This is a genomic window from Brevibacillus sp. HB1.3, from assembly GCF_013186635.1.
Taxonomy (GTDB): Bacteria; Bacillota; Bacilli; order Brevibacillales; family Brevibacillaceae; genus Brevibacillus; species Brevibacillus brevis_D.
The window spans coordinates 1-56,408 of the sequence record NZ_JABMIT010000013.1 but is presented as its reverse complement, the minus strand read 5'-3'; the positions used below and the strand labels follow the sequence as shown (position 1 = coordinate 56,408).

The 56,408-nt window shown below is 47.7% G+C and carries 61 protein-coding genes (1 of these 61 running past the window's edge); 51 read left to right on the top strand and 10 right to left on the bottom strand.

The genetic code is table 11. From position 1 onward, the window contains the following. Positions 1-289, bottom strand: the 5' portion of a protein-coding gene (locus HPY31_RS24245) for an SRPBCC family protein (protein ID WP_172142774.1). The gene continues 161 nt to the left of window position 1, outside the view; the window shows 289 of its 450 coding nt (coding positions 1-289); its start codon is at positions 287-289; its stop codon lies beyond the left edge, outside the window. Positions 290-404: 115 nt separating this feature from the next. On the opposite strand from HPY31_RS24245, the gene HPY31_RS24240 reads away from it, so the two are divergent. From HPY31_RS24240 to HPY31_RS24205, 8 genes are all read left to right on the top strand, one after another. Further along, positions 405-1,208, top strand: a complete 804-nt coding sequence (locus tag HPY31_RS24240; protein WP_172142773.1) for an AraC family transcriptional regulator — start codon at positions 405-407, stop codon at positions 1,206-1,208. A 241-nt stretch (positions 1,209-1,449) separates the two neighbouring features. Further along, positions 1,450-3,075, top strand: a complete 1,626-nt coding sequence (locus HPY31_RS24235) for a peptide ABC transporter substrate-binding protein (RefSeq protein WP_172142772.1) — start codon at positions 1,450-1,452, stop codon at positions 3,073-3,075. A gap of 423 nt (positions 3,076-3,498) precedes the next feature. Beyond that, positions 3,499-5,148, top strand: coding sequence for a peptide ABC transporter substrate-binding protein (locus tag HPY31_RS24230; protein WP_172142771.1), 1,650 nt, complete (start codon positions 3,499-3,501; stop codon positions 5,146-5,148). 134 nt (positions 5,149-5,282) lie between these two features. Continuing rightward, a complete protein-coding gene (locus HPY31_RS24225) occupies positions 5,283-6,878 on the top strand; it encodes a peptide ABC transporter substrate-binding protein (protein WP_172142864.1) in 1,596 nt (531 codons plus the stop codon). 128 nt (positions 6,879-7,006) lie between these two features. Continuing rightward, positions 7,007-7,264, top strand: coding sequence for a hypothetical protein (locus HPY31_RS24220; protein WP_007721136.1), 258 nt, complete (start codon positions 7,007-7,009; stop codon positions 7,262-7,264). Between the two features lie 40 nt (positions 7,265-7,304). Continuing rightward, positions 7,305-7,781 carry a hypothetical protein gene (locus HPY31_RS24215; protein WP_050763813.1) on the top strand — a complete coding sequence of 159 codons (477 nt, stop codon included), beginning with the start codon at positions 7,305-7,307 and terminating at the stop codon, positions 7,779-7,781. A gap of 172 nt (positions 7,782-7,953) precedes the next feature. Further along, entirely contained in the window at positions 7,954-9,609 is a 1,656-nt protein-coding gene (locus HPY31_RS24210) for an N-acetylmuramoyl-L-alanine amidase family protein (protein WP_172142770.1), read from the top strand. A gap of 14 nt (positions 9,610-9,623) precedes the next feature. Next, on the top strand, positions 9,624-10,172 hold the full coding sequence (locus tag HPY31_RS24205; protein ID WP_012684219.1) for a GerMN domain-containing protein: 549 nt from the start codon (positions 9,624-9,626) through the stop codon (positions 10,170-10,172). A gap of 570 nt (positions 10,173-10,742) precedes the next feature. Here the strand turns inward: HPY31_RS24205 and HPY31_RS24200 are convergent. Beyond that, positions 10,743-10,946, bottom strand: a complete 204-nt coding sequence (locus HPY31_RS24200; protein ID WP_172142769.1) for a DUF378 domain-containing protein — start codon at positions 10,944-10,946, stop codon at positions 10,743-10,745. Positions 10,947-11,131: 185 nt separating this feature from the next. Here HPY31_RS24200 and HPY31_RS24195 point away from each other — a divergent pair, with 185 nt between their 5' ends. The 4 genes from HPY31_RS24195 (at position 11,132) to pstB (HPY31_RS24180) (ending at position 14,788) form a co-directional block, all read left to right on the top strand. Then, positions 11,132-12,067, top strand: a complete 936-nt coding sequence (locus HPY31_RS24195) for a phosphate ABC transporter substrate-binding protein (protein WP_172142768.1) — start codon at positions 11,132-11,134, stop codon at positions 12,065-12,067. 89 nt (positions 12,068-12,156) lie between these two features. Continuing rightward, entirely contained in the window at positions 12,157-13,104 is a 948-nt protein-coding gene (gene pstC / locus HPY31_RS24190; RefSeq protein ID WP_016740802.1) for a phosphate ABC transporter permease subunit PstC, read from the top strand. Then, the gene (gene pstA, locus HPY31_RS24185; protein ID WP_012684223.1) at positions 13,105-13,995 is read left to right on the top strand and encodes a phosphate ABC transporter permease PstA; all 891 of its coding nucleotides are present in this window, start codon (positions 13,105-13,107) and stop codon (positions 13,993-13,995) included. Between the two features lie 19 nt (positions 13,996-14,014). Continuing rightward, positions 14,015-14,788, top strand: coding sequence for a phosphate ABC transporter ATP-binding protein PstB (pstB, locus tag HPY31_RS24180; RefSeq protein WP_016740801.1), 774 nt, complete (start codon positions 14,015-14,017; stop codon positions 14,786-14,788). 330 nt (positions 14,789-15,118) lie between these two features. Here the strand turns inward: pstB (HPY31_RS24180) and HPY31_RS24175 are convergent, their stop codons facing one another. Further along, the gene (locus tag HPY31_RS24175) at positions 15,119-17,164 is read right to left on the bottom strand and encodes a methyl-accepting chemotaxis protein (RefSeq protein ID WP_172142767.1); all 2,046 of its coding nucleotides are present in this window, start codon (positions 17,162-17,164) and stop codon (positions 15,119-15,121) included. Between the two features lie 230 nt (positions 17,165-17,394). On the opposite strand from HPY31_RS24175, the gene pstB (HPY31_RS24170) reads away from it, so the two are divergent. Further along, positions 17,395-18,147, top strand: coding sequence for a phosphate ABC transporter ATP-binding protein PstB (gene pstB, locus HPY31_RS24170; RefSeq protein ID WP_012684227.1), 753 nt, complete (start codon positions 17,395-17,397; stop codon positions 18,145-18,147). A 65-nt stretch (positions 18,148-18,212) separates the two neighbouring features. On the opposite strand, the gene HPY31_RS24165 is transcribed toward pstB (HPY31_RS24170), so the two are convergent. Continuing rightward, a complete protein-coding gene (locus HPY31_RS24165; RefSeq protein ID WP_007721121.1) occupies positions 18,213-18,551 on the bottom strand; it encodes a winged helix-turn-helix transcriptional regulator in 339 nt (112 codons plus the stop codon). A gap of 170 nt (positions 18,552-18,721) precedes the next feature. On the opposite strand from HPY31_RS24165, the gene HPY31_RS24160 reads away from it, so the two are divergent. The 8 genes from HPY31_RS24160 to HPY31_RS24125 all read left to right on the top strand — a co-directional run bounded on the left by HPY31_RS24160 (position 18,722) and on the right by HPY31_RS24125 (position 25,267). Beyond that, the gene (locus HPY31_RS24160; protein WP_172142766.1) at positions 18,722-19,345 is read left to right on the top strand and encodes an ester cyclase; all 624 of its coding nucleotides are present in this window, start codon (positions 18,722-18,724) and stop codon (positions 19,343-19,345) included. 28 nt (positions 19,346-19,373) lie between these two features. After that, positions 19,374-19,925 (top strand): NAD(P)H-dependent oxidoreductase, encoded by a 552-nt coding sequence (locus HPY31_RS24155; RefSeq protein ID WP_172142765.1) that lies wholly within the window; start codon positions 19,374-19,376, stop codon positions 19,923-19,925. Positions 19,926-19,960: 35 nt separating this feature from the next. Beyond that, a complete protein-coding gene (locus tag HPY31_RS24150) occupies positions 19,961-20,674 on the top strand; it encodes an SDR family oxidoreductase (RefSeq protein ID WP_172142764.1) in 714 nt (237 codons plus the stop codon). Positions 20,675-20,780: 106 nt separating this feature from the next. Next, a complete protein-coding gene (locus tag HPY31_RS24145) occupies positions 20,781-22,073 on the top strand; it encodes an arsenic transporter (protein ID WP_172142763.1) in 1,293 nt (430 codons plus the stop codon). A 136-nt stretch (positions 22,074-22,209) separates the two neighbouring features. After that, the gene (locus tag HPY31_RS24140) at positions 22,210-22,599 is read left to right on the top strand and encodes a hypothetical protein (RefSeq protein ID WP_012684232.1); all 390 of its coding nucleotides are present in this window, start codon (positions 22,210-22,212) and stop codon (positions 22,597-22,599) included. 27 nt (positions 22,600-22,626) lie between these two features. Continuing rightward, positions 22,627-23,229: a gluconate 2-dehydrogenase subunit 3 family protein gene (locus tag HPY31_RS24135; protein ID WP_172142762.1), complete on the top strand. Its 603-nt coding sequence runs from the start codon at positions 22,627-22,629 to the stop codon at positions 23,227-23,229. Then, on the top strand, positions 23,216-24,835 hold the full coding sequence (locus HPY31_RS24130) for a GMC family oxidoreductase (RefSeq protein ID WP_172142761.1): 1,620 nt from the start codon (positions 23,216-23,218) through the stop codon (positions 24,833-24,835). The genes HPY31_RS24135 and HPY31_RS24130 overlap by 14 nt, the downstream gene beginning before the upstream one ends. Before the next feature lie 96 nt (positions 24,836-24,931). Next, complete coding sequence (locus HPY31_RS24125) at positions 24,932-25,267, top strand: ArsR/SmtB family transcription factor (RefSeq protein ID WP_012684235.1); 336 nt, start codon at positions 24,932-24,934, stop codon at positions 25,265-25,267. Positions 25,268-25,288: 21 nt separating this feature from the next. On the opposite strand, the gene HPY31_RS24120 is transcribed toward HPY31_RS24125, so the two are convergent. Beyond that, the gene (locus tag HPY31_RS24120) at positions 25,289-25,540 is read right to left on the bottom strand and encodes a glutaredoxin family protein (protein WP_172142760.1); all 252 of its coding nucleotides are present in this window, start codon (positions 25,538-25,540) and stop codon (positions 25,289-25,291) included. Between the two features lie 171 nt (positions 25,541-25,711). On the opposite strand from HPY31_RS24120, the gene HPY31_RS24115 reads away from it, so the two are divergent. From HPY31_RS24115 to HPY31_RS24050, 14 genes are all read left to right on the top strand, one after another. Continuing rightward, the gene (locus tag HPY31_RS24115) at positions 25,712-25,954 is read left to right on the top strand and encodes a gamma-type small acid-soluble spore protein (RefSeq protein ID WP_016740792.1); all 243 of its coding nucleotides are present in this window, start codon (positions 25,712-25,714) and stop codon (positions 25,952-25,954) included. 153 nt (positions 25,955-26,107) lie between these two features. Beyond that, positions 26,108-26,494 (top strand): holo-ACP synthase, encoded by a 387-nt coding sequence (gene acpS, locus HPY31_RS24110; RefSeq protein WP_172142759.1) that lies wholly within the window; start codon positions 26,108-26,110, stop codon positions 26,492-26,494. A 265-nt stretch (positions 26,495-26,759) separates the two neighbouring features. Next, positions 26,760-27,797 carry an outer membrane lipoprotein-sorting protein gene (locus tag HPY31_RS24105; protein ID WP_012684239.1) on the top strand — a complete coding sequence of 346 codons (1,038 nt, stop codon included), beginning with the start codon at positions 26,760-26,762 and terminating at the stop codon, positions 27,795-27,797. A 729-nt stretch (positions 27,798-28,526) separates the two neighbouring features. Next, complete coding sequence (locus tag HPY31_RS24100) at positions 28,527-29,609, top strand: hypothetical protein (RefSeq protein ID WP_172142758.1); 1,083 nt, start codon at positions 28,527-28,529, stop codon at positions 29,607-29,609. 185 nt (positions 29,610-29,794) lie between these two features. Beyond that, positions 29,795-30,235 carry a hypothetical protein gene (locus HPY31_RS24095; protein ID WP_012684242.1) on the top strand — a complete coding sequence of 147 codons (441 nt, stop codon included), beginning with the start codon at positions 29,795-29,797 and terminating at the stop codon, positions 30,233-30,235. Between the two features lie 2 nt (positions 30,236-30,237). Further along, positions 30,238-31,440 carry an alanine racemase gene (gene alr, locus HPY31_RS24090; RefSeq protein WP_172142757.1) on the top strand — a complete coding sequence of 401 codons (1,203 nt, stop codon included), beginning with the start codon at positions 30,238-30,240 and terminating at the stop codon, positions 31,438-31,440. Between the two features lie 230 nt (positions 31,441-31,670). Next, positions 31,671-31,970, top strand: coding sequence for a CopG family ribbon-helix-helix protein (locus tag HPY31_RS24085; RefSeq protein WP_016740787.1), 300 nt, complete (start codon positions 31,671-31,673; stop codon positions 31,968-31,970). 3 nt (positions 31,971-31,973) lie between these two features. Further along, entirely contained in the window at positions 31,974-32,324 is a 351-nt protein-coding gene (locus HPY31_RS24080) for a type II toxin-antitoxin system PemK/MazF family toxin (RefSeq protein WP_005830205.1), read from the top strand. Positions 32,325-32,532: 208 nt separating this feature from the next. Further along, entirely contained in the window at positions 32,533-32,961 is a 429-nt protein-coding gene (locus HPY31_RS24075; protein WP_016740786.1) for an anti-sigma regulatory factor, read from the top strand. Between the two features lie 5 nt (positions 32,962-32,966). Then, positions 32,967-33,968, top strand: a complete 1,002-nt coding sequence (locus HPY31_RS24070) for a PP2C family protein-serine/threonine phosphatase (RefSeq protein ID WP_172142756.1) — start codon at positions 32,967-32,969, stop codon at positions 33,966-33,968. A gap of 23 nt (positions 33,969-33,991) precedes the next feature. Then, a complete protein-coding gene (locus HPY31_RS24065) occupies positions 33,992-34,318 on the top strand; it encodes an anti-sigma factor antagonist (protein WP_172142755.1) in 327 nt (108 codons plus the stop codon). Continuing rightward, on the top strand, positions 34,318-34,812 hold the full coding sequence (gene rsbW / locus HPY31_RS24060) for an anti-sigma B factor RsbW (protein WP_012684247.1): 495 nt from the start codon (positions 34,318-34,320) through the stop codon (positions 34,810-34,812). The genes HPY31_RS24065 and rsbW overlap by 1 nt, the downstream gene beginning before the upstream one ends. Further along, on the top strand, positions 34,781-35,569 hold the full coding sequence (gene sigB, locus HPY31_RS24055; RefSeq protein WP_172142754.1) for an RNA polymerase sigma factor SigB: 789 nt from the start codon (positions 34,781-34,783) through the stop codon (positions 35,567-35,569). The genes rsbW and sigB overlap by 32 nt, the downstream gene beginning before the upstream one ends. Positions 35,570-35,666: 97 nt before the next feature. Further along, a complete protein-coding gene (locus tag HPY31_RS24050) occupies positions 35,667-37,829 on the top strand; it encodes a Tex family protein (protein WP_172142753.1) in 2,163 nt (720 codons plus the stop codon). A gap of 25 nt (positions 37,830-37,854) precedes the next feature. On the opposite strand, the gene cmpA is transcribed toward HPY31_RS24050, so the two are convergent. Next, positions 37,855-37,977, bottom strand: a complete 123-nt coding sequence (cmpA, locus tag HPY31_RS24045) for a cortex morphogenetic protein CmpA (protein WP_012684250.1) — start codon at positions 37,975-37,977, stop codon at positions 37,855-37,857. 76 nt (positions 37,978-38,053) lie between these two features. Beyond that, positions 38,054-38,392, bottom strand: a complete 339-nt coding sequence (locus HPY31_RS24040; protein WP_087345512.1) for a hydrolase/acyltransferase — start codon at positions 38,390-38,392, stop codon at positions 38,054-38,056. 192 nt (positions 38,393-38,584) lie between these two features. Between HPY31_RS24040 and HPY31_RS24035 the strand changes: the two genes are divergently transcribed. The 7 genes from HPY31_RS24035 (at position 38,585) to HPY31_RS24005 (ending at position 45,420) form a co-directional block, all read left to right on the top strand. Continuing rightward, the gene (locus HPY31_RS24035; protein WP_012684253.1) at positions 38,585-39,046 is read left to right on the top strand and encodes a SprT family protein; all 462 of its coding nucleotides are present in this window, start codon (positions 38,585-38,587) and stop codon (positions 39,044-39,046) included. A gap of 96 nt (positions 39,047-39,142) precedes the next feature. After that, positions 39,143-40,159 carry a thiamine-phosphate kinase gene (thiL, locus tag HPY31_RS24030; RefSeq protein ID WP_172142752.1) on the top strand — a complete coding sequence of 339 codons (1,017 nt, stop codon included), beginning with the start codon at positions 39,143-39,145 and terminating at the stop codon, positions 40,157-40,159. A gap of 5 nt (positions 40,160-40,164) precedes the next feature. Continuing rightward, positions 40,165-40,635, top strand: a complete 471-nt coding sequence (gene tsaE / locus HPY31_RS24025) for a tRNA (adenosine(37)-N6)-threonylcarbamoyltransferase complex ATPase subunit type 1 TsaE (protein WP_172142751.1) — start codon at positions 40,165-40,167, stop codon at positions 40,633-40,635. Beyond that, complete coding sequence (tsaB, locus tag HPY31_RS24020; protein WP_172142863.1) at positions 40,616-41,338, top strand: tRNA (adenosine(37)-N6)-threonylcarbamoyltransferase complex dimerization subunit type 1 TsaB; 723 nt, start codon at positions 40,616-40,618, stop codon at positions 41,336-41,338. Before tsaE ends, tsaB begins: the two co-directional genes overlap by 20 nt. Positions 41,339-41,342: 4 nt before the next feature. Next, on the top strand, positions 41,343-41,798 hold the full coding sequence (rimI, locus tag HPY31_RS24015) for a ribosomal protein S18-alanine N-acetyltransferase (protein ID WP_012684257.1): 456 nt from the start codon (positions 41,343-41,345) through the stop codon (positions 41,796-41,798). Next, positions 41,798-42,880: a tRNA (adenosine(37)-N6)-threonylcarbamoyltransferase complex transferase subunit TsaD gene (tsaD, locus tag HPY31_RS24010; protein ID WP_172142750.1), complete on the top strand. Its 1,083-nt coding sequence runs from the start codon at positions 41,798-41,800 to the stop codon at positions 42,878-42,880. Before rimI ends, tsaD begins: the two co-directional genes overlap by 1 nt. A 302-nt stretch (positions 42,881-43,182) precedes the next feature. Continuing rightward, the gene (locus HPY31_RS24005) at positions 43,183-45,420 is read left to right on the top strand and encodes a hypothetical protein (RefSeq protein ID WP_172142749.1); all 2,238 of its coding nucleotides are present in this window, start codon (positions 43,183-43,185) and stop codon (positions 45,418-45,420) included. Positions 45,421-45,428: 8 nt separating this feature from the next. On the opposite strand, the gene HPY31_RS24000 is transcribed toward HPY31_RS24005, so the two are convergent. Continuing rightward, a complete protein-coding gene (locus tag HPY31_RS24000) occupies positions 45,429-47,363 on the bottom strand; it encodes an ABC-F family ATP-binding cassette domain-containing protein (protein WP_172142748.1) in 1,935 nt (644 codons plus the stop codon). 107 nt (positions 47,364-47,470) lie between these two features. On the opposite strand from HPY31_RS24000, the gene HPY31_RS23995 reads away from it, so the two are divergent. The 6 genes from HPY31_RS23995 to HPY31_RS23970 all read left to right on the top strand — a co-directional run bounded on the left by HPY31_RS23995 (position 47,471) and on the right by HPY31_RS23970 (position 51,467). Then, entirely contained in the window at positions 47,471-48,049 is a 579-nt protein-coding gene (locus tag HPY31_RS23995; RefSeq protein WP_172142747.1) for a 5-formyltetrahydrofolate cyclo-ligase, read from the top strand. 131 nt (positions 48,050-48,180) lie between these two features. Next, positions 48,181-48,696, top strand: coding sequence for a MogA/MoaB family molybdenum cofactor biosynthesis protein (locus HPY31_RS23990; RefSeq protein ID WP_012684262.1), 516 nt, complete (start codon positions 48,181-48,183; stop codon positions 48,694-48,696). Continuing rightward, positions 48,690-49,691, top strand: a complete 1,002-nt coding sequence (locus tag HPY31_RS23985) for a molybdopterin-binding protein (protein ID WP_172142746.1) — start codon at positions 48,690-48,692, stop codon at positions 49,689-49,691. Before HPY31_RS23990 ends, HPY31_RS23985 begins: the two co-directional genes overlap by 7 nt. Positions 49,692-49,752: 61 nt before the next feature. Then, complete coding sequence (gene tatA, locus HPY31_RS23980) at positions 49,753-50,145, top strand: twin-arginine translocase TatA/TatE family subunit (protein WP_016740770.1); 393 nt, start codon at positions 49,753-49,755, stop codon at positions 50,143-50,145. A 21-nt stretch (positions 50,146-50,166) separates the two neighbouring features. Further along, positions 50,167-50,943 carry a twin-arginine translocase subunit TatC gene (tatC, locus tag HPY31_RS23975; protein ID WP_172142862.1) on the top strand — a complete coding sequence of 259 codons (777 nt, stop codon included), beginning with the start codon at positions 50,167-50,169 and terminating at the stop codon, positions 50,941-50,943. A 104-nt stretch (positions 50,944-51,047) separates the two neighbouring features. Beyond that, positions 51,048-51,467 carry a hypothetical protein gene (locus HPY31_RS23970; protein ID WP_172142745.1) on the top strand — a complete coding sequence of 140 codons (420 nt, stop codon included), beginning with the start codon at positions 51,048-51,050 and terminating at the stop codon, positions 51,465-51,467. Between the two features lie 68 nt (positions 51,468-51,535). Here HPY31_RS23970 and HPY31_RS23965 read toward each other — a convergent pair whose 3' ends face one another. Then, complete coding sequence (locus HPY31_RS23965; RefSeq protein ID WP_172142744.1) at positions 51,536-52,855, bottom strand: CAP-associated domain-containing protein; 1,320 nt, start codon at positions 52,853-52,855, stop codon at positions 51,536-51,538. Between the two features lie 265 nt (positions 52,856-53,120). Between HPY31_RS23965 and groES the strand changes: the two genes are divergently transcribed. The 3 genes from groES to HPY31_RS23950 all read left to right on the top strand — a co-directional run bounded on the left by groES (position 53,121) and on the right by HPY31_RS23950 (position 56,079). Next, the gene (groES, locus tag HPY31_RS23960) at positions 53,121-53,405 is read left to right on the top strand and encodes a co-chaperone GroES (protein ID WP_012684268.1); all 285 of its coding nucleotides are present in this window, start codon (positions 53,121-53,123) and stop codon (positions 53,403-53,405) included. A gap of 55 nt (positions 53,406-53,460) precedes the next feature. After that, on the top strand, positions 53,461-55,092 hold the full coding sequence (gene groL / locus HPY31_RS23955) for a chaperonin GroEL (protein WP_012684269.1): 1,632 nt from the start codon (positions 53,461-53,463) through the stop codon (positions 55,090-55,092). A gap of 204 nt (positions 55,093-55,296) precedes the next feature. After that, positions 55,297-56,079 carry an HAD family hydrolase gene (locus HPY31_RS23950; RefSeq protein WP_172142743.1) on the top strand — a complete coding sequence of 261 codons (783 nt, stop codon included), beginning with the start codon at positions 55,297-55,299 and terminating at the stop codon, positions 56,077-56,079. A gap of 73 nt (positions 56,080-56,152) precedes the next feature. On the opposite strand, the gene HPY31_RS28655 is transcribed toward HPY31_RS23950, so the two are convergent. Then, positions 56,153-56,408: hypothetical protein (locus HPY31_RS28655; protein WP_216675792.1), on the bottom strand; the 256-nt coding region annotated here is incomplete at its 5' end.

Genomic DNA, 56,408 nt, shown 5'->3' with positions numbered 1-56,408 from the left:
TAATGGTGACGCGAGTCTGCAATTCCGCATGATTCTCGTAATAGGCAGGACCAGGATGTTCAGTGTAACTGAAAATGTGATGAGGTTCGAACTGCAAAATTTCCCCGTAAACATGCACCGTGTCGTCACCAGCTTTTCCCGGACCAACGTAAGCCATCTCATCGCCTACTTGAAAAGTTGAGCGAATCGTACAGCCAAAGAAAGTACTCTTTACGCCTTCATCGGAAGTAAGGGCATGCCAGACCTGCTCTGGCGTAGCACCAATGTAGAAATCGAAGCGAAGATCCATCGTTTTACCCCCTCATTTTATCATTTGGGAATTGTAATCAAGTCTCCCAACTACTACTCTTACTATAAGAAGAAATAGGTAGCGTGTATTGTAAAAACACGACAGGAGGCGCATCTTGGAAAATCAGACTGCTAAGCTCCCAAAGGGTGTACTGCATGCCATGATTGGACAGAAGAAATTTTCACTAGCCAGATACGAGCCAGCAGCTGAAATCAGCTACTTCGTGCAGCATTACTGGGTCGTCCGCTGGGATTTGCGTACGGAACCACCTTACTTGCAAACTGTACTGGCTCATCCCAATGTGAATTTGGTGTTTGAAAAAGGAGCAACTGGTATTTTTGGTGTAGCCCGCACGACTTCCTCGCATCTTTTAAAGGGACAAGGTCAGGTGTTCGGAGTAAAATTCAGGCCCGGAGGTTTTTATCCGTTTCTGAATGCCCCGATATCAAAGCTGAGCGGCACTTCTACCAGTCTGGAAGCCGTGTTTGGGGTTGCTACTGACCAGCTTGAGAAAGAAGTGCTAGGCCTGCCAGATGATGAGCAAATGATGAAAAGGGTGGAAGCATTTCTATTCGAACATTTGCCGAAGCCTGACCCGAATGTTGCACGTATCAGTGAAATCGTCGGAATGATCCAGGCAGATCGATCCGTACTCAGGGTAGAGGATGCCGTACAGTTGACCGGTATGAGCATGAGGACCATGCAGCGCTTGTTTGACCGCTATGTAGGGGTTAGCCCGAAGTCGGTCATCCAACGATACAGATTGCATGAAGCAGCGGAGCAGATTGACCAAGGAACGGTCCAAGATTGGCTGGATCTGTCTACCTCTCTAGGCTACTACGATCACTCTCACTTCATTCGAGATTTTCGAGCAATTGTCGGTGTAGCGCCGAACGAGTATCGACGAGCCCAAATTTAATCATAGTGAACCCCTTCGCCTTCTGGCTGGAGGGGTTGTTTCTTGCTGTATAAATTTTTATGTACGAGGCATACTTCATCATGATGAAACTACCAATTTTATTTCCTTTAATAGAATTTGATGTTTGAATAAAACATAATTAATTTTACTTAAAATGTCTTCAATATTACTAAAAATGCAGTATATTTGTGGAGTAGCTTTCAAGGAATCTTTACCGATAGAAAAAGAGGGGGTCAACACCATGAAAAAAAGCGTTTTTGCAGCAATGAGTTCTATCCTGGTTCTTAGTGCGGCGCTGGCTGGTTGTGGCGGCGGTGGTGAGAAAGCAGGCGAGCAAGGCAGTGCTTCTAAGGAGCAAACAAGCGGTCCTAAAGAATTGAGAATGAACATGATGTCCGAGCCACCAACTGCTGACCCTGCATTGGCTGAGGATTCTACTTCCAGTGCGGTTCTGCGTGCAACATTTGATGGTCTCACTCGTATTGGCGAAGATGGCAAACCACATCCATCTGTAGCAGAAAAAATTGACGTATCCGAAGATGGCCTTACTTATACATTCACCCTGCGTGACAGCAAATGGAGCAATGGTGAGCCAGTTACTGCAAAGGATTTTGAATACGCTTGGAAGCGAGCGCTCAATCCGAAGACAGCAGCTAACTACTCCTACCAATTGTATTACCTGAAAAATGCAGAAGAATACAACAAGGGTAAAGCAAAAGCTGATGATGTTGGCGTAAAAGCAAAAGACGATAAAACACTCGTCGTGACTTTGAAGAACCCAACACCATTCTTCTTGGAGCTGACTGCGTTCTATACGTACTACCCAGTTAACCAAAAAGTAGTAGAAGGCAGCGATAAATGGGCAGGCGAAGCAAAAACTCACGTGGGTAACGGTCCATTCAAAATGGAAACATGGGAACATAAGAGCAAATTGGTTCTCGTGAAGAGCGATACCTACTGGGATAAAGACGCTGTAAAACTCGACAAGCTCAACTTCTCCATGGTTGAAGATGCAAATACAGAGCTGTCCATGTTCGACAATGACGATTTGGATTGGTCCGGAGCGCCTCTGAGCTCACTTCCTACCGATGCGATTCCTGCATTGAAAGAATCCGGTCAAATGCAAACACGCCCGATCGCGGGTACGTACTTGTACAAATTCAATACGGAAGTTCCGCCGTTCAACAACGCGAAAATCCGTAAGGCGTTTGCTTATGCTATCGATCGTAAATCGATCATCGACAACATCACGCAAGCAAACCAAGAGCCAGCTATGGGTCTGATCCCGCCAACAATGGCAGTGGCAACAAGCCCTTACTTCAAAGACGGCGATGTAGAAGCAGCGAAAAAGATGCTGGAAGAAGGTATGAAAGAAGAAGGCATTACCAAAATGCCTACGCTGACTCTTTCCTTCAACACGTCTGAAGGTCACAAGAAAATTGCTGAAGCTATCCAAGACCAATGGAAAAAAGCTCTCGGCGTAGACATTAAGCTGGAGAACAAGGAATGGAAAGTATTCTTGGAAGATGTGAACCAAGGTAAATTCCAAATCGCACGTTCCAGCTGGACTGGTGACTACAACGATCCATACACGTTCTTGGACCTGTTCAAGGACAAAGATGGTGGCAACAACGACACGAAATGGGAAAATCCGAAGTACAAAGAGCTGCTGAACCAATCTGCTCTGGAAAAGGACCCAGAAAAACGCAAACAAATCCTGGCACAAGCAGAAGCTATTTTCATGGACGAAATGCCAGCAGCTCCAATCTACTACTACACACATTCTTATGTGAAAAAAGACAAAGTAAAAGGTGTAGTACTCGACGGTCTCGGTTTCGCAGACTGGAAATGGGCAGACATTCAATAAGAAAAAGCGCATAGCTTGTTGTAATAAAAGAAGGGTGCTACGGCACTCTTCTTTTTTTTGTAAACCATTTTAAGAGAGAACAATGGAGCAGAGGATGAAAGGTGAGATTAGAAATTATAAAATTATAAATTGAATTACTATTGTCATTTTACTGATAGTGGATAAAATTGGGTGAACAGAAAAATATATAAATAAATGAGCGGTGAATCTTCAACTCTGAAAAAGCTTGATTTTATGCGGTTTTTCTTAGAAATATCGAAAGAGGGATGTTCTGGAAATTTTATTTACCGATCAATATGTTTTATAATTCATTAATTCTCTTTATAAATAAATAAAAATTTATTAAATCATTCTAAAACATATTTAAAAAATATATAAAACCATGTATATTGATAAAAGATTTAGAAAAGGGGGATTACTTGTATGAAAAAGAATGTTTTCGTGGCAATGAGTTCTATCCTCGTTCTTGGCGCGGCACTCGCAGGATGCGGTGGCGGAAACCAGGCGGCACCGGCAGATAGCAACGCTTCCGGAGCAAAGACAGAAAATTCTGCACCAGCTGGCTCTAAAGTACTGAAACTGAACCTGCACTCCGAGCCACCAACAGCTGACCCAGGTATCGCGGAAGATACAACTTCCAGCACCATCATCACCGCTACCTTCGAAGGTCTGACTCGCGTTGGTAAAGACGGTAAATACAATCCGGCAGCAGCAGAGAGCTACACTGTTTCTGAAGACGGTAAAAAATATACATTCAAAATTCGTGATAACAAATGGAGCAATGGCGATCCAGTATCCGCAAAAGATTTCGAATATGCTTGGAAACGCGCTCTTAATCCAAAAACAGCTTCCAACTATGCATACCAACTGTACTATGTGAAGGGCGCAGAAGCCTACAACAAGGGCAAAGGTAAAGTAGAAGACGTTGGCGTAAAAGCAATTGACGATAAAACACTCGAAGTAGAATTGGCGAACCCAACTCCATTCTTCCTGGAGCTGGTTGCATTCAAAACATACTTCCCAGTTAATCCAAAAGTAGTGGATAGCAACGAGAAATGGGCTACCGATGCGAAAACAGTTGTTGGTAACGGTCCATTCAAAATGGATTCTTGGGAGCACAAGAGCAAGCTCGTCGTTTCCAAAAACGATAACTATTGGGATAAAGACAACGTAAAATTGGACAAAATCGAATTCTCCATGGTAGAAGATGAGAATACAGAGCTGTCCATGTTTGAAAACGGTGAACTGCACTGGGCGGGATCTCCAACCTCTGCACTACCAACTGACGCGATTCCGGCTTTGAAAGATTCCGGCAAAATGACAACACAGCCAATCGCGGGTACTTACTTCTACCGTTTCAACACAGAAAAACCACCGTTTAACAATGCAAAAATCCGTAAAGCTTTTACGTACGCAATCGATCGTCAAAGCCTGATCGACAACATCCTGCAAGCTGGTCAATTGCCTGCAACAGGCTATGTACCACCAAGCATGGCGCTGACCAAAGACGGCTTCTACAAGGATAACGACATCGAAGCAGCGAAGAAAATGCTCGAGGAAGGTATGAAAGAAGAGGGCCTCACCAAATTCCCGGCACTTACTCTTTCCTTCAACACTTCCGAAGGTCACAAAAAGATTGCTGAGGCAATCCAAGACCAATGGAAGAAAAACCTCGGCGTAGACGTGAAGCTCGAGAACAAAGAGTGGAAAGTATACCTGGATGATGTACACCAAGGTAAATACCAAGTGGCTCGTGCAGGCTGGTTGGGTGACTTCAACGATCCAATCAACTTCTTGGAAATGTTCAAGGAAAAAGACGGCGGAAACAACGATACTCGTTGGGAAAATCCGAAGTACAAAGAACTCCTGAACCAATCCGCTCTGGAGCAAGACCCAGAAAAACGTAAAGCAATCCTGGCTCAGGCTGAACAAATCCTGATGGATGAAATGCCGATCATGCCAATCTACTACTATACGCAATCTTGGGTTAAGGACGACAGAGTACAAGATGTTATCATCGATGGTCTGGGTGCTGTAGACTACAAATACGCAGATTTCGTAGAAAAGAAATAATAGCTGTGCATGTAAAAGAAGAGAGGTGCAATACTCGCCTCTCTTCTTTTTTTATCTATTTAATACCCAAATATTACCTTTTTATTGTATACTATTTTTGGAAGATTCTATCAGAGTTTATTGGAGGGTATATGATGAAGAAGAGTGTTTTTATGGTATTGAGTTCGGCCCTCGTTTTGGGCGGAATGATGACAGGGTACGAAGGCGCTGTCCAAGCGGCTGAGCCGAAGGTATTAAGGATGAATCTGCAATCGGAGCCGCCTACAGCAGACCCAGGAATTGCGGAGGATACTACCTCTGGTACGATCATCACGGCTATATTCGAAGGTCTGACACGTCTCGGAAAAGACGGAGAGGTGCACCCGGCGGCGGCAGAGAGCTATACCGTTTCTAAGGATGGGAAGACTTATACATTCAAGATTCGTGAAGCAAAATGGAGCAACGGCGACCCAGTAACGGCATATGACTTCGAATATGCTTGGAAGCGCGTGCTCGATCCAAAGACAGCTTCCAACTACGCCTACCAGTTGTATTTTGTGACAGGTGCAGAAGACTTCAACAAAGGGATCGGTAAAGCGGGAGACGTTGGCGTAAAGGCGATTGACGATAAGACGCTGGAAGTGGAACTGACAAACCCGACACCATTTTTCCCGGAGCTGGTAGCTTTCAATACATTCTACCCGGTCAACAAGAAGGTAGTCGAAGGCAACAGAAAATGGGCTGACGAGGCAAAGACGGTTGTTGGCAATGGGCCATTCAAAATGGAAACATGGGAACACAAGAGCAAGCTGACTGTTGTAAAAAACGAGAAGTATTGGGATAAAGCCAATGTAAAATTGGATAAGATCGAATTCTCCATGATAGAGGATGAGAATACGGAATTGGCCATGTTTGATAACGACGAAATCGATTGGGCGGGTGCTCCAATGTCCGGGCTGCCACTCGACGCACTTCCGGTTTTGAGGGAAGCTGGCATCTTGAAGACACAGCCAATCGCCGGTGCCTACTTTTATCGTTTTAATACAGAGCAAGCACCGTTCACCAACGCAAAAATTCGTAAGGCGTTCGCCTATGCAATTAATCGTGAAAGTATCACCGCCGATGTCCTGCAAGCGGGTCAAGTACCGGCAACGGGCTATGTACCACCGAGTATGGCATTGAACAAAGACGGTTACTTCAAAGACAATGATCTTGAAGTGGCAAAGAAATTACTGGTAGAAGGTATGAAAGAAGAGGGTATCTCCAAACTCCCTCCAATTACACTCAGCTACAACACATCCGAAGGTCATAAAAAGATCGCAAAAGAAATACAGGCTCAATGGAAGAAAAACCTCGGCGTAGATATCAAGCTCAAAAATTCAGAGTGGAAAGTATACTTAGATGACGTACACCAAGGTAATTATCAAATCGCTCGTGGAGGCTGGCTGGGTGACTTCAATGATCCCATCAACTTCTTGGAAATGTTCCAGGAAAAAGACAGCGGAAACAACGATACACGTTGGGAAAATCCAAAGTACAAGGAGCTCCTGAACCAATCCGCTCTGGAGCAAGACCCAGAGAAGCGCAAAGCAATTCTCTTGGAGGCTGAGCAAATCCTGATGGATGAAATGCCAATCATGCCAATCTACTTCTACGTGAACTCTTGGGTGCAAAACGAAAATCTGAAGGATGTCGTAATCGATGGTCTGGGTGCTATTGATTTCAAATATGCGGATCTTACCAAAAAATAAAAATGCAGGAGAAGAGGGCTATTTTCGTGCCCTCTTCTTTTTTTCTGTCTCATGGACAAATGACCAATCCATTACGTCCTTGGCTACATAGAGTAAAAAGGAACTAACTGCAATTAGGGGGGATACTGATGGATATTGGGTCTTTGCTCAACATTGTGAAATCCATTCCTAAGGAAAAGCTGAGGACAGATGCGGGAATTAAGGAAGTCATTCGTGAAATGGCCAGAAAGTCAGGGAAAAAATTGACCGAGCAAGAGGTTAACAGTTATGCTGCACAGTTTCGTCAGATGCAGAAAACAGAAAATGTCGGAAGTTTGTTGAATAAGCTTTCGAAAAAAGGTGTCACTGCAAAGGATTTGGAAAATATAAAAAAACGTTTTAGATAAGGGGGATAGTGAGGAGGGAGGTGGGATTATCGTTGAGAAAATGAAAGCGAAAAAGAAGCAGGCTGTCCCCAAGAACCCTTTGCTAGAATCGATCAACAAACTTGCGGATGCGCAGCATGCAAACAATGCCCAAATGATGAAAGAAATGAGTCAGGTGCGACAGGAGCTACAGGATATGAAAAATACACTGGGGCGTCTCAAACAGGCACCTCCAAAAGGTACAGGAGAACGGCGAAGTCTGCTGTTTGGAGGACGACGGAATACCGCCCAAGTGGAAGCTGTACCCCCACCACAAAAGCCTGCCATTTCTATCGAAGATTTACTGCCGCTTTTACCGCATCTAGGCGACGCTATTCCCCAATTGAAAAACCCCAAGGTAGCCGATTCCATTAAGGTACTGTCGAATCCAGCTGTGATATCGCTGATCCAGCAATTTCTTGCTAACGGGGGCTTGAATATGATAAAAAAACCGGTTCAACAAGTAAGTAGGCAAGAGAGAAGGGGATTTTTTCGGTAACAAATGCTCAGTTACAAAGACTGTCTCGCGGGGCTTGCGGAGGCGGTCTTTTCATTTTGGTACCAAAAGACTATAAACTTTACAGATCATCTAGCGTCTAATAGAATGGTGAACGTTGCACATTGGCTGACGCCACATAACGAAGAATACAGACATCACGGAGGAGGTCAGGATGAAGAGACGATTTTACCCTCTGCTTTTTGCGTTGCTGGTCCTGCTGCTAATCCCCGGTTGGGCGGTTGCAGCAAGCAGTGCTTCAGAGGAAGCTGTCAATCTCGTGATTGGTGGACAAGCAGTAAATGCTGAAGTGCCGCCAGTCATCAAGAATGGGCGTACGTTGGTACCCGTTCGTGTCATCGCCGAAGGGCTAGGTGCAAATGTGGATTGGAATGAGGCTACTCGAACAGCTGTCATTACCAAAGGCACACAGCAGCTCTCCCTTACGCTTGACTCCCGTACAGCAGTGTTGAACGGCAAACAAGTGAAGCTCGATACGCCGCCTGTTATTACACAAAAGCGTATGCTGCTGCCACTGCGTTTTGTCGGGGAGTCACTTGGTGTTACAGTCGGGTGGGACAACAGCAAGCGTACTGTCATTGCGAACGAAACACCGCAGGTCAAGCTGAATGGCAAGGTACCAACCCAGCCGATCAAGTTGTATCAAGTGGAAGACACGATGTACGCGTCCGCACAGACCGTAGCTGAGCAAGTGGGACAAAAAGGCTTTACGTGGAAAAGACCTGAGCGCGGGATGACGATTGATGATCAGTTGGTCCTCCCTTTACGTCAATTGGAGGACGAGCTTGGAGGGTCATTTACGTGGGACAAGAAAAATAATCAGGTTGAGATTGATCGCCTCAATATTTTGAAAGGTGTATCTGAGAACGGCGACCGTGTTCGTATTGAAACGACCATACCTGTCATTCCGCAGTCCTTTGTGATGACAGGACCACACCGGATCGTCTTGGATCTCCCACAAACCGCATTGGATGATGATTTAATCGATGATCTAAAACGTCAAGACGAAAAAAATGATAGCGTAGGCGAATCCGAGGAAACAGCCTCCGCTGCTGATGAAGACCAAGGCACAGATTCAGATTCTGACGGACTGAATCAGGTTGAACAAGCAAAAGAAGAACCTCTCATCACTAACCTGCGTTACAGCCAATACAGTGCATCTCCTGACACGGTTCGCGTCGTTATTGAGCTGAACCAAAAGAGCACGTATGAGCTGGCTTACACGAAAGATGGTATCGAAGTAAAATTGGCGCCAAAACCGAAGAAAACAGGCTACCTGATCGTCGTTGATGCCGGTCATGGAGGAAAAGACCCTGGTACGAAGGGCTCCGCTGGCAACAATGAAAAAGATTACAACTTGGCTGTCTCCAATAAGATTGTGGCTTTGCTGAAGCAATACCCAGAGTTTCAAGTCGTTCCTGTCCGCACAACAGATGTGTTTTATGAACTGTCAGAGCGTGTCGCAGTTGCTAATGAGTTAGATGCCGACTTGTTCTTGTCTATTCACGCCAACGCATTCGAGAAACCGACGGCTGCAGGAACAGAAACTTTCTATTATAATGAAAACAGTAAAGACTTTGCCCAATTGGTACATAAATATTTGCGTGGGGCAACGCAGTTCCCGGATCGTGGCTTCAAGAAGAGCGGCTTTTATGTGATCAAAAACACGAAAATGCCTGCTGTATTGACCGAAACCGGCTTCCTCTCCAATCCACAGGAGAACGCGCAGCTGACGAATCCGGCATTCCAAGATAAAATCGCGAAAGCCATTGTTGCGGCTATTCGTGAATACTACGAGTCTTATCAGTAAGGGGGCTTTACACGATGAAAAAAAGTCGAGTGATCTGGATGGCAGCGTTAGTGATGCTGCTTTTGGCCGGATGTGGGCAAAACGCGACAGAAACACCACAGCCAACCACACCAGTAGAACAGCCATCTGGTTCAAACACTGATCCATCGACAACAGAGCCGACTCTGAAAAAGCAAATGGTCACCGTTTACTATTCGGATAATAATGTGATGGAGCTGCAAAAAGAAGAGCAAGAGATCACGTTTGCAGAAGATATCGAGAAGTACAAAAAGACACTTGCCCTGCTGGAGACGCCTGTAAAGCCAGACGTGCACGTTCCACTGTGGAGAGACTTTAAGTACCATTCCATTACAATCGATAAAGGCACCCTGACGATTGATGCAGATAGCAAAAATAAGTTCAACATGGGTTCGAGTGGCGAGACAATGGCTTTGGATGCGTTGAAGAATACTTTCTTTCAATTCTCGGAAGTAAAGGAGATTGTCTTCTTGGAGGATGGCAAGAAAGTAGAAACGCTGATGGGGCACGTAGATCTCTCCGAGCCACTGAAACGAGATAATTAATCATCACCAATAAAGCGGCACACCCTGTTCATCAGGATGTGCTGCTTTTTTTTATAATTACGTGGCTGTCGTGGAGAGAAGAATATTTCCAGTCTAGGCTCCAGGCTCCGTCCTGCTGGGGGCTTTGACTGTCCGCTCCGAAGCGATTAGCGGGGAAACGCAAAAGTGGTAGCCGCTTCGTAGCTCTAGCACGTTGCGTTTCTTTTGCCCGCTAATCGCTTCTCCGCTCGGTAGGACTCCACAAGTCGCTACGTCTGGAAATATTCTTCTCTGTCGTGACTGATTACATTCTTCATTCTTTTAAGGCTTTAAAAACCTTGAATGGCACGGAAAGCTCGTAGAGGAAACAGGAGAAATAAGCGAAGATCTTTGGTACACCGACCGAGGCGGAATGAAAAAAGAGAAACAAGCTTTTAGCGTCCACCTCTGAGACACCTCTTGAATGGACCACTTTGGACGCGGGTTTCGCTTTTTTCATGGAGACGGGCAGTGAATCTCTCAGCGGGTGGGACAAGAAGCTGAGCGTTTTCTCCTGTTTCCTCCTCGCCTCAACAGCCGGTCATCGTTTTTTCATGTTGTTCGAGTTTCTTCCCGCTCCGTGAATAGAAACTTGATGGCATATACCCCAAACAAGCCTACCAACGTATACACGATTCGACTTACGATAGATTCCGCTCCACCAAACAAGCTCGCGACTAAATCGAATTGAAATAACCCGATTAACCCCCAGTTCAGGGCTCCGATGATCACAAAAAGCAAGGCCAGACGTTCCACATGGACACCCCCACCAAAAGAATAGGGACATTATTCCCATGTTTGCGCCGTTTTACAACAGGAATCCCGGGATCTTTAAGAAAGCTTTACATTCACAACATAATACGACAACATTCCCGCTGTATAGTTTGTACTTGTAAGAGAGAAAAAAACAAACCGAACCTTTTAAGGAGGATTTTCATCCAATGAAAAAACTCAGCAAAATGTTTATTGCGCTGACATGTGTAGGGGCATTACTCGCGGGGTGCGGAAGCGGCAACACTGCGCAGACACAGACACCAGCACCGGCGCAAAAACCAGCCCAGGAGCAAAGCAACTCTGGTTCGACAACAAAAACTTCCGGTGAACCTGTCACAGCAGTGGGTTCTACCGCTTTACAACCTCTGGTCGAGCAAGCGGCCAAAGACTTTATGGCAAAAAATGCAGGCGCACAAATCCAAGTACAAGGCGGAGGAAGCGGCACAGGCTTGAGCCAAGTAGCAAGTGGTGCAGCAACGATTGGTAACTCCGATATTTTTGCAGAAGAGAAAAAAGGCATTCCAGCAAACGAACTGGTAGACCACAAAGTATCGGTTGTCGGAATGGCAGCAGCGGTAAGCCCACAAGTAAAAGTGGACAACTTGTCCAAGCAACAATTGATCGACATCTTCACTGGAAAAATCACGAACTGGAAAGAAGTTGGCGGCGATGATATGAAGATCACGCTGGTTAACCGTCCGAAATCTTCCGGAACTCGCGCGACATTCAGCAAATTCGCTTTGGATGGCAAAGAAGAAGCAGAAGGTATCACAGAGGATTCCTCCGGTACTGTTCGCAAAATCATTGCAGAAACACCAGGTGCAATTGGTTACTTGGCACTGTCCTACTTCAATGACACTGTAAAAGCTCTGAAATTGGATGGCGTGGAAGCAAACGCAGAAAACATTACAACGAACAAATATCCAGTATGGGCGTACGAGCATATGTACACCAAAGGTGAAGCAACTGGCGATGCAAAAGCATTCCTCGACTTCATCCTGACTGACGAAGTACAAAAGAAAACTGTTACAGAATTGGGCTTCTTGCCAATCACAGACATGAAAGTGGAACGTGATGCAGAAGGCAAAGTAACTCAAAAATAAGCGTTATCGTCAACAGCAAAATAGAGGGGTAGGGGGGCCTTCCCCTCATTTTGCTTGCGTACAGTCGTTTTCTTTCCAGGAGGGAGAACATGAGCCATCGTACTGAAGGGATAAATACAGAGCGTAAATCGATGATTGCGCAAAAAATGCTGACAACGAACAAGCGTCAAAAAACAGAGAATATTACCGGCAAAACCATCGCGATGATTTGTGCGGGTTTGCTCGTTATTGTAGTTTTATCGATCACCTATTTTATTGCTTCAAAAGGGCTGTCGACGTTCTTTGTCGATGGAGTAAGCTTCAAAGAATTTTTAACCCATGTTAAATGGGACCCAGAAGGCGAGCCATCCTCGTATGGTGTGTTGCCCTTTATCCTCGGTTCGTTTTTCGTAACGGCACTGGCTGCTTTGATTGCCGCGCCACTCGGAATCGGCGCCGCTATTTTTATGACAGAGATCTTTCCTGGCTTCGGGAAAAAAGTATTGAAGCCGGTTATCGAGCTGTTGGTTGGTATTCCATCGGTCGTTTACGGTTATGTTGGACTAACTTTACTTGTTCCCTTTATTCGCGAACAATTTGATGTGCTTGGCTTCAGCTTATTGGCAGGGGGACTTGTTCTTGCCCTGATGATTTTGCCAACCATTACGAGTGTGGCAGCAGATGCTATTGAGGCAGTTCCGCAAGATTTGCGCAATGCTTCGCTCGCACTGGGTGCTACTCGCTGGCAAACGATTTGGAATGTCGTGTTGCATTCCGCACTTCCTGGCTGTTTGACGGCCATTGTTTTGGGAATGTCTCGCGCTTTTGGAGAAGCTTTGGCTGTGCAGATGGTTATCGGTAACACAACGAAGCTGCCAAGCGGTTTGTTCGAACCAATCAGTACGCTTACTAGCGGTATTACATTGAACATGGGGAACACGATTCAAGGAACTCCGTATAACAATGCTCTCTGGTCAATGGCTTTGCTGCTCTTGGCGATGTCTTTCATCTTTATCGTGATTTTGCGCCTGTTGGGCAGAAAGAGGTTGGCAAAATAGATGAAAGCGAGACTGATGGACCGCGCTGCTACTGTTGTTTTGACACTGATTGCCGTACTGATTATCGGTACCTTGGTGGGATTATTGGGCTTCATTCTCTCACAAGGCTGGCATAAGCTGAATCTCGACTTTTTAACCTCTCCGCCGGATATTGTCAATGCGGGTGGCGGGATTGGACCACAGCTTTTCAACTCGTTGTACTTGCTGGTCCTGACTATGCTGATCGCGTTGCCGCTCGGGATCGGAGCAGGCATTTATATGGCTGAATATGCGCCGGATAACAAGATTACACAGTTTATCCGCATGAGTATAGAAGTTTTGTCTTCCCTTCCGTCTATCGTAGTTGGTTTGTTTGGATTGCTCGTGTTCGTAAATATGACAGGCTGGGGCTATACCCTGTTTGGTGGAGCACTTGCGCTGACGGTATTTAACCTGCCGCTCTTGGTTCGTGTAACAGAGGATGCACTGCGCAACGTACCACGCAGTCAAAAGGAAGCGAGTCTCGCGCTTGGTATTACCAAATGGCGTACCATCGTGTCTGTCATCCTTCCAGCAGCACTCCCAGGTATCCTTACGGGGGCCATTCTGGCTTCTGGCCGTGTATTTGGGGAAGCGGCTGCCTTGCTGTTTACAGCAGGGATGTCTTCACCGAATCTGGATTTCACCGACTTCTCGATGAACAGTACAACATCACCTCTGAATCCGTTCCGTCCTGCCGAGACCCTGGCCGTTCATATTTGGAAGGTAAACAGCGAGGGACTGACACCGGATGCACGTGATGTCGCAGATGGCGCGGCTGCTGTTCTGATTATTGCCGTCTTGCTCTTTAACCTTTCCGCTCGTTGGTTCGGGAATTGGGTTTACAAAAAGATGACGTCAGGATCAAACTAAGAAGAGGTAGGTGGCAGCCATGTCCGTACTGACCATGCAAGAAACGATCATTCATACGAATAACGTGAATGTATACTACGGAGAGAAGCACGCCGTAAAAAATATATCAATGGATATTGAAAAAAACTCCGTGACGGCCTTTATCGGCCCATCTGGATGCGGAAAATCGACGCTTCTGCGGAGCTTGAACCGGATGAATGATCTGGTTCCTTCTTGTCGGGTAGAGGGTTCCATTATTGTTGATGGTATCGACATTAACAGCTCGCAAGTAAACATCGAGAGCCTACGCCAAGTGGTAGGAATGGTGTTCCAACGAGCGAATCCATTTTTTAAATCAATCTATGAAAACATCGCTTTTGCACCGCGTTTCCACGGGATGACCAATAAACGTGATTTGGACGAATTGGTTGAGTCGAGCCTGCAAAAAGCAGCGCTTTGGGATGAGGTAAAGGATCGCCTTCGCGACTCAGCGCTCTCTCTTTCTGGTGGACAGCAGCAGAGGCTTTGTATCGCGCGTGCAATTGCGATGCAGCCAACCATTTTGCTGTTGGACGAACCGGCTTCCGCACTCGATCCGATCTCTACTATGAAAATCGAAGAGCTGGTCATGCAGCTAAAAGATGAATATACGATCGTGATCGTTACTCATAACCTCCATCAGGCAGCGCGAATTTCTGAGAAAACCGCCTTCTTCCTGATGGGTGAGCTGATCGAGATGGATGAGACAGGAAAAATTTTTACATCACCTGAAAGCGAAAAAACCGAAGATTATATTAGTGGACGTTTTGGATAAGTGAGAATAGAAAAGAACACGAAGCCCTCCCAAGCAAATCAGCTTGCAGGAGGGCTTCGTGTTCTTTGGGTTTCAAATTTTCCGTAGATATCGTGAATAAAAACCATATGACAATGCCGTAGTCTTCGCTGGAAGCTTCATAGTCTACAACAGCTCTTACACCATATTTGATAGCCATATAGATAAGGGAAAAAGCAAGTGGAAAACGTAGCTGTACCATTTGCTTTGATGTTGGCAAAGACAAAAAAGTGAATGGAACGCTTATCCAAGGACCAGACATCCCCTTTCGCAGGGACAGGTTTGTAAAGAGTTCACATTCACTTTATGTTATCAGGAATTTTTCAAAGAAAGGCTTGCTTCACCCGCTCGGAAAAATTTGATGGTTTGTTCGAGATCCTCTACGATTTCTGTCAGGCGCAGAGAGTCATCGAGAAATTGCTCCGATAAGGATAGACTTTCTTGATTGGCGGCTACAGCTTGCTGTGTGCCTGATACTACTTGTTGTGCAGAGGCAGACAGATTGTCTACCCGCTGTGAAATGGCTAGGCTCTGTGTCGAGATTGTTCCTGTGAGCATTCTGATCGATTCAAATTGGGCAGTCAACGCTTCGCTGAGCTGGATCGTATTGTGGAAGATAGAAGCGGCCTGGTGCAAGGTTTGAATGCCATTTACAGTAGCATGATCGGTCGTCTGCAAGCAAGCGGCTACGTGCTCCATTCGTTCTTCCCCTGATTCAATTACCTTTTGAATACGGGCAGATGCCTCTTCTGTCTGGTCGGACAGCAAGCGAATTTCGTCTGCTACGACGCTGAAGCCAACTCCGGCTTGTCCAGCTCTGGAAGCTTCGATTCGAGCATTGAAGGACAAAAGCTTGGTTCGCTTGGAGATAGCGGAAATCAGACCGAGCATTTCGTTGATGTCGCCCATGCTTTCTCTCATGGAGGACATGGCATGCATAGATGCCTTCATATCTTCCGAGATGCTGTGCATATTTTCTTTTAGTAAATCGATGGAGGTTGCTGCTTTTGCATTTTGCTGACGTGATTCCTGGCTTTGTACAATTGCTTTTTCCATGGAGTCTGTGATTCGAGACATTTCTTGTGTGATGCCGGCCATCGTGGCGTGAATATCATCGATCTGCTCCTGCTGGTTGTCCATTTCTTGGGCAAGCTGCTCTGTTACGGATACGACTTCTGACTGCATGGCGTGAGAATGGCGGGAGCCTTTTCCTACATGATCGGCTACTTGTTTGACGTCTGAGATGACATACTGGATTTTACCGATGATCGTCCGGATTTGTTCACTCATTCGATTGAAGCTGTCAGCTAGCTGGCGAATTTCATCATTGCTTTGTACGTGCATGGTTTGCAGCAGATCGCCCTCGCTAAAGGCGGACATTTTTTGTTGTGCTTCTTTAATCGGCTTGATAATTCGGCGAACGTACACATACAGCATCAGGGCTAGTGCAGTGAGTCCGACGAGTGAGACGGCCAAAATGGTTAGCTGAAGGCGACGAACCTCTTGCTTTACCTCGGATACCGACTGTACGACGATCACTCCCCATTTTAGCGAAGGGTCAAATTGATAGGCGACAAAAGAGTCCACCCCATTGATCCTGCTCGGCTCGTACCCAGATTGACCAGAGATGACGTTTTGCACGATCGCAAGCTCAGAGAGAAGAGGGCGCTGCAACGCGTAGGATTGATCGGGATGAGCGACCAGCTTGCCTTGTTGATCAACGATCATGGCATACCCGGTTTCCCCTAGTTTGATCTGGCCAATGGATTCGCTCAGCTTCGGAACAGAGACGAATGCCACGACGACGCCTACAGGCTCCTCGTCTTCATTGCGCAAAGGGAGTGAGACGGCTATCTTGGGAAACTCCGTCTTGGAAAACTGGAAGACATCTGAGACAAAAACCCCCTGCTGCGGTTGATTCAATGCTCCCTCATACCAGTCCATCTTTCGCGGATCGTAGGAACTGTCGAGGGGTGATCCCGGAAAGGTCAAATACTTTCCGTCTGTGGTGACGATCTGTAATTCGGAAATCGTAGGATTGCTGGTGGACAAATCAGTAAAAATGCCAAAGATCTGACTGTTAGTGATCTTGCTGTTTTTATAAGTGGAGGCAAATGATTGCAAGGCGGTTACGATGTCATAGACCCTGCTATGTACTTTCTGTAGAGCTGCACCTGATGCTTCGTGTAATTGCTGTTTTGTTTTTTCATTGAGTGTGGCTTCGGATTGATAGCTGATGAAGAAAGCGGCTATGGCCATCATACAGACAACCATTCCCATGATTCCTGCGAACAGTCTGGTGAAAATTGAACGATAATGAAACGACGAGCGACCCCACGGTTTTCTTATGTCTGGCATTAATTGTTCTCCCCTTATCAAAACGTTCAGCTTTATTGTAGGGGGTACCTAGAGGAGCGTATATGCTTTATCGACAAGATTTACCATAAATTAATGTAAGATGACCTATGTAAAAAGTCCTAAGACAAAATCTTTATCGAAACTTAATAAACTTCACACGGAAACCTAACAATGGTGCGCTATAGTGGGGAAGTAAAAGGACGTAACAACCACGAAGGAGCGAAGACCGTATGAGTGTTATTTCGGTGAGAGAGTTGAATCTCTTCTACGGTAATAAGCAAGCCCTCTATCATATAAATCTGGATGTAGAGTCTGATTCCATTACAGCTTTAATTGGTCCGTCAGGCTGCGGTAAGTCTACATTTTTACGGACCTTGAATCGAATGAACGACTCTGTACCGAACACCAAAATCACAGGAACAGTAAAAGTGTTCGACGAGGATATTTATAGCTCTCGTGTAGAAGTTGAGCGACTTCGCAAAAATATCGGCATGGTGTTTCAGCATCCGAATCCATTTCCGAAGAGCATCTATGACAACATCACGTACGGGCCGAGACTCCATGGCATGAACGATCGTAACAAACTGGACGAGCTGGTAGAGACAAGCCTCAAGGCAGCAGCCCTTTGGGATGAAGTGAAGGATGTACTGAAAAAGCCAGCAACAGGGCTTTCCGGTGGACAGCAGCAACGCCTCTGTATCGCAAGAGCACTCGCTGTTCAGCCACAGATTATTTTGATGGATGAGCCAACCTCTGCCTTGGATCCGATTTCGACAGCCAAAATCGAAGAGCTGTTGGAGGAGCTGAAGAACCGTTATACGATTGTAATCGTGACGCATAACATGCAGCAGGCGGCACGTATTTCCGATAAGACTGCGTTTTTCTTGAATGGCGAGCTAGTCGAGTTTGACAGTACCCCGACGATCTTCCAAAATCCTCGTGATAAAAGAACAGAGGATTACATTACCGGACGTTTCGGATAATTCAATAAGCATGATGGTAGGAGAGCGGACTTTTCGAGGTCCGCTCTTTTTTTGATTTTAAATGTTTATAAATGTAACCCAAATCTCTTTAATTCAATGAAAATACCTTCCAATCGTTTCCCTTTCTCCGTTAACGTATATTCCACGCGCGGAGGGACTTCCGGAAACACTTTCCTTTCCAATATGCCGTGCTCCTCCAATTCCTTTAGTCTGAGCGACAGTGTTTTTGGGCTAATCCCATCCATGGATTTCAGCAGGTCGCTAAAACGCAGCGTTCCTTCGATAAGCAGGTCCCGAATGATTAAAAAGGTCCATTTGGTCCCGATTACGTCAAGTGTCTTGGCAATGGGGCAAGGTTGGCCTGGGGTTCCTTTGTTCAGTTCGATTGGCTCAAGAACGTTCATCGGAATAACCTCCAAAAAATTAGTAAGGTTTTTGGCTATTATAACGCAATAGTATCTTTTCGGAAACTATATGAATTAAATATCACTACTTCCGTAAATGAAGTTAGTGTCATTACAATAGCAATGTAAACCGATACTTCCCCTCTAAATAAGGAGCTGATTAGAACGACATGATTCCACTTACCAAAAAAATGAGTTCGATAGCTGGTATTGCTGTCATCTTCGGGACGATGCTGTTCACGACAGCATGCGCTACTGATTCGAAAACGTCTGCCTATGATAAACAAACGGCTGTGTTGTCCGCCAAGACAGACGTCCAACTATTGAAGGATCTTCCTCAACCTGTGTCGATGACGATTGATTCCTCATTGGATTCAACGAAAGCTACCGAAATGGTACAGGCTGCACAACGTTTCTACGGATTCTGGAACACTGGGAATGAGGAGCTCATTGCACAAACCGTCTCCCAAAGTTTCATAGATAACACATTGCCGAAAGGAAGGCCTCAAGGCCCCGATGGCTTGTTATTCGCTTCCCGCAACTTCCGTAAAGCAGTTCCCGACTTGCAATGCAAGATTGAGGATTTATTGGTAGTGGGGGACAAGGTGACAGCTCGTCTTTCCTTTACGGGTACGAGCAAAGGCGAGTTTATGGGAAAACCTCTGGCCGGTAAGCCCATTCAATTTATGGCAATCGATGTTTTGCGCATCAAGGATGGGAAGCTCGTTGAAGACTGGCACCTGGAAGACAATTTAACTTTTATGCAACAAATTGGCGTTTTAGCGGAAAATTGAACGTCCTAACATAAAGGAGATGGAAAAAATGAAAAAAATCCTGATCATCAATGGTCATCAAAAATATGGCTCATCAGAGGGAAAACTGAACCAAACGTTGACGGATCATATGGTGGGTCTGCTCAAAAAAGAGAACCAAGTACGAACTACCATTATTCAAAACGGATACCAAATCGAAGAAGAGCACGAGAAATTTCTCTGGGCAGATATGGTCATTTATCAAACCCCCATCTACTGGTTCAGTGTCCCTGGGTTAATGAAAACATATATGGATGAAGTGTATGCCTACGGCTTGTTTTTTAAGGGGGCTAATCAGTACGGTAGAGGCGGTTTATTAACCGGCAAAAAATATATGTTTTCAACGACTTGGAATGCTCCAGAAAAAGCATTTAACGATCCGACCCAATTTTTTAATGGAGAGAGCCTGGAGGATGCAATCAGCCATTTGCACCGCGTACAGGAATTTTTAGGCATGCAACCTGTAAAGAGCTTTGCTTGCTATGATGTCATCAAAAATCCGCAGATCGACCGATTTGTATCCGAACTCGAGGCGCATCTCAAACAGGTATTGAGTTTCTAATAAAAACCTCATAATAATAGGGGAGAGATCTTATCATGTTGCACAATCAAAAGATAGTCATCATCGGCGGAAGCTCCGGAATTGGTTTGGAGACAGCCAAACAGGCAGTAACGCTTGGAGCAGAAGTGATCATTGCCAGCCGCTCCGAAGAGAAATTGCAAAAGGCAAAAGAGAGTCTGGGCTCCAAAGCCTCGGTGTATACGCTTGATATCACCGATGAAGAGCAGGTTCAGGCCTTTTTTGAAAAGGTAGGCACGTTTGATCATCTGGTCGTCAGCGCAGCGGAAACATCAGGTGGTTCATTTCTTCAAACAGATACAGCCCAAGCACGGAAGCTGTTTGATAATAAATTTTGGGGCCAATACTACGCGGCGAAGTACGGAGCGCAGAAGATTTCAACAAACGGTTCCATCACCTTATTCTCCGGGGTTGTCGCCTACAAAGCGATGATCGGTTCCTCTGCCCTTGGTGCAGTCAATGCGGCGGTTTCGAATCTGGGGCAAACCCTCGCCTTGGAACTGGCACCAATCCGAGTGAATATCGTTTCACCTGGCATTATTGATACGCCATCACGCAGCAAAATGCCTGAAGACATGCGCGAAAATTTCTATGCAACGTTGGCAGACAAGCTCCCAGTGAAGCGAGTTGGACAAGCAAAAGATGTGGCACAAAGCGTACTATACCTACTCCAAAATAGTTTTGTTACCGGAACAGTCCTTCATGTAGAAGGTGGCCACATTTTACTTTAACGGATTCCATTACTTGACGTTTCAGATCATTTCAATTTGTAGTATGGTAGGAGAGCGGACTTTTCGAGGTCCGCTCTTTTTGGTTTTTGGAAAGGAGATACTTGCAGTGGTTTGGATTTCATTCTTCCTTTTTCTGATCACGTTAACATTGGTTATCTGGCAACCGCGGGGGCTGTCGATTGGTTATCCGGCTGTCGGTGGTGCACTGTTGGCGCTAGCGATTGGGGTAGTCACGATCGGTGATGTTGCAGAGGTGACCGCCATTGTTTGGAATGCGACGCTGGCGCTAATCGGGATTATTATCATCTCGCTCGTATTGGACGAAATCGGCTTTTTTGAATGGGCTGCGCTCCATATGGCTCGTTTTGCCAAAGGGAATGGGCGGCTTATGTTCGTTTATGTGATCCTGCTTGGTTCACTCGTATCCGCTTTGTTTACGAATGATGGTGCTGCTTTGATCTTGACACCGATTGTGTTGGCACAGGTGAGGGCACTAAAGCTGGATGGGAAAACAGTTTTGGCATTTGTCATGGCGAGCGGGTTCATTGCAGATACGAGTTCTTTGCCCTTTGTGATTAGTAATCTGGTGAATATTGTTTCCGCTGACTATTTTGATATCGGCTTTGCTGCGTATGCGGCCAAAATGATCATTCCGACTTTGTTTTCGATTGGTGGAAGTTTGCTGGTTTTGTACCTATATTTTCGCAAAAGCATCCCAGCGCAGATTGACCTTTCCCATCTGAAAAATCCGGAGGAAGCGATTCGCGATCACAGAATGTTTCGCCTAGCGTGGCCGATTCTTTCGGTGTTGTTGATTGGCTTTTTTATTAGCGAGTCCATCCATACGCCCGTGTCTATCATCATTGCGGGGGCAGCCATCATTTTTTGCCTAGTTGCAAGAAAAAGTGAAGCGATCGCCATGCGGCGGATTATGAAAGAAGCGCCGTGGGTAGTCGTTGTTTTTTCGATTGGCATGTATGTCGTGGTGTGGGGGCTGCACAACGCGAAATTGACTGACTTGGTCAAGGACGCCTTGGATTGGTTCATGGCGCATGGTTTATTGGCAACGACCTTGGGAACAGGCTTTCTGGCTGCTGCTCTTTCCTCTGTTATGAACAACCTCCCGACAGTCATATTCAACGCGCTAGCAATTGCAGGGACTCAAGCAGACGGAGTGATGCGGGAAGCGATGATCTACGCGAATGTGATCGGGAGCGATTTGGGGCCGAAAATAACCCCGATTGGATCGCTTGCGACCTTGCTCTGGTTGCATGTCTTGGGACGCAAAGACGTGACGATTACGTGGGGACAGTACTTTCGGACGGGTGTTGTTTTGACCGTACCGACATTGGCGTTCACCTTGCTCGGTTTGTATCTGACGTTGATCTATTTTTCATAAGAAATGGAACGCCTGCTGGTAAATAGTCAGCAGGCGTTTTTCTTTGATCATGGGGCTTTGCATTGGAACAGGCAGAATAGGACAGGAGAAGGTAGGAAAAAATAGGCGCAACGTACGTAAAAAGGAGGATGTTTCCATGTGGCATGGCTGGCCGATCGAACGCGTACTGATACTTTTTACTGGATTGGCGTTTGCCCTGATTGCGGTTCAGGTCACACTTTTTCACTCTCGACAAAACTTCCGACATTGGGCAATGTGGATTCCCGTGCTTGAGCTCCCTGTATTTGCGGTTACTGCTATTGTTTTATCGTTTGTGAATGCGGGTTGGCTGCGCTGGGTGTTTGCCTTGATGATGGTCGTTGGCATGGTTGGTGGTTTGTACGGAGCCTATTTACATACGGTTGGCGTCGGGCAGCGTGTGGGGGGGTATTCACAAGGTCAAAATTTTCTCGTCGGTCCTCCTGTAATTCTTCCTTTACTGATCACGGCAATGTCAGCTTTAGGGCTTCTTGCGCTGTTTTGGTAAAAATCGTTTTCGAAGGGGTGAGAGGACATGGAAAAGCCTGGACGTTACCCATCCTATGATGTTTGGGACCAGCATACAGAGTGGGATGCTCACACCAGGAAAGTGGTAGGCGCCAGACGAATGCCCGCGATTGCCAATCAATTTTTTACGAAGCATGAATCCTTGCTTTTGCAGACAGTCGTAGGCGTATTGGTCAATGATCACCGTTTGGAGGTGCTGACCTTTGTAGTGGAGCATCTAGATAATACGACGGCTAGTCATATCGGAGAATCACAACGTAAGGTCGGAATTCCACCCAAAAAAGAGCTCTATCGCTCGGGCTTGAAAGGGATTGATGCGGAGAGTCATGCCGCTTATGGAACTGATTTTGTTGCGTTGAAGCTAGACCAGCAGGAAGCTGTTCTTCAGCACGTCGCGAATGGAGGCATCCAAAACCAGGAGGCGTGGAAAGGCTTTACTCCCGCAGATTTTTTCAAGCGGTTGCTTCATGACACAGTCAGTGCTTACTATTCACATCCGTTAGTTTGGTCGGATATCGGCTATGGCGGACCCGCTTATCCGCGTGGCTATGTACGGGTGGAAAAAGGATTGACGGACCCATGGGAGGCGAAAACAAATGACGAGTCATGACCATCATACGATTACTCATCGCCCTACTCCTGTGGATCAAAGAAAATACGCCGATGACGCAGATGTGTGCATCGTAGGTGCCGGAGCGGCAGGAGGCGTACTGGCTTATGAGTTGGCAAAGGCCGGGTTGCGCGTAGTCATACTGGAAGCGGGGCCGTTTTGGGACCCGCAGCACGATTTCGCCAGTGATGAGCTGTCGATGCGGAGATTGGCCTGGCAGGAAACGAGGCTGGTAGCAGGCAAAGACCCGCTGCGTTTGGGACATAACAACTCAGGACGGGGAATTGGGGGAGGCACCGTACATTTTACGGGGGTGTTCCTGCGTTTCCACGAGAGTGATTTTAAGACGAAGACGGTAGACGGCGTAGGGGAAGACTGGCCGATTACGTATCAGGACCTTGCCCCGTACTACGACAAGATCGAACGGGAGATTGCGGTCTCCGGTCCTAATCATTTTCCGTGGGGTTCCTTTCAAGGACCATATCCGTACCCGGTTCGGGAGCCCATCAGCGCCAATGCGCAACTGTTCCGGGAAGGGTGCGAGAAGCTGGGAATCGAGAGTGTGGTCGCCCCGCTGGCGATTTTATCGGGTCCTTTTGATGGGCGTCCCCCCTGTATCAATCGTGGCTTTTGCAATCAAGGGTGCATGCCGAATGCCAAGTACAGCGGGTTGATTCATCATATTCCCAAAGCGATAGCGGAGGGGGCAGAGGTACTGTCCGACTGCATGGTGACGGAAATTTTGATGGCTGGCGACCGGGTCGGCGGTGTGTTGTTTAACCATAATGGTTTGACGCACAGGCAGATGGCTCGTGTGGTCATTTTGGCTGGTTTTGTGGTGGAGACTCCCCGATTGTTGCTTAGTTCGGCGAATGCTCAGTTTCCGCAAGGGTTGGCGAATTCGAGCGGATGGGTAGGAAAAGCAATTATGCCCCACTCCAGTCATGATGTATACGGACGACTACCGGAGGAAGTGCGGTTGTATAAAGGAACACCTGTCCTTGCTTTGACGCAGCATTTTTATGAGACGGACCGCGAACGAGGATTTGCCCGCGGATATACATTGAGTGCACACGGGTCACGTCCGGTCGGGATGGCGGCTGCCATTGCTGCCGAGAGGGAAGATGGTTCGTATTTATGGGGAAAACAGCTTCGAGAGACTATGCTGGATTACAATATGTATGCGCGGATCACCTTGGTAGGGGAAGTGCTGCCTCATCCTGATAACAGAGTGACGCTTTCAGGTGAAAAAGATGAATACGGAATGCCGATCCCTACGGTAACGTTCAGTTATCAGGAGAACGACAAACAGCTTTACAAGCATGCCATTGGGCAAATGAACCGGATTATTGAAGCGATGGGGGGACAGCCGGAGCATGTGGTGTCTGATACCGCTCATCTCATGGGGGGATGCCGAATGGGGAATGACAGGGAAACCTCTGTTGTGAATGAATACGGGCAATCACATGACATACCCAATCTTTTCATAGCAGGTGCTTCTACGTTTGTTACTTCAAGTGGTAGCAATCCGACAAATACAGTCATGGCGCTGGCTGCACGCACTGCAGACAAGATCATTGAGGCGATGAAAAAGCAAGATGTATAGGCCGGGTTCACATAACTTTTGTGTTCTATCTTCCCCATCATATAAGCCATATAGTATACTGATAAACAGATATGTAAGGCAAAGGTGGGTATCCTTATGGAAATGGATTTGATGCAGGTTCTGTTTTTGTCAGAGACTTATAAGCTACTTGGTGACAAGACGCGCTTGACGATCATGGCTCTCCTGCAAGTACAGTCCTTATGTGTCCGTGATCTCGTGGAAATTTTGCAAACTTCCCAGCCTTCTGTTTCTCAGCACCTGGCTAAGTTAAAAACGCATGGTTTGGTCAAAGAGCGCAGGAAAGGACCATGGGTTTATTACTCCGTTAATACGGAATGCAGTCCTGAAGTGAAGCAAATTTTGTCTAACTTGCCGGACATGTCGCCAGTCGTCAAACAAAAATCAGCTGCAAGTGAACCTTCATTTGGCTGATCAGTCGTAAAAAGCGTTGGATCAATTGAGATCCAACGCTTTTTTTAGTTCTTCCTTGTCAAATCCATGGATGACGATTTGCTCGCCGTTTTCCTTTTCAATGTAGGTTACAGGTGTCATGCTGGCGCCTAATTGAATGGCTTCCTGGAAAAAAGCATCGTTTTGACGGATGTCTCTGTCTTCGAAAGCAATGTTGTTTGAAGTCAGCCACATTTTTTCTTCCTGACAAGGGCCGCAAGTGACTTGGGTATAGATAATAACCTTGTGAGCCATACAGAATTGCTCCTTTCAAAAGCAGAGTAGAAGCCTTGCCCTTTTCAATATGAATGATCTGTCGAGACAAAGCAAGTAAACAACAGCATGATTTGGAAAAATGAGGATGGATACGCATGTAGGGGGCTGTACAAATTATATTCAGTGACGTCGAGGAGGTGAATGTTAACGATGCCTAAACAAAACAGAGGTATGGGCCAAGCGAACCAAGCTAGCCAAGCAGCAAACACTGCGACTGAATTCGCAAGTGAAACAAACGCAACAGAGGTTCGTCGTCAGAACCAACAATCCGCACAACGCGCTGCTTCCCAAGGCGCTGCGACTGAGTTCGCAAGTGAAACAAATGTTGCGGAAGTTCGCCGTCAGAACCAACAATCGGCTGCACAACAATCTTCTGGCCAAGTTACTGAGTAGGAGCCAGCGGACAAAAGCCCTCGCAATTTGCGGGGGTTTTATTTATTCCGTAAAGTCTATGCATGGAATGTGGTCTCTATCCTTGCACTTGCAAAAGCGTGGAAGTGGATGATACTGTGATTCGTAAATCAGCCCACTAGGAGGCAAGTGCTCATGATCATTGGAACAGGCGTAGACATTGTGGAAATAGAGCGAATCGCTACTATGATAAAAAGACAAGAGAGTGCAATCAAACGCTTTTTGACCACAGAAGAACAACAGCTCCTGCATGGAAAATCAGAGACGAGACAGGCGGAAATGGTTGCAGGCAGATTTGCTGCCAAGGAAGCGGGAGCAAAGGCACTTGGCACAGGTATTGGTGCTATACTCAGCTTTTTGGATATGGAAATCCTCCCGAATCATTTGGGCAAGCCGGTCATGACCATAAAGAACGAGGTGTACAGCAAACTTGATCTGGACCCCACTCGGGTTCATATTCATGTGAGCATTTCGCATAGCCAGTCGCATGCGATTGCGCAAGTCATTGTAGAAGAACGATAGATGTTTGAAAAAAACCGATAAACTTGTCTGCATATTGGGACGAGGATGGACATACATTTATATCGCGTAGATCAGGAGGGACTACCTGCTCTTACACAGGAAGGCTAAGTCTGTAGCCGATCCAAGCGATATGTCGCCAACTTCGTAACCATTTGCAACCATTGACACGATGTGCGCTGCATGGGCGAGAGACTGACAGATTTCCCAGGAAATAGACAGGGATGCCCTTCTTTGTCGAAAATATTGACAAGGAGGAGTTCATTGAATGAAACGGGTAGCTTTACCACTGGTGTTATTGTTGGTTTTCACCCTGTTCCTCGGCGGTTGTTTCGGTCAGAAAACACCAGAAGATGTGGTGAGCGACCTGAACGGTGCGTTGGGAAAAATGACTGGGTACAAGTCTCAGGCAGTTTTGACCATGCAGACAGGCTCTACCCCCATGGAGTACGATGTTCAGGTCTGGTATGAAAAGCCAACCAACTATCGGGTAGCTCTCACCTCGAAGCAGCGTGGCATTACACAAATCATCTTGCGAAACAATGAAGGAGTCTTTGTACTGACCCCGCATCTGAACAAGAGCTTCCGCTTCCAAAGTGGCTGGCCTGAGAACAACGGACCGTTATATCTATACGAAACGCTGGCCAAGAGCATTATTGATGACACAGAGCGCCAAATGAAGATGGAAGAAAAACAGTATGTATTCGAAGTGAAAGCGAACTACAGCGGCAATCGTTCTTTGACCAAGCAAAAAATTTGGCTGACAGAAGATTTCAAACCAACGCACGCCGAAATTATGGATGCTAGCATGAATCCGCTCGTACGAATTGATTTCACTGATTTTTCGTTCAACCCTATGTTTGACAAAGACGCCTTTGACAAAGAGCGCAATATGACAACAAGCTCGTTGACAACAATCCCAACAATGGCGCAAACAAATGGACAGGTCGTAAAACAACCGAACAGCCAATTCGGTGTTATCGTCCCTACGTATATGCCAGAAGGGGTTAAGCAAGGAGATATCGAGCCAGTCACCCGTGATGGAGAGAGAAAGGTTATCTTAACCTACAAAGGGACCTACAACTACAAGGTAATCGAGGGTCGCCCGACAGCAGCATCTGTATCGTATGAGCAAGGTATGCCTGTGAACCTCGGCTTTACGGTTGGTGTGCTTGCGCAGACAGGTGAAAATCAGCGACTTCTGACGTGGGAGCTCGACGGCATCGAATATACAATCGCGGGGGATCTTCCTGAGGAAGAAATGGTGAATGTCGCACAGTCGACATATGGCCTCAGCGCGAAATAAAAGCGTGGGAGAGGGGACGGTAAATGCCGTCCTCTTTTGTTTTCGCATTAGAAAGTGGCTGTAGTGGAGGGGAAGAAGCGCATTTCCAGTCTACGCTTCGGCCTACGCCCTGCAAGGGGTTAGACTGTCCGCTCCGGATTGAATGTCGGGAGCGCTTCAAACGTAGAAGTTTCGATGAAGTAGTTCATAAGTGAAGCTGAAATTCCCCGACATTCAATCCTACGCTTAGGTGGGCTCCAGAGGCGCTTGGACTGGAAATGCACTTCTTCCCAAGCGGCTTTGTTCTACTAATTAAGAAAAATCCCCCCAGTTGATACTCAATGGATGATCTTCCCAAGTTTTAAAGGGAGCGATGAATGAAAAAAGCTGGCGAAAAGAAAAAGCACAGGGCTCGCAGACCTTGACAACGCCTACCCAGTCGGAACTTCAAAAAGAGGACCACGCTTGTCGAACACTTCTTCCCTGAGAAACTTCCGCCCGTAGGGTGGCTTTGGCTCGACGGTCCTCTTTTTGAAGTGGAGACGGACAGTCCATCACCACCGTTGGCGTGTCAGAGTCGAAGAGAACTGTGCTTTTTCTTTTCCTCCACTATGTTGACATAGTTTTCTACGATTTTCCCTCAAGTTTTCCTTTTTTCTCAAACGGGAATCTAAAAATACCCATGTACACTTGGTCTTGTAACAAAGAACAAGCACACTACACGAGCATAGACGAAAGGGTTGAGTGTATATGTTTAGCAAAACGAAAATGGGAATGCTGATGGGTACGATGGCAGTAGTTTTGAGTCTGGGTAGCATGGGCGGAGCAATGGCAGCCGATTCAGCAAAACCATCTTCATTGAATAAACCCGTAGAAGTAAAATTCAAAACCGGCAAGATGGGCCACCACGGTGGGGTGGGCTTCAAAGAAAATAAAGAGCTGCTCTCGCTGTTAAAGCTGGATGCTGACAAGCTGAAAGAAGAGCTTGCGGCAGGGAAAACACTCGCAGCGATTGCACAAGCCCAAGGAGTTGACACCGCAGATGTCGTGGCACTTCTGGTTGACCAGCAAGAGGCCAAACTGAAGGAAGCAGTAACAGCAGGCAAGCTCACGCAGGAGCAGGCAGATAAGCTGTCTGAAAATCTGAGCGACCGCGTAAAAGAACAGGTAGAAAACTCGAAACCGGATAAAGGCTTCGGCAGAGGAGGCTTCATCGGTGGCTTTGAGAAAAACGAAGAACTGTTGTCTCTCTTGAAGCTGGATGCCGATAAACTCCAAGAAGAACTGAAAGCCGACAAATCGCTGGCTACAATCGCAGAGGCTCAAGGCGTATCTGTGGATGATCTGGTGGCTCTGTTGGTAAAACAACAGGAAACCAAGCTGAAAGAGGCAGTAGCGGCAGGCAAGCTCACTCAGGAGCAAGCCGACAAGATGAATGAAAAAGCGAGCGAACGAGTAAAAGAAATGGTGCAAAATACGCATCATGGCCGTGGACCAGGTAAAGGAATGGGTATCGAGAAAAATGAAGAACTGCTGTCCCTCCTCAAGCTGGACGCAGATAAGCTGAAAGAAGAGCAAAAAGCAGGAAAATCGTTGGCGACTATTGCCAAGGAGCAAGGCGTAGAAGTGGATGACGTTATCAAACTCTTGGCAGGTCAGCACGAAGCCAAGCTAAAAGAAGCAGTTAAGGCAGGCAAGCTCACACAGGAGCAAGCTGACAAGCGCAGCGAGGAATTGACTGCGATGGTGCAAAAAATGGTGGATGGCAGCTTTGAAAAAGTCGTTTTCCCAAGACATGAAAAAGAGAAAAAGGACCAGAAGGAAACCATGTAGAAAAGTCAGGCAGGTGGGAGTTACTCCCATCTGCTTTTCTATTTTCTCGGGATTGGTCGATGAGCGTCGATTTGTACATAAAAACCAACGTGCGAATGAGGTGAAAGGACAATCCGCGAATTGACACACAGCGGGAAAACACGATACATTCAGAGTAACTTATTGAATGAGGTGGCATGCTTTACATGAAGAAACCGTCTAACGAAGTTTTGTACCAGGAAGCATCGACCTACAAAGACATGCTCCTGCGAAAAAGCTGGAAAATGCGCATTAACGAGACTGTCATGTTTGTGCTGGGGATGATGATTCTCGCTCAATTTTTCCCGACCAATGACACGAGATTCAAGGTGCTTGTTTTCGCCATTGCCATTGCTGTTGTTGGATTGTCTCCGTTTATGTACAAATCGGTATTACGTCCGGTGTACAAGCTGACCAAGACCCACCTGATTATCTCCTTGTCAGGACAGGAAAAGAGCTACCCGCTGTCTGAAGTCGAGCAAATTTATGAAGGCCGTCATTTTTATCTCGTAGGCGGCAAAAAGGAATCCCTGATGGTTTCTAGGCAATTTCTCAGTCATTTGAATGAACGCTTGTTTTACTATAAAAAAGGGAACAAGAGGAGATAGGAATGAAATCGTTTTGTCGTGACACTTGGGTAGAGGTTGATTTGGATGCCATCCGGGCGAACCTCGAGACATTCAAACGCCATTTACCAAAAAAAACGGGTATTATGGCTGTTGTGAAAGCAGACGGGTATGGTCATGGTGCTGTCCATGTTGGAAAAGAAGCGTTGGCAAGCGGTGCAGATTCACTTGCAGTCGCATTGCTCGATGAAGCGCTTATTTTGCGGAGGGCAGGCATCACAGCACCGATTTTAGTGTTGGGATACACACCTGTCGAGTCCATTGTCACTGCAAGCGAGCTGGAAGTGGAGTTAACTGCTTACAGCGTCGAATGGATCACGGAAGCGAACGACATTCTTCAGAAAAACGATCACAAGCCTGTTGGGATTCATGTGAAGACCGATACGGGGATGGGACGTTTGGGCGTTCGGACAAAGGAAGATTTGCTTGCGGTTGTAGGTGCCCTTGAAGAATGCTCGAAGCTTAAGTGGACAGGCATTTTTACGCATTTTGCCTGCGCGGATGAACCAGATACAACCCATGTGCGACGACAACACGACTTGTTTCAATCCTTTTTGCAAGCACTGCGTGAAGCAGATAAAACATTGCCGACCGTACATTGCTGCAATACGGCTGCGGCTATCGCATTTCCCGATTGGGGGTATGATACGATTCGTTTAGGCATAGGTTTATACGGATTGTATCCTTCTTTGTACATGAAAGAACGTGCGGATGTTATTCTTGCCCCCGCGCTGTCGCTCAAGACTAGAATTGCCCACGTGAAGAAGGCAGATGAGCCATTTACGGTCAGCTATGGTGCTACGTATAGAGCACAGCCTGATGAGTGGATTGCAACGCTGCCGATCGGATACGCAGATGGCTATTCTCGCCTTTTGTCCAACCGCGGTGAGGTGTTGTACAATGGCACGCGCTACCCGATTGCAGGCAGAGTTTGCATGGACCAAATCATGGTCTGCCTGAATTCGACAGAAGCAGCGGTTAATGATGAGGTCGTCTTGTATGGGAAGCAGGGTGATGAGGAAATCGCCTTGGATGAAATTGCCGATTTGCTGGGAACAATCAATTACGAAGTTCCTTGTATGCTGAATTACCGAATTCCGCGCCTTTATTTGCGCGACCAGAAGGTAACGGACGTATTTCACCCATTGACGATGAAGCACTCGTCCCATGAAAATGTAAATATCTAGCAGGGAAAATCAGCAGGAATTTTCCCGTGGAACACGAATACTAGTTAAGCGAAAAAGCTGGCTTTTTTGGGTAAACGAAGTCTTCACCTGCACCTTTGGATTGTTTACACTCACGTTTTCCCACCGAAAAAGCGCACAGTAGGTATATTTTTGCAATGGATTCGACATAATGGTATTGTTCATATTGGCTGTTCTTTCTAGAACCAGCATAGCGGATGGAAGTTACGGTCATGGTTGGAGGTGGATTTGTCTTGTCGAAGTCAAACACGAAACGCATCATGATCAGCTTGCCACAACACTTGCTTCAGGAAGTGGATGGCGTTATTCAAAAGGAAAAATCCAATCGCAGCGAGTTTATTCGTCAAGCGATGCATTTGTATTTGAAAGAGCGAAAAAAACGCACAATCCGTGAGACCATGCAAAAAGGGTACATGGAGATGGCGAAGATCAATCTGAATATGGCATCGGAGGCTTTTGGCGCTGAACAAGAGGCTGACCATACTCTTGTCCGCTTAGTTAGCGGGGTGTGACTGGTGATTGTCAAACGTGGCGATGTGTTTTTCGCGGACCTGTCCCCGGTCGTTGGCTCTGAGCAAGGAGGCGTACGGCCTGTTTTAGTCATTCAAAACGACATTGGAAATCGATTTAGTCCGACGGTCATCGTCGCAGCCATTACAGCGCAGATTCAAAAGGCGAAGCTACCTACGCATGTGGAAATTGACGCAAAAACTTATGGATTTGATCGTGACTCCGTTATTCTGTTGGAACAAATACGAACCATTGACAAACAACGTCTAACTGATAAAATTACGCATCTCGATGACGAGATGATGGATCGGGTTAATGAATCCTTGCAAATCAGTTTAGGACTCATTGATTTTTAACGTGTGAAAAAAGATCAGATTATTTGATAGGAAAAGCCACTTGAGTGAAGCAAGTGGTTTTTTGCTGTCAAATTTGCAGGGATTTCGTGGGTGTACATCGAACTGTTCGAAAAGAGAATTTAAGACAAAATGTGACACAATATGATTTATTTTTCGAGGTAGAGAAAAAACTCATTTCTACCTACCAAGCGAGGCGGAAGGGGTTTTTTTGGTTGTGGCAGACTATTCTCCTGAGACAATCAATATAGAACAAGAATCAGACATCGTGACAGCGCGGCAAGTGGGGCGAAATATGTCGAAGCTGTTTGGCTTTGGCACGATCACGCAGTCCCGCATCGCCACGTCAATCTCTGAATTAGCTCGCAACATCTATTTGTATGCGGGTACGGGGACGATCACCATTTCGCCGATTGAGCGCGAAGGAATGATCGGCTTGCAAATAACAGCAAATGACAGCGGTCCAGGGATTCCTGATATTCGCCAGGCATTAGATGATGGCTATTCGACTTCGGGTGCCCTCGGGGCCGGATTGCCGGGTGTCAGGCGCATGATGGATGAATTCGAGATCCACAGTACCCTGGGGGAAGGGACACGTGTCGTTGTTGTGAAGTGGAGCGATCAAGCAAAGGAGGAATGAGATAGATGGTAACCCGGAGCTTCCAAGAAGAGTATGTAAAAATTCTTCGGGATTACCTGAGTGCTCAAGGGGAGGACCAGCTTTACGGAGCCCAGCAGTTGGGCAAATGGATGCTTTCTCAAGATATTTCACCAGAAGAAATAACTGATTTGCATGCGCAAGCGCTTGAGCAGCTCGGGGAAGTGCCAGAGTTTGTGCGCTCCTCCTTCTCCATTTTGACAGAGGTCATGATTGAATATGGGAACGAGCACCGATCCGTAAATAGCTGGCGCAATCGCCATCAGCAGATGGAATCAGAAATAGCCGTGGCAAAAGCAATGCAGCAATCACTTTTGCCAAGTGAGGTTCCAGTCTATTCAGAACTGGAGATTGGTGTAGTGAGTATTGCTGCGAAACAAATCTCGGGCGACTATTACGACTTCATTGAGCAAAGTGAAGGGCGTTTTGGTGTCGCCATAGCAGACATTACCGGAAAAGGAATGCCTGCTGCGATGTGTATGTCGATGGTGAAATATGCGATAGACAGCCTTGGACAAATGGAGCTGGGTCCCGATGAAATGCTGCACCATATAAACCGGATCGTGGGAAGAAATATTGATCCGAGCATGTTTGTGACGATGATGTTTGGCAGTTACGACGCGAAGGAACACTGTTTCCGTTATGCCATGGCAGGACACGAGCCAGGGTTTTTGTACCGGTCGGCTGAAGGAAAGTTTTACGATCTTGAAGGACAAGGGAATGCACTCGGTTTATGCCCAAACAGTGAATACGAGGTTCAGGAGATTCGTTTAGAAATGAATGATGTTCTGATTCTTCTGACGGATGGTGTAACAGAATGCAAAAATAACCGATATTATTTGCAAAGGGAAGAGCTTGTACACCATTTGCAAAAAGAGGTTGGCGAATCTGCCCAAAAGATGGCAAACGGCCTGTACAATAGACTGCTTCTGCTCTCCCAGTTTAACCTGTTGGATGATTACACCATGATTGTACTTCGAAGAACTTAAGCAACGTACGGGGGGAGACGCAGATGGACCTGCTAATTCAGACAACGAGCCTTGAAACTGAGCACCGAGTGGTCCTTGGTGGAGATATTGATGCTTTTACAGCACCGAAAGTAAAGGAAGCACTCATGTCACTCGTCACCAAGCCGGACATCAATCACATTACGGTTGATTTGGAAGCTGTAGAATACATGGACAGTACCGGAATCGGAATTTTCATCGGGATTATGAAAGAGTGCTTCCAAAGAAATAGAACATTTGAGGTGCACAAAATGTCTCCGCGTGTGGAAAGGCTATTTCGCATCACTGGCTTATACGATCATATTGCCATCCGCAAAGGAGAGAGCGAGTAATGGGTCCAAATCGACCTCAGGCAGACGTGATTCAATTGACTTTGCCAAGCAAGGCGGAGTATTTGGGAGTAGCACGTCTGACTGTATCCGGTATAGCCAACCGTATGGGCTTTTCTTATGAAGAGATTGAGGATATCAAGCTTGCCGTCGGAGAAGCATGCACGAATGTAGTAAGACATGCATACAAGGAAACAGAGAATCCTGGCTCCATTCATATCCAATGCCACGTTTATGAGGATCGGTTGATGATCGAGGTAAGCGATCAGGGCGTGGGATTTTCGAATGAGCTCATTGCTGAGCAACTGACGCCGATTTATGCAGGGAAAAGCCTTGAGGATTTGGATGAGGGCGGGCTCGGGCTCTATCTCATTCACACGCTTATGGATGAGGTGGAGACTCGCTCTGAATCAGGAGTAGTAGTCTCCATGACCAAGTATGTTCGGCAGGATGGGGTGGCTGGCAATGACTGGACAATCTCGGAAGCAGAAATATAGTCCAGAGGAGTTGAAGGAGCTCATCCACCTGTATGGTGAAACAAAAGATCCTACGATACAGGAACAACTGGTGAGGGCCTATACTCCTCTTGTGGAATCGTTAGCGAAGAAGTTTGTTCGCGGACAAGTCATGTATGAAGACCTCGTGCAAGTCGGATTAATCGGCCTGCTTGCTTCCTTTCGTCGGTTCGACCCTAGCTTTGAGCGGACATTTGAGAGCTTTGCGATTCCGACTATCGTGGGTGAGATTAAGCGCTATATTCGGGACAAGACCTGGAGTGTCTATGTTCCGCGCAGGGTAAAGGAACTGAGCCCCAAGATCAAACGAGTGGTCGACGAGCTCACGATCAAGCTGCAGCGTTCTCCCCAAATTGCGGACATTGCCAACAGCCTCGGCGTTTCAGAGGAAGCGATTCTAGAGACATTGGAGATGGGGCGCAGCTATCATTCTCTCTCTATGGACAGTGAGCTGGAAGCGGATCTGGACGGCAACACCATTTCCTTACTCGACCTAGTAGGGACGACGGAAGAAGGGTACGGAGCAGTCGAGCAGAATCTGATGCTGGAGCGAGCCCTGCAAATTTTGGATCACCGTGAAAAAGAAATCATTCAATTAACTTTTTATCAAAATTTGAGTCAGAAGCAAGCGGGGGACATCATGGGGATGTCGCAGATGCATATATCCCGCCTTCAGCGTAGGGCGTTGGGCAAGCTGAGAGAAGCATTGAGAGTGGAACAGCTGGAAACCGCGACGTAGAGGGGCCAAGTGGCTCCTCTTTTTTCTTTCCTTTTTCCAGTCCTTGTTAGCAAATGTGGTACAATAAACGACGAAGAATGAGCGCAGGAGGACAGGTATGGAGCTTACGTTGATGATCCAGACGATCGCCCAAGATACGGGTGTCAAACCTCACCAGGTGGAGCGCACGGTTGCCCTCCTGGATGAAGGAAACACGGTTCCTTTTATTGCCCGCTACCGCAAAGAAATGACGGGGCAGCTAGATGAAACACAAATTCGAGCGATTGAGGAACGCGTTCGCTATTTACGCAACCTGTCAGTGCGGAAGGAAGAAGTCGTTCGACTCATCGATGAGCAAGGCAAGCTGACGGACGAGCTGCGCGCAGCTATTGAGCGTGCGACAAAGCTGCAAGAGGTAGAGGACCTGTACCGCCCTTACCGCCAAAAACGCCGCACGCGTGCAACCATGGCTAAGGAGAAGGGACTAGAGCCACTTGCCAACTACCTCATGAGTTTACCGAAAACCGGGAATCCGGAAGAAGAAGCAAAACCGTATATCAACCCGGAAAAAGGCGTTGAGACGACTGAGCAAGCTCTGCAAGGAGCAATGGACATCGTGGCGGAAATTCTGTCTGATGACCCGGAAATTCGCCAGTGGGTTCGTCAACGCTCCGTGCAAAAAGGATTGCTTCTGACGGAGCAAAAAGCCGAAGAAGCAGACGAGAAAAATGTATACCAAATGTATTACGCATATAGTGAGCCTCTGAAAAAGGTCGTTCCCCATCGGGTACTGGCCATCAATCGGGGAGAAAACGAAGGCATTTTGAAGGTTTCGATTGAAGCGCCTGTCGCCGAGATTTTGGCTTGGATGCAAAAACGCACCATTCCGCGTGATACAGTTGCCCGCGAACTGCTGACATTGACAGTCGAGGACGCGTATAAGCGCCTGATCGCCCCTTCTATTGAACGAGAGGTGCGCGCCGAGCTGACAGAGGCAGCCGAGGAACGTGCTATTCACATCTTTGCAGAAAACCTGCGCAATTTACTGCTTCAACCACCTGTAAAAGGCAAAGTCGTCCTTGGGGTAGATCCGGCGTTTCGGACAGGCTGTAAGCTCGCTGTTGTAGACGAAACCGGAAAACTGCTCGAGGTTGCCGTCGTTTATCCGACTCCTCCGGCCAATAAAGTGGCAGAAGCCACAGTGAAAGTGAAGCAGATGATCGAAACCTATGGGGTTACGGTTGTCGCGATTGGGAACGGTACTGCTTCGCGCGAGACAGAACAGTTCATTGCCACGCTACTGAAAGAGCTGAAGCGAGAGGTAATGTACATCATCGTAAACGAGGCAGGAGCATCCGTGTATTCTGCATCGGCCTTGGCCAAGGAGGAATTCCCAGACCTAGATGTAGCAGAGCGAAGTGCGGCATCGATCGCGCGACGTTTGCAAGACCCGCTCGCTGAGTTGGTCAAAATCGATCCAAAGTCCGTCGGAGTTGGTCAGTACCAGCATGATGTTTCCCAATCGAGGCTGGCAGACAGTCTGCAGTTTGTGGTTGAGTCTGCCGTAAACCATGTCGGGGTAGATGTGAATACGGCTTCTCCTTCGCTTTTGCAGTATGTATCAGGGATCAGCCGTCAAGTGGCGGGGAATATCGTGAAAAAACGGGAAGAGATCGGGATGTTCACGGAGCGCTCTCAGCTAAAGGCGGTTCCTCGCTTGGGTGCCAAAACGTACGAGCAGTGTATCGGATTTCTGCGCGTGATGGATGGAGCGAATCCACTGGATAAAACACCGATTCACCCGGAATCGTACGAGGCGACTCACCAGCTACTGACGATGCTAGGCATTAGCGCTCAGGAGATCGGCAGTGAGAACTGCAAGGAACGCGTGCAGTCTTTGGATGTAAAAGAGACTGCGGCGAAGCTCGGGATTGGCGAGCCTACGCTGCAAGACATTGTAGACAGTCTCTTGCGTCCTGGTCGCGATCCACGAGACGAGTTGCCAAAACCACTCTTGCGAAGTGATGTCCTCCAGCTGTCCGATCTAAGTGTGGGCATGAAGCTGCAAGGTACTGTGCGCAACGTGGTCGACTTCGGAGCGTTTGTGGATATCGGTCTGAAAAATGACGGACTCGTACACATTTCCCGTTTGAAGAAGGGCTTTGTGAAGCATCCACTTGAAGTGGTGACTGTTGGCGATATCGTAGATGTATGGGTAGTAGAAATTGACGAAAAACGTCAACGTGTAGGGATGACCATGATCGCCCCAACAGAAGGATAAGAAAGAACTAAAAGGCGGCCTCCTGTCAGTCAGGGCGGCCGCCATTTTTTTCTAAATATAAAAACCAGCAACTGTTGAGCACACGGATTTGGCGAACGTCCTTCCCATTAAAGGCACGTTGCAACTGCCTGCGCATCCATTGTGGCATGAAAGTACCTCCTGGAGAGATTCGTCTATAGGCAATGTATGCGCCAAGACGAGCAGGAGGTGCCTAGAATTTTCATTTACTCTTCTTCTTCGTGTAAATACTCCAATTGGGCTTGCAAGGCACGAATCTCTGTTAATAAAGAGATGAGCGGATACTCGGTCTCTTGTAAGGCAGCGAAGCGGCGCTCCAGACCACTGACGTATGCCAAACCATCCACGATTGAAAGCTCGCTTCCTAACCGTTCCACATCTGCACAGTCTGCCAGAACAGTAGGCAATTCTGGACGCTCTGTGATCGTCAATTTGTCAATTTCCTTGTAAAGTCGTTTCAATAGAGCGATTAATTGGTACATATGCGTTTCGGGCAACGAGACAAACTGTAATCCGTCACTGGACTGCAACAACAAATAGCGCATGAGCTCCTCCACCATTCTGTCTACCGTGTATTTGTGAAAAACGTCTAGACGTTTTTCATTAAACAGGATATGACCGCATGCGGTCGGTAAATAAACGGTCACAACCGTTTATTTGCACTCAGTGTAGCCTATCTGTCTGGAACTTTTCAACTGGAACTGCTATGGTGAAAAGAAGGAAGCGGAGGAGATGAGATGACCGATACGGAACTGCAAATGCTGGTAGAGCAAATATCCAGCGAATTTTTTGCCAAGCCCTTTCGCCATCAGGCCCGCTTTAACAGCAGATTGCGCACGACTGGCGGAAGGTACTTGCTGCGCTCGCATGACATTGAATTGAACCCGAAGCATTTGCAGGAGCATGGGGTAGAGGAATTGATTGCGATCATTAAGCATGAGCTTTGCCATTATCATTTGCACATAGAAAAGAGAGGGTACCGTCACGCTGATCGGGATTTTCAACTGCTTCTGCGTCACGTGGGGGGAAGCCGATACTGCCAACAGGTAGGAAGTGGCCGGACGACACTGCCTTATCGCTACGAGTTGGTTTGCAAGGAATGTGGCATGAGCTACAAACGCAAACGAAAGATGAATCCGAGCCGCTATCGTTGCGGGCGTTGCAAAGGAAAGCTGCTGTTGCGTGAGCTAACGATGTGAATAGCCAGAGGCGTTGGCTTTCTTGCGCGTCTTTTGACAGCAGGGGTATAATGAACAGACGAAAAATGTTTTCCGCGAAGAAAAGGAGCGTTTGAAGTGGCACACGACGAATTTTCCCTGATCCGGCAATGGACGAGTCGTTCTGCGGGGCAGGAAGGGAACGGTTTGACCGTCGGGATAGGGGATGATGCCGCTGTCTTCTCCCCAGCGCCAGAAATGGAAGTCGTGGCCTGCTGCGATGCGATGGTGGAGACGGTTCATTTTTTGAAGAAAACGATGAATCCTCGTGATATCGGATATAAGGCTGTTATCAGCAATGTGAGCGATGTAGCAGCGATGGGCGGGGTTGCCCGGTATGCGCTTGTCAGTATCGCGGTAAGTCCGCAATGGACGCCTGACGAATGCCAGCAAATCTATGAAGGTATTTACGAGGCTTGTCAGGCATATGGAGTTCGTGTCATTGGTGGCGATACCGTTTCTGCGCCTGATGCCTTACACCTGAGTATTACCGTACTGGGTGAGGTAGAAAAAGGGCGTGCCATTCGCCGTTCACAAGCAAAGCCTGGACAGCTTGTTTTTGTAACAGGTCATGTCGGAACTTCCGCAGCAGGACTACATCTTCTTCTGCAAGGCGAGACTGCTGAAAGAGGCGTCTCTGCATCTTGGGAGACATTGATGGATGCCCATCAGCGTCCCGTTGCCCAAATAGAGGCGGGCAGACTGCTGCTGGAATCAGGGGCATGCAGTGCGCTGAATGATGTAAGTGATGGACTTGCCTCAGAGCTGTGGGAGATTGCTGAGGCCAGTGGCGTATCGATTTTGGTCGATGCTGCAACGGTACCGATCCATGACGAAGTTCGGGAGTATGCACGGCATGTAGAGAAAGATCCGCTGGAATGGGCTTTTTATGGTGGTGAAGATTATCAATTGGTCGGAACACTTGCGAAAAGTCACTACGAAGCCGTAAGCAAGCAATTTGCCGCTAGTGGTGTACCGTTTACTGTCATCGGTGAGGTGGTAGAAAAAAGGCATGAACCAGAATTGATGCTTCAGCGCGATGATCAACAGCTCCCGTTGCCCAAAGCGGGATTCAACCATTTTAGGAGTGGATGAAAGAGATGAGCTATACATGGAGGCTCACGGGAGCGCAGGAGACGCAGCGCTTTGCCGAGCAACTGGCAAGTCTGCTTGAACCAGGTGACTTCCTCGCGATGGAGGGGGATCTGGGAGCGGGCAAGACGACTTTTACCCAGGGGTTGGCCAAAGGACTAGGAGTCCGACAAGTAGTGAACAGTCCGACCTTTACTATCATAAAAGAATATCAGGGGCGCTTGCCGCTTTATCATATGGATGTCTACCGGGTAGGCGATGATCCAGACTCTCTTGGTCTGGACGATTACTTTTTTGGCGAAGGTGTCTGTGTCGTAGAGTGGGCCTCTTTAATCGAGGACGTTCTGCCAACAGATCGGATGACCGTCTTCCTGCGTAGAGAAGGAGAGGAACAGCGTGTGATTGAGCTGATTCCTCAAGGGAATCGTTATGTGAAATTGTGTGAGGAGTTTGATTTTGATGCGCGTACTGGCGATTGATACATCGAATCTGGTGCTAAGTGTAGCTGTGGTAGAGGAAGAGCGAGTCTTGGCCGAAATGACGACGAACCAGCAAAAAAACCATTCCGTGCGTCTGATGGATTGCGTCAGTGAACTGCTCGATGCAACAGGAACAGCGCCAGAGGAACTCAGCGGCTTCGGGGTGGCAAACGGTCCGGGCTCCTACACGGGCGTGAGAATCGGCGTAGCCTCTGCGAAAAGCATGGCTTGGTCACTGAATGTGCCAGTCATCGGTGTATCCAGTCTGGAGGTAATCGCCATGAATGCCACAGGCTTCTCTGGATTGATTGTACCGCTGTTCGATGCGCGTAGAGGTCAAGTGTATACCGGCTGTTACCGTTCCCGTGGCATGGAGGAAGTGCAAGCGCAGTCCACAGAACAAATCATCCTGCTGCGAGAATGGCTGCCACTGTTGCGAGACCTAGCGCAAGGAGAGCCGATCTTGTTCTTGGGTGAAGATGTAAGGCTGCATCGGGAGACGATTGTGCAAGAGCTCGGGGATCAAGCGCAATTTGCTTCTCCAGCGTTCAATCACCCGCGTGCTGCCCATATCGGCTATGTGGCACTACGCAAGCTTCAAGAAGGCGGAAATGCGCATGACCTAGTTCCGGAGTATTTGCAACTGGCAGAAGCAGAAGCGAAGTGGCTTGCCCAAAAGCAGGCGGGGGCCGTAAAGGAGTAAAAGCATGAGTCAACCAATCGATTTGGAATATCGTTATATGACGATGCAGGACGTTGGGGCTGTGGCAGAGCTGGAGCGCTTGGCTTTTACAACTCCATGGCCGCATGATGCATTTGTCAACGAGCTGACGAGAAATCCAAATGCACGCTATGTAGTCGTCGCTCACCAAAATAGAATTATCGCCTACTGCGGCATGTGGATCGTGATCGATGAGGCACATATTACAAATATCGCCGTCCATCCACTCTATCGTGGAAAAAAGGTTGGATTGGCGCTGATGATCAAAATGATGGGTGTTGCCAAGCTGCAGGGTGCCCATAGTATGACGCTGGAAGTTCGACCTTCGAACACAGTCGCGCGGAACATGTATATCAAGCTTGGCTTTAAAGAGCATGGGCGACGCAAGAGATATTATTCGGATAACAATGAGGACGCAATCATTATGTGGGTGACATTGTAATGAACAAGACGTATACGTCGCGCTACGAGAAGCGCATACAGCAAAAATACGAAGCACATAGGGAATCAGGTGCCCCTACTTATATTTTAGGAATTGAAACCAGCTGCGACGAGACATCTGCTGCTGTCATCCGTGATGGCCGAGAGGTTCTCTCGAACGTCATCGCTTCCCAAGCTGATATCCACAAAAGGTTTGGCGGAGTCGTGCCCGAGGTGGCTTCTCGCAGACATGTAGAGAATATTACGCTTACCATCGAAGAGGCTCTGACCGAGGCTGGGAAAACGTTGGATGACATCCAGGCAATTGCGGTGACGTACGGACCTGGGCTTGTCGGAGCCCTGTTAGTTGGCGTGGCAGCAGCAAAAGCCATTTCCATGGCCAGAGGCATCCCGTTAATTGGAGTCCATCATATTGCGGGCCATATTTACGCGAATCGTCTGGTGCAAGAAATGGAGTTTCCGCTGATCGCACTCGTCGTATCGGGCGGGCATACGGAGCTTGTCTGGATGAAGGAGCATGGTCAGTTCGAGATTTTGGGGGAAACGCGTGACGACGCTGCAGGGGAAGCCTACGACAAAGTAGCACGAGCGCTGAATATGCCATATCCAGGCGGACCTCATATTGATCGCCTCGCACATGAAGGGGAGGCAAATGTACCGCTCCCTCGTTCATGGCTTGAGCCAGATTCCTACGATTTCAGCTTCAGTGGCTTGAAATCAGCTGTGCTCAATACCTTGCACAATGCAGCACAGCGAGGAGAGACGATCGAACCGGCGAATCTGGCGGCGAGCTTCCAAGACTCTGTAACAGAAGTGCTCGTAGAAAAGACAATCCGGGCAGCCCGTTCGCATGGAGCGAAGCAGGTATTGCTGGCTGGGGGCGTTGCGGCCAATCGCGGATTGCGTGAGCGGTTGCAGGCAAGGTGCGAGGCAGAAGGAATACCGTTGGTGATCCCACCGTTCTCGCTATGCACAGACAACGCTGCGATGATTGCAGCAGCAGGCTTTATCAAGTACGAAAGAGGACAGTTTGAGGGGCTTGATTTGAACGGAGTCCCAAGCCTGTCGCTTTCTGAGCAATAGAGTGAATGGATGAAAAGCATCTCTGAGGTTGAGTCGGAGATGCTTTTTTATTTGTTTAAACGAGCGAATGTAAGTGGGGGGAAGAAGCGCATTTCCAGTCTGCGCTTCGGCCTATGCCCACAAGAATTTGACTGTCCGCCGATTTATCCACATCATAGGATAACTTTCTGGATTGTTCACATGTACTCCTGTGAATACTGGTGATAACACGAGAAAATGACCGGGAAAACCGCATATACTCTGTGGATTGTTCTGTGGAAAATGTGGATAAAAAAGTCGAGTTATCAACAGGAGGGAGACTCGTGAGAAAGAAACTCGCGCTGATTTGCTTGTCATTCCTGATATTGTTTCTAGCTACAAATATAGGAAAACCATTGATAGCAAAGGAAAAACAGCAGGTCATCATGCTGTTTGTGGAGGGGATGTCGTTTCATGATCTGGAGCAGCTCAAAAAGTTATCTACTGTGGATAAATGGTTGGATGGTGCAGGAGCTGGGGCTCTGTCCATAAGAACACCCGGATCACGCACGGCCGCAAACGGCTACCTGCTCATGGGGAGCGGCGGTCAAGCGCTTTACTCTGAAAGGAGCGGGACAGGCTATCATCCGTTTGAGGCGCTCTCGTCCAGGGAAACAGCCGGTGAAAGGGCGCAAGAGCTAGGCGGTGATGAAGCGCAGGAGGTGGCGCGCTCCTCGATCATTTTTCCGGGTATTTTCCGGCTTTTGGCAGATAATCGGGAGAAACCATATTCTGCGCAAATCGGGCTTCTTGGGACCGTGCTTGCTGCAAACAACATTCAGGTCGCTTTATACGGAAACGGTGACTTTGAGGATATCCGACAGAGACATGCCGTTCTGTTTGCGATGGATCAGCAAGGAAGGGTTCCGACAGGGGACATTTCGGCAAAAAGCATGGAGCTCCTTCGTGGCTATCCGTACGGGATCAAGACAAACTACACGTACCTGCTTGAGAAAATCCACAGCGAACATCAAGCGGGCTTGATTATTGCACAGCTCTCCGATTTAAACCGGTTATACCAGTTGAGTGCGGATATGGACCAAGGCCAGTTTACCCGGCAGTATCAGCGCGCTTTACGTGACTTGTCTTTTTTCCTTGAGCAGCTCCTTGAGAAACGTAAACCACATCAACGCATTGTATTGGCATCACCAGCCGTTAATCATGTGGCGACAAAAGAAAAGACTCTCTTAACTCCCGTGTTCATTTGGGGAGAGAAAGCGAGCGGAGTTTTGACATCCGCTACCACGAGGCAGTCGGGATTAGTCAGTGGACTCGATATGGTGCCAACGATACTGTCTTGGCTGGACGTACCCGTACCAAAAGGGTTGGCTGGTCATGTCATTCGTATCGAAAAAGGGAATGGTCTCACTGCCCTTCAGAATCAGGTAGGCAAGATTCATCATACATATGCGACAAGGCCAGCAGTGCTCTATACCTACGTCATGCTGCAGATTGTCATTGTAGGGTGTGCGGTTGTCCTTTGGTGGTTTGGGCGGAAGAGAGAAGGGTCAGGACTTTTGCGACTTCGTAGAGGAATACGACTTGCGCTGCTGGCTTTATTATGGTTTCCCGCATTGCTTTTGGCGGAGAGCCTGCTCGACTGGCAGGTTTCTGGCGCGGTTGTCTTGGGAGGGCTCATCATGACTGCCTTGATCGCGGCTTTTTGGCAGGAAACCCACGCTCTCCCGCGAATCGTGATGACAGTTAGCGGATTGACGACAGCCATTCTGCTGCTGGACGGATGGACTGGCGCTCATTTAATGCGGCAATCGTATCTCGGGTATGATCCGGTAATCGGAGCGAGGTTTTACGGGCTAGGAAATGAATACGAAGGGGTCCTGATCGGCAGCACGATCATGCTCGTGGCTTCGCTATACGAGAGAATGACCGGAGGACAAAAGGAGCTAGGTCGGGAACAGAAATGGTTACCTGCTGTCGCCACAGCCATATACGGTGTTGTGCTTTATTACATGGTGGCACCGAGCCTGGGAACGGACGCAGGCGGTTTTCTTGCGGGGCTGATCGGATTTGCCGTGGCATTGTCACGGCTTGAGGGCTGGCGAATCGGCAAAAAAGGCCTCCTGCTGTTGGCAGGCGGCCTGGTAATAGGTGTATGCGGTTTGATGGCGATCAGTCTCATGTCAGATCAACCCTTGACTCATGTCGGACGTCTTTCCCAGCAGATTGTACATGGGGAATGGTCCGAAGTAGGGCAGATGATTGAACGAAAGCTGGCGATGAATCTCCGCTTGATTCGTGTTTCCATTTGGAGCAAAGCATTTGTCGTCTCCCTGATTGCTCTAGGTGTTCTCACCTTGAAAAACGACCGCTTTTTGCACCATCTGGCGAAGGACACGCCATACTTGGTTAAAGGCTTTGCGGGTGTCATTGTGGGTGCACTGGCTGGGCTGTTTCTCAATGACTCGGGCATCGTCACAGCAGCTACCTGCATTACCTTTCTCGTGGTTCCTGCTCTCTATGCCGCCTTGGAGGAGCCTGCACAGCAGCGCTGTTCTACATGAAGACGGGACTACTCTTCTGATAGCGCGCTCCACTCGTCATACAACTGCTCCAATTCTTGTTTGGCAGCATAGATTTGATCGTTGCGTTCTTTTGCCTGTACATGATCACTATAAATTTCCGGGAGACAGAGCTCTTCTTCCCATTTGACAATGTCAGCCTCTCGTTTCTGGATCGAGACTTCAATCTCTTCCAATCGGCGCTGACGTTGACGCTCGCGACGTTTCGCTTCCTTATCTAGCTCATAAGAGGATTTCTCAGGCTGTGCCGCTGCGGTACCGCCTTGTTTTTTTGCGGGCAGCGCTGCTTGTTCGGCTGCGAGCTCTTCCAGCTCCTGCTTTTTCTCCACGAAGTAATCGTAGTTACCTAAATAGCTGGTCACGCCATCACCTGTCAGCTCTAGGACGCGGGTGGCAATCTTGTTTAAAAAGTAACGGTCATGGGAGACGAACAGGATCGTACCCGGATAATCGTAGAGAGCATTCTCGAGCACTTCCTTGCTGAAAATATCTAAGTGGTTCGTCGGCTCGTCGAAAATCAGGAAGTTTGCTTGCTTCAGCATGAGCTTTGCCAGAGAGACGCGTGCACGCTCTCCACCAGACAGGTCGCTGATCTTCTTTTGTACATCATCACCGCTAAACAAGAAGTTGCCGAGCAGGGTGCGGACTTCCTTTTCCAGCATGTTCGGGTACTCATCCCAAATTTCGCCGAGCACCGTATTCCGTTCGTTTAGGTTACGATGCTCCTGGTCGTAGTACCCGATCGTTACATTGCTCCCGAAATGAATATCGCCGCGCAGTATAGGCAACTGTTCCACGATCGTTTTTAACAGTGTCGATTTCCCGATACCATTGGGACCGACCAAGGCCACACGCTCTTCGCGCTCGATTTCAAACGTAAGACCCTGAGAAAGGACAGCGTCCGGGTAGCCAATCGCGACGTTGTTTGCTTTCATCACAATAGTGCCGCTCATTTTCGCTACATCAAAAGAGAAGTGGACGGATTTGTTGTTCATGATTGGCTTGTCCAAGCGGTCCATCTTTTCTAATGTCTTCCGTCGGCTTTGCGCTCGTTTGGTCGTCGTAGCTCGAGCAATGTTTCGCGCGATGAAATCCTCCAGCTTGGCGATCTCTTCCTGCTGCTTTTCGAATCGCTTCAAATCCTGTTCGAGACGAGCCGCCTTTTCATCGAGGAAGCGGCTGTAGTTACCGACATAGCGGGTAGCGCGTGTCCGTTCGATTTCATATACCACGGTCACGAGCTTGTCCAGGAAGTAACGGTCATGGGAAACTACGAGAATGGCACCCTGGTAGTTTTGCAAATACGTCTCCAGCCAAGTCAATGTCTCGATGTCCAGGTAGTTCGTCGGCTCATCGAGCAACAGAATGGTAGGGGATTGGAGCAGCAGCTTGGCTAGTGCCAGACGAGTCTTTTGTCCGCCGCTCAATGTGCGGATCGGCGTCGAGTAATCGAAGTCCGCAAAGCGCAGACCGTGCAAAACTCCACGAATCGCCCCCTCGTAGCTGTATCCGCCTTTTTCCTTAAAGGCCTCGGAGCGGTGGGAGTAATTTTCCAACAGTTGCTGGTAACGCTTCTCATCAGCGAGAATAGCGGGATCGCCCATTTTGGCTTCGAGCTCACGAAGCTCCAGCTCTTCTTTTTGTAGATGGGAAAAAACGCTCAACAACTCATCCCAAATCGATCGTTCTGATTCAAGGCCGCTGTTTTGTGCCAAATACCCAAGTGTAACATCCTTTGGAATGCGGATAATGCCTTTGTCGTAGCTTAGCTCGCCGGCGAGGATCTTCATTAGAGTCGATTTGCCTGCACCGTTTACGCCAACCAGACCAACCCTTTCCCCGGTTTGAATTTGCAGGGAGATGTCTTGTAGAATGGTTTCGATACCATATGTTTTTTCTATATGTTCAGCCTGTAGCAAAATCATCGGATTCACCTCTTTATATACTAATGCCAGTGTAGCCTAGAGAGAGCGCATGGGACAAGCCTCGTGGGAATGTCCCATGCACGATACGAAAGAGGGAAGAGGTTGTCATGGACCAAAAAACGAATAAAAAACAGCTGCGAAGCCATATTTTGGAGAGGCGCAAGTCCATGTCTGCAAAGGAACGGGAGCAGCTTTCCAGAGAGGTATGCGAGCATTTGCTGTCTCATGAAAGGCTGGCTGATGCCAAAGCAATCATGGCTTTCCATCCTTTTGGGGATGAGCTGGATATTCTGCCCTTTCTACATGAGGCAAAAAAGCGAGGCCAAGACATATGGCTGCCGCTCACAAACGTTGCCGAAAGACGTCTCATTCCCTATCGGTATACAGGAACGGACATGCTAAAGCAGGGAGTCTACGGGATTTGGGAGCCAGATCCTGCCCTGGCAGAGGAAGCGGACGTATCACACCTCGATGCGATCATTGTTCCCGGCGTTGCTTTTGACAGCAAGGGCGGACGTATGGGATATGGTGGTGGTTATTATGATCGCTTTCTGGCAACGCTGAAAAAGCTCCCGTTCTTGGTTGGAGTCGGCTTCTCTATTCAGGTTGTGGAGCATGTACCCCTAGAGTCCCATGATGTTTTGCTAGATGCAGTTGTCACCGAAAAAGGTCTTCTGCATTTTTGAATGTTTTGTGTCAGTAGCTTTTACATGCCTTCTTCTGTCGCGAATGGTGCTATCCGCCAAGGAAAAACGACGAGACGTTTTTTACAGAAAAGTGTACAATACTATCGAATGAGAAACCGGAGGAATGTATCGTGAGCAAATGGAAGGTAGGCGTTATTTCTGCAAGTGATTCGATTGCCAGAGGAGATCGTGTGGACGATCGTATGCCAATCGTTCGTCATCTGACAAGGGAATGGCTTCAAGTAGATGTCGCTGTATACCGTGCCGTTAGTGATGATATGGAAGATTTGCAAGAACATATGATTGAGCTCGTAGACCGCGAAAAATGCGATCTGTTGATAGTTACTGGAGGAACAGGGCTTAGCCCGCGTGACGTTACGCCAGAAGTGACAGCGTGGGTCATTGACAGACCAGTCCCAGGCTTGGCTGAAGAAATGCGCCGTGCTGGTTTGAAGCAATCCCGACGGGCGATGCTGACCCGTGCAGTTGCGGGAACGAGGGGGAATTCGTTGATTATCAATCTCCCTGGCAATCCGAAAGGCGTAGAAATCTGTTTCAATGCGATTGGCGATATGCTGTCCGACGCTTTGCACATTTTGCAAGGGACGGGAGAAGCAAACGAAGATTGGGGAGGATTGCATTGGTAGAAAAACCTCAGATGCGGGAAGTGCCAGTGCGTGAAGCGATCGGCATGATGCTTCCTCACGATATGACGCAAATTTTGCCTGGAGAATTCAAAGGACGCTTGTTCAAAAAAGGACATGTTGTCACCGAGGCTGATATTGAGCCACTGTTGTCCATTGGCAAAGAGCATATTTACGTGCTGGAGATGCCAGAAGGCTACATCCATGAGGAAGAAGCGGGCATTCGTATCGCGAAGGCTGTTTCCGGACCAGGCTTGACCTTGACGCCTCCTTATGAGGGTAAAGTATCGATGAAGGCCTCAAGAACAGGTTTAGCCAAAATCAACGAGGAAGCTGTTCATGCGTTGAACCAGCTCGAAGGAATTGCATTCTCCACGATTTACGGCGATCAGGTCGTGCATCCGGGACATACATTGGCGGCTACGAGAATCATCCCGTTAATTATGGAAGAGTCTCGAATCATCGAGCTGGAGCAACTGGCCAAACAGTTTGACGAACCGATTGTACAAGTAAAAACGTTTCAGGATAAAAGAGTGGGACTTGTTACGACAGGGGGAGAAGTTTTCTCTGGCAGGATCGCAGACAAGTTCGGTCCTGTGATTCGAAACAAGGTGGAAGCTCTTGGCTCTACTGTCGTAGACCAGCGTTTTGCGCCAGATGACAAGGAAGCGATCGAACAGCAGATTCATTCGTTCCTCGATGAAGGGGTCGATCTGATCCTGGTCACGGGGGGCATGTCTGTCGATCCAGATGACCGCACGCCGGGAGCGATTGCAGGAGTAGGAGCAGAAGTAGTGCGCTACGGTACGCCGATGCTGCCGGGCTCCATGCTGATGGTTGCTTACAAAGGTGAAGTACCGATTCTCGGATTGCCGGGAGCGGTCATGCATGAAACGTTTACTTCCTTTGATGTATTTTTGCCGCGCATTTTAGCTGGGGAGCGAATTGTAGCTTCCGATATGACAAGACTCGGATATGGTGGTTTACGAAAGTGTTAGCTGGTTAGACTGGCAAATAACGAAAAGCAAACGACTTCAAAAGAAAAAGGAGTGAACACGTATGAGCTCAATCGGGATTCCTGGATTAATCTTAATTTTAGTTTTAGCCTTGGTGCTTTTTGGTCCGAAAAAGCTTCCAGAATTGGGGCGTGCGGTAGGTCATACTTTGAAAGAATTCAAAAATGCTACCCGCAGTCTGACGAGCGACGATGAAGACGACGATGAGGAGAAAAAGCGCAAGGAGCTAGCTTCCAAAGAAGTGTCTCTTGCCAAAACAACGCCGGTTGTCGCTGACAAGGAAGCAGCGGAGCGGGAGAGAATTGAACGCGAAGTTCGTGAAAAAATGGAACGCGAGGTTCGTGAAAAAATAGAACGTGAACGTTTGGAAAAAGAAATCCGTGAAAAGCTGGAGCAAGAGCGCCTGCAAATGGAAAAAGAGCAGAAGAACGCGTAACAGGTAAGGTTGGTGGTTACCATGAAGGATCAGGAAATGACATTGGTAGAACACCTGACGGAACTTCGCAAGCGCATCATATGGGTGCTGGCCGTGTTTATTGTCGCATTGATCGTCGGTTTTTTCCTCGCCGGTCCACTTGTGGATTATTTAAAGCAAGAGCCGATTGCGGATGGCGTGCCCATTGTCTCGTTGCATCCGTCAGACGCACTTCGTGTTTACATGCAGGTTGCCTTCATAGTGGGCGCTGTCATCACACTGCCTGTAGCACTTTATCACGTTTGGCGTTTTGTTTCGCCAGGGCTGGAAGAACAGGAAAAGCGCGGGACACTTTACTTCATCCCGGCGGCTTGTTTTTTGTTTATCATTGGTGTCTTGTTTGGCTACTACGTCGTTTTTCCGATGGTCATGCAGTTTATGACCGGGATTACAGAATCGATGGGCGCAGACCCGAACTACGGAATCGCGCAATACTTTGGCTTCATGTTTAATATGGTCATTCCGTTCGGGATACTGTTCCAGCTGCCGATTATCGTCATGTTCCTGACGAGACTGCGAATCCTCAATCCAATGAGGCTGGCAAAGGCACGACGCTACGCTTACTTTGCATTGGCTGTCGTTGGGATTACCTTGACGCCTCCAGAGATTGTCAGTGATATTCTCGTGACCATCCCTTTGCTGCTTTTGTACGAGCTGAGCATTTGGCTATCTAGGATTGTTTATCGCAAGCAATTAAAAGAACAAGAAGCGTGGGAACAAGAATACGGCAGTTTGGAAACAAACGAACCCGTTCAATAACGAGCATGAGAAAAGTCTTCTGTCCTGAGTGGCAGAGGGCTTTTTTGGTATTCCAGCAGAAATTGGGAAATACTACGGACGTTATGATCCGGGAGGTGCTGAATATGTGGCTAATCGTATGTTTGGCTTTGCTCTTTTCTGGGAGTACTGCAAATGCCGCTGGGCTGGGGGAGCCTATTGAACTTTTTGATACGGACAAGCAGCGCGTTGTGGCTAGCTTTGAAAATACAACTGGATTTCAGGAGGAAGCCAAGCAGATTTTGCAAAGTGTGAGCGGGCGGGTCTTGGAGTTTAATCCATCCTTGGATTCCGCCATGATCGTAAAAATTCCACTAGTCCCTCCAAAGCAGGTAAAGCTAAAATCAGCTAATCTCGATGCGATGATTGCAGAGATGTTTGTCATCATGCCCAAAAAAGGGGAGCGTCGTCCGTGGTTGATTCTGCATACGAAGGAATATGAAACGGTCGTTGTGGAGTTTATCGAAAAAGTTGACGACTTGAGGAAACAGGTGAAATTGCCGTGAAGTGGCGCTTGTTATTGCAAGAACAAGCCCGGTCGTCCATAAAAAGCGACGAGACCGGGCTTTTCGATTTATTTCTTGGGAGTGAGGAAGGTTTGGGTGAAGTAGTCTGTATATACGCCCACACCTAATTCGGTGAAGTCTTTTTCGAGTACGTTTTTGCGATGGCCTGGACTGTTCATCCAGCCCTCATGGACTTCGATGGCATCCGTATAGCCTGCTGCAATATTCTCTCCGGCCATGCGATAAGCGAGAGAGGCACTTTTCATGCGGTCAAATGGATTACTCCCAGTCGTCGCAGAGATGTGATCGAAGAAATTGTTACTCTCCATGTCCATGCTGTGTTTGCGTGCCACATCGGCAGCCTTTTCATTCCATTGAAGGGGCGGAAGCTTGTATCGGTAGCGGGAGACGTTGACCAGATCGAGGATTTGGCGCTCAGATGCAGCATTGACCTGTTCTCGTTCGCCAACTCGAAGCGGCGGGGGATCAAAATTAGGTGCCTGACCTTGATAGGTCCACTTCGTTTCGTAAAAACTGCCGCGCAACAGCATTTGCGTATCCATCATACGCACAGCGGTGACCTTGTTGCCATTTTGCTTGTCCAAGTAATAAATGTAGGGGGTGCCATCTTTCATGACGAGAGGGCGTTGCTGTTTTTGATTGGTTATTTGGATTTGTGCCCCCTGAAAAGAGAAAGAAACAATGTTTTGTACAGCCAATTGACGCTCAAGTGATTGCTGGCTGGTGCCGACTCCGATGTTTCCGAGCTTTGCTGTAGGAGCGAGCGAGTACACATCGACGACTTTGTCATTTGCGATGCCGACTTGAATGTATCGGGCAGGCTCGTGATTGTACACCCACCATTGATAGCCGAGACTGCTTGACTCTTTGCGGGCAGGCTCACCTAACCGTTTGTGTACTTCCTCAGTAGACATGCCGAGAGCGATGTCAAAAATCGTGTTAGGCTTCTCCTCTCGAACGAGTGGTGCAGGTGGTTTGACGGTTGCGGGCTTTTGGGGAATCGTCAGAGAGGCAGGGACTGCATCGGGTGTATTCTGTTTTTCAGGCTGTCCAACGGAGAATACGGGAGGTTGACCAACCCAAGCGCTTTGGGAAGCTTCATCCCACCCGATAGGCTTATTCAAGTGGCGACTGATCATGGACAGAGGTACATATAGCGCTCCTTTGTATTCGAGGGAAGCTGGTATTTCCTTGCCTTCCTCGATGTAGTACCCGGGCTTTTCGTTTGCGACGATTTCTCGGCCATCCCAATAGATAGAGGCTGGGTTAAGGTTGACCCGTATAAAGGAAGTAGTATCCGAAGTGAAGAGACGGCTGATTCCGAAGACTCCCAGGGCAATTAAGCCAATCCAGAGCCATTTTTGCATGGAACAATTCCCTCCTTGGTGAGCTTGCCTGATTCTATGTTTCATTTATATGAGCGTGTCCGAATACTAGAACCTTCTTGCTAGAGAATGCATTTTAATAGGCGGAAGAGTAGTCAAGCAGTTGCAAATGGAAAAAAGTGAGGGAAACTACTTGCAAAGTACATAGTGATTCATTATTATAGGAATTGGGTGTTAGCACTCATAACAGTCGAGTGCTAACAACAGAAATATTGTTTACCTACATTTTTTGAGGAGGGTGTTTTTAGTGCTTAAGCCATTGGGTGACCGTGTGGTAATCGAAGCTATCTCCAAAGACGAAACGACTGCAAGCGGTATCGTTTTGCCTGATTCTGCAAAGGAAAAACCGCAAGAAGGCCGCGTAATCGCAGTAGGTTCTGGCCGTGTTGCTGACAACGGTGAGCGCATCGCTTTGGAAGTAAAAGAAGGCGATAAAGTAATCTTCTCCAAATACGCTGGTACTGAAGTAAAGGTAGACAACAACGAATACCTCGTGCTGCGCGAATCCGATATCCTCGCGATCATCGGTTAAGGCTCTTAACATAGGAAGTCGAACGAATAAACACATAACAGGAGGTTGAGTTTAGATGGCTAAACAAGTCAAATTCTCTGAAGACGCTCGCCGCTCCATGCTGCGCGGTGTTGAAACTTTGGCAAATGCGGTTAAAGTAACCCTCGGTCCAAAAGGCCGTAACGTGGTTCTTGAGAAAAAATTCGGTTCTCCGTTGATCACCAACGACGGTGTAACCATCGCGAAAGAAATCGAGTTGGAAGACGCTTACGAAAACATGGGTGCGCAACTGGTTAAAGAAGTTGCTACTAAAACCAACGACATCGCTGGTGACGGTACAACAACTGCAACTGTACTTGCTGCAGCTATGATCCGTGAAGGTCTGAAAAACGTAACTGCTGGCGCTAACCCAATGGTTATCCGTCGCGGTATGGAAAAAGCTGTTCGTGCAGCTGTAGAAGAAATCAAATCCATCGCGAAGCCGGTTGAGAACAAATCCTCGATCGCGCAAGTAGCTGCTATTTCCGCTGACGATCCAGAAGTAGGTAACCTGATCGCTGAAGCAATGGAAAAAGTGGGCAAAGATGGCGTAATCACTGTTGAAGAATCCAAAGGATTCGTAACAGAGCTGGAAGTAGTAGAAGGTATGCAATTTGACCGTGGCTACGCTTCCCCTTACATGATCACTGATACTGACAAGATGGAAGCGGTTCTGAACAACCCTTACATCCTGATCACTGACAAAAAAATCTCCAACATCCAGGAAGTTCTGCCTGTACTCGAGCAAGTTGTACAAAGCGGCAAACCACTCCTGATCATCGCTGAAGATGTTGAAGGCGAAGCGCTCGCTACTCTCGTAGTGAACAAACTGCGTGGTACCTTCACAGCTGTAGCGGTTAAAGCTCCTGGCTTTGGCGACCGCCGCAAAGCTATGCTGCAAGACATCGCTGCTCTGACTGGCGGTGAAGTAATCACAGAAGAGCTGGGTCTGGACCTGAAATCCACTAAGCTGGAGCAACTGGGCCGCGCTGGCAAAATCGTGGTTACAAAAGAAAACACAACTGTTGTTGAAGGTGCTGGCGACAAGGCTTCCATCGAGAGCCGCGTAACCCAAATCCGTCAACAAATCGAAGATACTACTTCCGATTTCGATCGCGAAAAACTGCAAGAGCGTCTGGCTAAATTGGCTGGCGGTGTAGCAGTAATCAAAGTCGGTGCAGCTACTGAAACCGAACTGAAAGAGAAAAAACTCCGCATCGAGGACGCTCTGAACTCTACTCGCGCAGCAGTAGAAGAAGGTATCGTACCTGGTGGTGGTACTACTTTGATCAACGCAATCAAAGCGGTTGAAGCGATCAATGTAGGTGGCGAAGAGGCTGTAGGTGTACAAATCGTACTCCGTTCCCTGGAAGAGCCAGTTCGTCAAATCGCTGCGAACGCAGGACTCGAAGGTTCTGTAATCGTAGAGCGTCTGAAAAAAGAAGCAGTGGGCATCGGCTTCAACGCTGCAACTGAAGAGTATGTAAACATGCTCGAAGCTGGTATCGTTGACGCAGCGAAAGTTACTCGCTCTGCTCTGTCCAACGCTGCATCTGTAGCGGCTATGTTCCTGACTACAGAAGCAGTAATTGCTGACAAACCAGAAGAAAACAAAGCTCCTATGGGCATGCCAGATATGGGTGGCATGGGCGGTATGGGCATGATGTAAGAAAGCGGCTCGCCGTTTTCTTCAAAGAGAGGCAGACAAATCGTCTGTCTCTTTTTATTTACCTGCTGATCTTTTAAAGGAGCAAAAAATTTATCACCATTCCGTTAGGCGCGCTTACACTATTTGGGGAGTGCGACACGGAATGTTTGACTATTTCAATGCTTCCAAGCAATTTATCGGAGGACTGACGTCGGGGGTGATAAAATGAGCAAGCGCTGGATTAGCTTTGATCTGGATGGAACCTTGATGCAAAACCCGTTTGGAGCGTGGGTATTTCCGGAGATAGCGCGTGTGATCTCCAGTCAATTTGGGAGAGAGCATGACATTGTTTCTGAAATGGTAGCCGAGCATGAGCAGCGTATGTCCCAAAAACGCTATGTAGACGCGTATGATTGGGATGATATCCTCGCTAGTAGATGCGATGCATGGAGTATAGAAAAAATGATTGATATTGAATCGCTAGTTCGGAAACACTCTGTAATGCCCAAGGTTAAGTTGCTCGAGGATGGAATACTCCAGATGCTCGAGGAGATAAAGAAGCGGGGCTTTTCTTTAGCGGTGGTCACTAATGGTTTTTACAAGTTCCAGGCACCGGTAATGGAAGCATTAGGCTTGCTGAAATACTTTGATGAGATCATTACGCCAGAACGAGCTGGTACTGGCAAACCTGACCCAGCTATTTTACAAAAACTGCAGGGAGAAGTGATTGCTCATGTAGGAGATCGTTTGGATCATGACGTTCAACTTGCTAACCGCAGTCGTGTAACCTCTATTTTAATTGAGAGAAATTTGCCAGAGGAATTGCTGAAGCTCCAACCGCAGATGCGTGCAAATGATCACGGAATGCACTTGTTTTGCTTGGAGAAGTGGAGGAGGGAGTGCAAGAATCCATTATTATTAGAGCTTCCGGAGCTTTACATGCCGCGAATTATTATTTGTTCTATGGGAGAATTGTTGTCTGCTCTGGATGAACAGGGGATAGAATAAAATTCTAAGTAATAATGCTTGCGTTTTTGCTCCTGGCTTGGTAAGATAACTCTTGTCGCTTTTGAAGGGAATTTTAGAGAGAATGAAAAAAACTTCGAACTTCTAAAAATAACCCTTGATTTTCAAAAGAAGATCTGATATAGTTTAAAAGGTCGGCGCCACAAGCGCTAACGACGAAAGAAAAGAAACGATATGTTCTTTGAAAACTGAACAGCGAAAGCGTTAATGAGTCTATCATTAAATGATTTGCCAGCTTTGAACCAGCAACAAACTTTATTGGAGAGTTTGATCCTGGCTCAGGACGAACGCTGGCGGCGTGCCTAATACAT

Excerpts from the sequence above, each read along its gene's own strand:
- HPY31_RS24235 (WP_172142772.1), top strand. The coding sequence starts at position 1,450 with ATGAAAAAAAGCGTTTTTGCAGCAATGAGTTCTATCCTGGTTCTTAGT.
- HPY31_RS24230 (WP_172142771.1), top strand. The coding sequence starts at position 3,499 with ATGAAAAAGAATGTTTTCGTGGCAATGAGTTCTATCCTCGTTCTTGGC.
- HPY31_RS24225 (WP_172142864.1), top strand. The coding sequence starts at position 5,283 with ATGAAGAAGAGTGTTTTTATGGTATTGAGTTCGGCCCTCGTTTTGGGC.
- HPY31_RS24220 (WP_007721136.1), top strand. The coding sequence starts at position 7,007 with ATGGATATTGGGTCTTTGCTCAACATTGTGAAATCCATTCCTAAGGAA.
- HPY31_RS24215 (WP_050763813.1), top strand. The coding sequence starts at position 7,305 with ATGAAAGCGAAAAAGAAGCAGGCTGTCCCCAAGAACCCTTTGCTAGAA.
- HPY31_RS24210 (WP_172142770.1), top strand. The coding sequence starts at position 7,954 with ATGAAGAGACGATTTTACCCTCTGCTTTTTGCGTTGCTGGTCCTGCTG.
- HPY31_RS24205 (WP_012684219.1), top strand. The coding sequence starts at position 9,624 with ATGAAAAAAAGTCGAGTGATCTGGATGGCAGCGTTAGTGATGCTGCTT.
- HPY31_RS24195 (WP_172142768.1), top strand. The coding sequence starts at position 11,132 with ATGAAAAAACTCAGCAAAATGTTTATTGCGCTGACATGTGTAGGGGCA.
- pstC (WP_016740802.1), top strand. The coding sequence starts at position 12,157 with ATGAGCCATCGTACTGAAGGGATAAATACAGAGCGTAAATCGATGATT.
- pstA (WP_012684223.1), top strand. The coding sequence starts at position 13,105 with ATGAAAGCGAGACTGATGGACCGCGCTGCTACTGTTGTTTTGACACTG.
- pstB (WP_016740801.1), top strand. The coding sequence starts at position 14,015 with ATGTCCGTACTGACCATGCAAGAAACGATCATTCATACGAATAACGTG.
- HPY31_RS24175 (WP_172142767.1), bottom strand. The coding sequence starts at position 17,164 with ATGCCAGACATAAGAAAACCGTGGGGTCGCTCGTCGTTTCATTATCGT.
- pstB (WP_012684227.1), top strand. The coding sequence starts at position 17,395 with ATGAGTGTTATTTCGGTGAGAGAGTTGAATCTCTTCTACGGTAATAAG.
- HPY31_RS24165 (WP_007721121.1), bottom strand. The coding sequence starts at position 18,551 with ATGAACGTTCTTGAGCCAATCGAACTGAACAAAGGAACCCCAGGCCAA.
- HPY31_RS24160 (WP_172142766.1), top strand. The coding sequence starts at position 18,722 with ATGATTCCACTTACCAAAAAAATGAGTTCGATAGCTGGTATTGCTGTC.
- HPY31_RS24155 (WP_172142765.1), top strand. The coding sequence starts at position 19,374 with ATGAAAAAAATCCTGATCATCAATGGTCATCAAAAATATGGCTCATCA.
- HPY31_RS24150 (WP_172142764.1), top strand. The coding sequence starts at position 19,961 with ATGTTGCACAATCAAAAGATAGTCATCATCGGCGGAAGCTCCGGAATT.
- HPY31_RS24140 (WP_012684232.1), top strand. The coding sequence starts at position 22,210 with ATGTGGCATGGCTGGCCGATCGAACGCGTACTGATACTTTTTACTGGA.
- HPY31_RS24135 (WP_172142762.1), top strand. The coding sequence starts at position 22,627 with ATGGAAAAGCCTGGACGTTACCCATCCTATGATGTTTGGGACCAGCAT.
- HPY31_RS24130 (WP_172142761.1), top strand. The coding sequence starts at position 23,216 with ATGACGAGTCATGACCATCATACGATTACTCATCGCCCTACTCCTGTG.
- HPY31_RS24125 (WP_012684235.1), top strand. The coding sequence starts at position 24,932 with ATGGAAATGGATTTGATGCAGGTTCTGTTTTTGTCAGAGACTTATAAG.
- HPY31_RS24120 (WP_172142760.1), bottom strand. The coding sequence starts at position 25,540 with ATGGCTCACAAGGTTATTATCTATACCCAAGTCACTTGCGGCCCTTGT.
- HPY31_RS24115 (WP_016740792.1), top strand. The coding sequence starts at position 25,712 with ATGCCTAAACAAAACAGAGGTATGGGCCAAGCGAACCAAGCTAGCCAA.
- acpS (WP_172142759.1), top strand. The coding sequence starts at position 26,108 with ATGATCATTGGAACAGGCGTAGACATTGTGGAAATAGAGCGAATCGCT.
- HPY31_RS24105 (WP_012684239.1), top strand. The coding sequence starts at position 26,760 with ATGAAACGGGTAGCTTTACCACTGGTGTTATTGTTGGTTTTCACCCTG.
- HPY31_RS24100 (WP_172142758.1), top strand. The coding sequence starts at position 28,527 with ATGTTTAGCAAAACGAAAATGGGAATGCTGATGGGTACGATGGCAGTA.
- HPY31_RS24095 (WP_012684242.1), top strand. The coding sequence starts at position 29,795 with ATGAAGAAACCGTCTAACGAAGTTTTGTACCAGGAAGCATCGACCTAC.
- alr (WP_172142757.1), top strand. The coding sequence starts at position 30,238 with ATGAAATCGTTTTGTCGTGACACTTGGGTAGAGGTTGATTTGGATGCC.
- HPY31_RS24085 (WP_016740787.1), top strand. The coding sequence starts at position 31,671 with ATGGTTGGAGGTGGATTTGTCTTGTCGAAGTCAAACACGAAACGCATC.
- HPY31_RS24070 (WP_172142756.1), top strand. The coding sequence starts at position 32,967 with ATGGTAACCCGGAGCTTCCAAGAAGAGTATGTAAAAATTCTTCGGGAT.
- HPY31_RS24065 (WP_172142755.1), top strand. The coding sequence starts at position 33,992 with ATGGACCTGCTAATTCAGACAACGAGCCTTGAAACTGAGCACCGAGTG.
- rsbW (WP_012684247.1), top strand. The coding sequence starts at position 34,318 with ATGGGTCCAAATCGACCTCAGGCAGACGTGATTCAATTGACTTTGCCA.
- sigB (WP_172142754.1), top strand. The coding sequence starts at position 34,781 with ATGACTGGACAATCTCGGAAGCAGAAATATAGTCCAGAGGAGTTGAAG.
- HPY31_RS24050 (WP_172142753.1), top strand. The coding sequence starts at position 35,667 with ATGGAGCTTACGTTGATGATCCAGACGATCGCCCAAGATACGGGTGTC.
- cmpA (WP_012684250.1), bottom strand. The coding sequence starts at position 37,977 with ATGCCACAATGGATGCGCAGGCAGTTGCAACGTGCCTTTAATGGGAAG.
- HPY31_RS24040 (WP_087345512.1), bottom strand. The coding sequence starts at position 38,392 with ATGCGCTATTTGTTGTTGCAGTCCAGTGACGGATTACAGTTTGTCTCG.
- HPY31_RS24035 (WP_012684253.1), top strand. The coding sequence starts at position 38,585 with ATGACCGATACGGAACTGCAAATGCTGGTAGAGCAAATATCCAGCGAA.
- tsaE (WP_172142751.1), top strand. The coding sequence starts at position 40,165 with ATGAGCTATACATGGAGGCTCACGGGAGCGCAGGAGACGCAGCGCTTT.
- tsaB (WP_172142863.1), top strand. The coding sequence starts at position 40,616 with ATGCGCGTACTGGCGATTGATACATCGAATCTGGTGCTAAGTGTAGCT.
- rimI (WP_012684257.1), top strand. The coding sequence starts at position 41,343 with ATGAGTCAACCAATCGATTTGGAATATCGTTATATGACGATGCAGGAC.
- tsaD (WP_172142750.1), top strand. The coding sequence starts at position 41,798 with ATGAACAAGACGTATACGTCGCGCTACGAGAAGCGCATACAGCAAAAA.
- HPY31_RS24000 (WP_172142748.1), bottom strand. The coding sequence starts at position 47,363 with ATGATTTTGCTACAGGCTGAACATATAGAAAAAACATATGGTATCGAA.
- HPY31_RS23995 (WP_172142747.1), top strand. The coding sequence starts at position 47,471 with ATGGACCAAAAAACGAATAAAAAACAGCTGCGAAGCCATATTTTGGAG.
- tatA (WP_016740770.1), top strand. The coding sequence starts at position 49,753 with ATGAGCTCAATCGGGATTCCTGGATTAATCTTAATTTTAGTTTTAGCC.
- tatC (WP_172142862.1), top strand. The coding sequence starts at position 50,167 with ATGAAGGATCAGGAAATGACATTGGTAGAACACCTGACGGAACTTCGC.
- HPY31_RS23970 (WP_172142745.1), top strand. The coding sequence starts at position 51,048 with ATGTGGCTAATCGTATGTTTGGCTTTGCTCTTTTCTGGGAGTACTGCA.
- HPY31_RS23965 (WP_172142744.1), bottom strand. The coding sequence starts at position 52,855 with ATGCAAAAATGGCTCTGGATTGGCTTAATTGCCCTGGGAGTCTTCGGA.
- groL (WP_012684269.1), top strand. The coding sequence starts at position 53,461 with ATGGCTAAACAAGTCAAATTCTCTGAAGACGCTCGCCGCTCCATGCTG.
- HPY31_RS23950 (WP_172142743.1), top strand. The coding sequence starts at position 55,297 with ATGAGCAAGCGCTGGATTAGCTTTGATCTGGATGGAACCTTGATGCAA.